At 73.3% G+C, this 57,531-nt stretch carries 55 protein-coding genes (2 of these 55 cut by a window edge); 40 read left to right on the plus strand and 15 right to left on the minus strand.

Annotated elements, in window-relative coordinates:
- Positions 1-671: the 5' portion of a sensor histidine kinase gene (locus N912_RS56200; protein ID WP_156994202.1), read on the minus strand. Its footprint begins 622 nt before the window's first position; the window shows 671 of its 1,293 coding nt (coding positions 1-671); its start codon is at positions 669-671; its stop codon lies off the left edge, out of view.
- 311 nt (positions 672-982) lie between these two features.
- Here N912_RS56200 and dnaE point away from each other — a divergent pair, with 311 nt between their 5' ends.
- On the plus strand, positions 983-4,540 hold the full coding sequence (gene dnaE, locus N912_RS0132885; protein ID WP_028925742.1) for a DNA polymerase III subunit alpha: 3,558 nt from the start codon (positions 983-985) through the stop codon (positions 4,538-4,540).
- Between the two features lie 48 nt (positions 4,541-4,588).
- On the opposite strand, the gene N912_RS0132890 is transcribed toward dnaE, so the two are convergent.
- Positions 4,589-6,418, minus strand: a complete 1,830-nt coding sequence (locus N912_RS0132890; protein ID WP_156994203.1) for a tetratricopeptide repeat protein — start codon at positions 6,416-6,418, stop codon at positions 4,589-4,591.
- A gap of 203 nt (positions 6,419-6,621) precedes the next feature.
- Here N912_RS0132890 and N912_RS0132895 point away from each other — a divergent pair, with 203 nt between their 5' ends.
- The 3 genes from N912_RS0132895 to N912_RS0132905 all read left to right on the plus strand — a co-directional run bounded on the left by N912_RS0132895 (position 6,622) and on the right by N912_RS0132905 (position 9,350).
- Entirely contained in the window at positions 6,622-8,214 is a 1,593-nt protein-coding gene (locus N912_RS0132895; RefSeq protein ID WP_245645582.1) for a benzoate-CoA ligase family protein, read from the plus strand.
- Positions 8,211-9,050: an amidohydrolase family protein gene (locus tag N912_RS0132900; RefSeq protein WP_028925745.1), complete on the plus strand. Its 840-nt coding sequence runs from the start codon at positions 8,211-8,213 to the stop codon at positions 9,048-9,050. The genes N912_RS0132895 and N912_RS0132900 overlap by 4 nt, the downstream gene beginning before the upstream one ends.
- Before the next feature lie 87 nt (positions 9,051-9,137).
- Positions 9,138-9,350 (plus strand): DUF397 domain-containing protein, encoded by a 213-nt coding sequence (locus N912_RS0132905; RefSeq protein WP_028925746.1) that lies wholly within the window; start codon positions 9,138-9,140, stop codon positions 9,348-9,350.
- 4 nt (positions 9,351-9,354) lie between these two features.
- On the opposite strand, the gene N912_RS0132910 is transcribed toward N912_RS0132905, so the two are convergent.
- Together N912_RS0132910 and N912_RS0132915 are read right to left on the minus strand one after the other, a co-directional pair.
- Positions 9,355-10,230, minus strand: coding sequence for a PaaX family transcriptional regulator (locus N912_RS0132910; protein WP_028925747.1), 876 nt, complete (start codon positions 10,228-10,230; stop codon positions 9,355-9,357).
- A gap of 57 nt (positions 10,231-10,287) precedes the next feature.
- Positions 10,288-10,968 carry a hypothetical protein gene (locus N912_RS0132915; RefSeq protein WP_028925748.1) on the minus strand — a complete coding sequence of 227 codons (681 nt, stop codon included), beginning with the start codon at positions 10,966-10,968 and terminating at the stop codon, positions 10,288-10,290.
- Positions 10,969-11,041: 73 nt separating this feature from the next.
- Here N912_RS0132915 and N912_RS0132920 point away from each other — a divergent pair, with 73 nt between their 5' ends.
- Positions 11,042-12,352: an adenosylmethionine--8-amino-7-oxononanoate transaminase gene (locus N912_RS0132920; protein WP_028925749.1), complete on the plus strand. Its 1,311-nt coding sequence runs from the start codon at positions 11,042-11,044 to the stop codon at positions 12,350-12,352.
- An 8-nt stretch (positions 12,353-12,360) separates the two neighbouring features.
- Here the strand turns inward: N912_RS0132920 and N912_RS0132925 are convergent, their stop codons facing one another.
- Complete coding sequence (locus N912_RS0132925; RefSeq protein WP_028925750.1) at positions 12,361-13,479, minus strand: alpha/beta hydrolase family protein; 1,119 nt, start codon at positions 13,477-13,479, stop codon at positions 12,361-12,363.
- Positions 13,480-13,897: 418 nt separating this feature from the next.
- Here N912_RS0132925 and N912_RS56205 point away from each other — a divergent pair, with 418 nt between their 5' ends.
- The 6 genes from N912_RS56205 to N912_RS56215 all read left to right on the plus strand — a co-directional run bounded on the left by N912_RS56205 (position 13,898) and on the right by N912_RS56215 (position 19,377).
- The gene (locus N912_RS56205; protein WP_051581141.1) at positions 13,898-15,346 is read left to right on the plus strand and encodes a SulP family inorganic anion transporter; all 1,449 of its coding nucleotides are present in this window, start codon (positions 13,898-13,900) and stop codon (positions 15,344-15,346) included.
- 21 nt (positions 15,347-15,367) lie between these two features.
- Complete coding sequence (locus tag N912_RS0132935) at positions 15,368-16,507, plus strand: 8-amino-7-oxononanoate synthase (RefSeq protein ID WP_037067856.1); 1,140 nt, start codon at positions 15,368-15,370, stop codon at positions 16,505-16,507.
- Positions 16,504-17,187, plus strand: coding sequence for a dethiobiotin synthase (gene bioD, locus N912_RS56210; protein ID WP_037067859.1), 684 nt, complete (start codon positions 16,504-16,506; stop codon positions 17,185-17,187). Before N912_RS0132935 ends, bioD begins: the two co-directional genes overlap by 4 nt.
- 18 nt (positions 17,188-17,205) lie before the next feature.
- Positions 17,206-18,207: a biotin synthase BioB gene (gene bioB, locus N912_RS0132945; protein ID WP_211261489.1), complete on the plus strand. Its 1,002-nt coding sequence runs from the start codon at positions 17,206-17,208 to the stop codon at positions 18,205-18,207.
- Positions 18,204-18,389 carry a biotin synthase auxiliary protein BsaP gene (gene bsaP / locus N912_RS65995; RefSeq protein WP_084211422.1) on the plus strand — a complete coding sequence of 62 codons (186 nt, stop codon included), beginning with the start codon at positions 18,204-18,206 and terminating at the stop codon, positions 18,387-18,389. The genes bioB and bsaP overlap by 4 nt, the downstream gene beginning before the upstream one ends.
- An 85-nt stretch (positions 18,390-18,474) precedes the next feature.
- Positions 18,475-19,377, plus strand: coding sequence for an NAD(P)-dependent oxidoreductase (locus N912_RS56215; RefSeq protein WP_051581142.1), 903 nt, complete (start codon positions 18,475-18,477; stop codon positions 19,375-19,377).
- Positions 19,378-19,416: 39 nt separating this feature from the next.
- On the opposite strand, the gene N912_RS0132955 is transcribed toward N912_RS56215, so the two are convergent.
- Complete coding sequence (locus N912_RS0132955) at positions 19,417-20,097, minus strand: LON peptidase substrate-binding domain-containing protein (protein ID WP_051581172.1); 681 nt, start codon at positions 20,095-20,097, stop codon at positions 19,417-19,419.
- 58 nt (positions 20,098-20,155) lie between these two features.
- Complete coding sequence (locus N912_RS0132960) at positions 20,156-20,857, minus strand: NUDIX hydrolase (protein ID WP_281176327.1); 702 nt, start codon at positions 20,855-20,857, stop codon at positions 20,156-20,158.
- 64 nt (positions 20,858-20,921) lie between these two features.
- On the opposite strand from N912_RS0132960, the gene nadA reads away from it, so the two are divergent.
- The 11 genes from nadA (at position 20,922) to N912_RS0133015 (ending at position 32,561) form a co-directional block, all read left to right on the plus strand.
- Positions 20,922-21,905 (plus strand): quinolinate synthase NadA, encoded by a 984-nt coding sequence (gene nadA, locus N912_RS0132965; protein ID WP_028925755.1) that lies wholly within the window; start codon positions 20,922-20,924, stop codon positions 21,903-21,905.
- The gene (locus tag N912_RS56220; RefSeq protein ID WP_051581143.1) at positions 21,902-23,548 is read left to right on the plus strand and encodes an L-aspartate oxidase; all 1,647 of its coding nucleotides are present in this window, start codon (positions 21,902-21,904) and stop codon (positions 23,546-23,548) included. Before nadA ends, N912_RS56220 begins: the two co-directional genes overlap by 4 nt.
- Complete coding sequence (nadC, locus tag N912_RS0132975) at positions 23,545-24,423, plus strand: carboxylating nicotinate-nucleotide diphosphorylase (RefSeq protein ID WP_028925756.1); 879 nt, start codon at positions 23,545-23,547, stop codon at positions 24,421-24,423. The genes N912_RS56220 and nadC overlap by 4 nt, the downstream gene beginning before the upstream one ends.
- Before the next feature lie 200 nt (positions 24,424-24,623).
- Positions 24,624-25,946, plus strand: coding sequence for a histidinol dehydrogenase (gene hisD, locus N912_RS0132980; RefSeq protein ID WP_028925757.1), 1,323 nt, complete (start codon positions 24,624-24,626; stop codon positions 25,944-25,946).
- Positions 25,943-27,067, plus strand: a complete 1,125-nt coding sequence (locus N912_RS0132985) for a histidinol-phosphate transaminase (protein WP_028925758.1) — start codon at positions 25,943-25,945, stop codon at positions 27,065-27,067. Before hisD ends, N912_RS0132985 begins: the two co-directional genes overlap by 4 nt.
- Positions 27,064-27,663 (plus strand): imidazoleglycerol-phosphate dehydratase HisB, encoded by a 600-nt coding sequence (hisB, locus tag N912_RS0132990; RefSeq protein ID WP_028925759.1) that lies wholly within the window; start codon positions 27,064-27,066, stop codon positions 27,661-27,663. Before N912_RS0132985 ends, hisB begins: the two co-directional genes overlap by 4 nt.
- Positions 27,664-27,696: 33 nt before the next feature.
- On the plus strand, positions 27,697-28,152 hold the full coding sequence (locus N912_RS0132995) for a hypothetical protein (RefSeq protein WP_028925760.1): 456 nt from the start codon (positions 27,697-27,699) through the stop codon (positions 28,150-28,152).
- On the plus strand, positions 28,149-28,499 hold the full coding sequence (locus N912_RS56225) for a DUF5615 family PIN-like protein (RefSeq protein ID WP_245645584.1): 351 nt from the start codon (positions 28,149-28,151) through the stop codon (positions 28,497-28,499). Before N912_RS0132995 ends, N912_RS56225 begins: the two co-directional genes overlap by 4 nt.
- 30 nt (positions 28,500-28,529) lie before the next feature.
- Entirely contained in the window at positions 28,530-29,165 is a 636-nt protein-coding gene (gene hisH, locus N912_RS0133005) for an imidazole glycerol phosphate synthase subunit HisH (protein ID WP_028925761.1), read from the plus strand.
- Positions 29,166-29,386: 221 nt separating this feature from the next.
- The gene (gene priA, locus N912_RS0133010; protein WP_028925762.1) at positions 29,387-30,127 is read left to right on the plus strand and encodes a bifunctional 1-(5-phosphoribosyl)-5-((5-phosphoribosylamino)methylideneamino)imidazole-4-carboxamide isomerase/phosphoribosylanthranilate isomerase PriA; all 741 of its coding nucleotides are present in this window, start codon (positions 29,387-29,389) and stop codon (positions 30,125-30,127) included.
- A gap of 94 nt (positions 30,128-30,221) precedes the next feature.
- Entirely contained in the window at positions 30,222-32,561 is a 2,340-nt protein-coding gene (locus N912_RS0133015) for a UvrD-helicase domain-containing protein (RefSeq protein ID WP_028925763.1), read from the plus strand.
- 195 nt (positions 32,562-32,756) lie between these two features.
- Here N912_RS0133015 and N912_RS0133020 read toward each other — a convergent pair whose 3' ends face one another.
- Positions 32,757-33,152, minus strand: a complete 396-nt coding sequence (locus tag N912_RS0133020) for a PPOX class F420-dependent oxidoreductase (RefSeq protein WP_028925764.1) — start codon at positions 33,150-33,152, stop codon at positions 32,757-32,759.
- 71 nt (positions 33,153-33,223) lie between these two features.
- Between N912_RS0133020 and hisF the strand changes: the two genes are divergently transcribed.
- From hisF to hisI, 3 genes are read left to right on the plus strand one after another with little or no spacing between them, the layout of a single operon-like run.
- Positions 33,224-34,006, plus strand: a complete 783-nt coding sequence (gene hisF / locus N912_RS0133025) for an imidazole glycerol phosphate synthase subunit HisF (RefSeq protein WP_028925765.1) — start codon at positions 33,224-33,226, stop codon at positions 34,004-34,006.
- Entirely contained in the window at positions 34,003-34,773 is a 771-nt protein-coding gene (locus tag N912_RS0133030; protein ID WP_028925766.1) for a hypothetical protein, read from the plus strand. Before hisF ends, N912_RS0133030 begins: the two co-directional genes overlap by 4 nt.
- Positions 34,770-35,111: a phosphoribosyl-AMP cyclohydrolase gene (gene hisI / locus N912_RS0133035; RefSeq protein ID WP_028925767.1), complete on the plus strand. Its 342-nt coding sequence runs from the start codon at positions 34,770-34,772 to the stop codon at positions 35,109-35,111. The genes N912_RS0133030 and hisI overlap by 4 nt, the downstream gene beginning before the upstream one ends.
- Positions 35,112-35,190: 79 nt before the next feature.
- On the opposite strand, the gene N912_RS64690 is transcribed toward hisI, so the two are convergent.
- Entirely contained in the window at positions 35,191-35,532 is a 342-nt protein-coding gene (locus N912_RS64690; protein ID WP_028925768.1) for a VOC family protein, read from the minus strand.
- Positions 35,533-35,586: 54 nt separating this feature from the next.
- Between N912_RS64690 and N912_RS56230 the strand changes: the two genes are divergently transcribed.
- Positions 35,587-36,150 (plus strand): TetR/AcrR family transcriptional regulator, encoded by a 564-nt coding sequence (locus N912_RS56230; RefSeq protein ID WP_037067864.1) that lies wholly within the window; start codon positions 35,587-35,589, stop codon positions 36,148-36,150.
- On the opposite strand, the gene N912_RS0133050 is transcribed toward N912_RS56230, so the two are convergent.
- The gene (locus N912_RS0133050) at positions 36,126-36,731 is read right to left on the minus strand and encodes a TetR/AcrR family transcriptional regulator (RefSeq protein WP_028925769.1); all 606 of its coding nucleotides are present in this window, start codon (positions 36,729-36,731) and stop codon (positions 36,126-36,128) included. The two genes, N912_RS56230 and N912_RS0133050, sit on opposite strands and share 25 nt — an antisense overlap.
- Positions 36,732-36,834: 103 nt before the next feature.
- Here N912_RS0133050 and N912_RS0133055 point away from each other — a divergent pair, with 103 nt between their 5' ends.
- The 8 genes from N912_RS0133055 to N912_RS0133090 all read left to right on the plus strand — a co-directional run bounded on the left by N912_RS0133055 (position 36,835) and on the right by N912_RS0133090 (position 49,458).
- Positions 36,835-38,388, plus strand: a complete 1,554-nt coding sequence (locus tag N912_RS0133055; protein WP_051581145.1) for an anthranilate synthase component I — start codon at positions 36,835-36,837, stop codon at positions 38,386-38,388.
- Complete coding sequence (locus tag N912_RS0133060) at positions 38,385-38,975, plus strand: Trp biosynthesis-associated membrane protein (protein ID WP_028925771.1); 591 nt, start codon at positions 38,385-38,387, stop codon at positions 38,973-38,975. The genes N912_RS0133055 and N912_RS0133060 overlap by 4 nt, the downstream gene beginning before the upstream one ends.
- Before the next feature lie 155 nt (positions 38,976-39,130).
- Positions 39,131-39,940, plus strand: coding sequence for an indole-3-glycerol phosphate synthase TrpC (gene trpC / locus N912_RS0133065; protein ID WP_028925772.1), 810 nt, complete (start codon positions 39,131-39,133; stop codon positions 39,938-39,940).
- A gap of 8 nt (positions 39,941-39,948) precedes the next feature.
- A complete protein-coding gene (gene trpB / locus N912_RS0133070; protein WP_084211427.1) occupies positions 39,949-41,211 on the plus strand; it encodes a tryptophan synthase subunit beta in 1,263 nt (420 codons plus the stop codon).
- Entirely contained in the window at positions 41,208-42,011 is an 804-nt protein-coding gene (gene trpA / locus N912_RS0133075) for a tryptophan synthase subunit alpha (RefSeq protein ID WP_028925774.1), read from the plus strand. The genes trpB and trpA overlap by 4 nt, the downstream gene beginning before the upstream one ends.
- Before the next feature lie 46 nt (positions 42,012-42,057).
- Complete coding sequence (lgt, locus tag N912_RS0133080; RefSeq protein WP_028925775.1) at positions 42,058-43,050, plus strand: prolipoprotein diacylglyceryl transferase; 993 nt, start codon at positions 42,058-42,060, stop codon at positions 43,048-43,050.
- A 335-nt stretch (positions 43,051-43,385) separates the two neighbouring features.
- Positions 43,386-47,945 carry a glutamate synthase large subunit gene (gene gltB, locus N912_RS0133085; protein WP_028925776.1) on the plus strand — a complete coding sequence of 1,520 codons (4,560 nt, stop codon included), beginning with the start codon at positions 43,386-43,388 and terminating at the stop codon, positions 47,943-47,945.
- Entirely contained in the window at positions 47,938-49,458 is a 1,521-nt protein-coding gene (locus N912_RS0133090; RefSeq protein WP_028925777.1) for a glutamate synthase subunit beta, read from the plus strand. The genes gltB and N912_RS0133090 overlap by 8 nt, the downstream gene beginning before the upstream one ends.
- Before the next feature lie 32 nt (positions 49,459-49,490).
- Here N912_RS0133090 and N912_RS63965 read toward each other — a convergent pair whose 3' ends face one another.
- Positions 49,491-49,661, minus strand: a complete 171-nt coding sequence (locus tag N912_RS63965) for a hypothetical protein (RefSeq protein WP_156994205.1) — start codon at positions 49,659-49,661, stop codon at positions 49,491-49,493.
- A complete protein-coding gene (locus N912_RS0133100) occupies positions 49,658-50,317 on the minus strand; it encodes a DUF6338 family protein (protein WP_028925778.1) in 660 nt (219 codons plus the stop codon). Before N912_RS0133100 ends, N912_RS63965 begins: the two co-directional genes overlap by 4 nt.
- 135 nt (positions 50,318-50,452) lie before the next feature.
- Here N912_RS0133100 and recQ point away from each other — a divergent pair, with 135 nt between their 5' ends.
- A complete protein-coding gene (gene recQ / locus N912_RS0133105) occupies positions 50,453-52,282 on the plus strand; it encodes a DNA helicase RecQ (RefSeq protein WP_028925779.1) in 1,830 nt (609 codons plus the stop codon).
- Here recQ and N912_RS0133110 read toward each other — a convergent pair.
- Positions 52,209-52,985: a DUF6585 family protein gene (locus N912_RS0133110; RefSeq protein ID WP_028925780.1), complete on the minus strand. Its 777-nt coding sequence runs from the start codon at positions 52,983-52,985 to the stop codon at positions 52,209-52,211. The genes recQ and N912_RS0133110 overlap by 74 nt on opposite strands.
- Before the next feature lie 95 nt (positions 52,986-53,080).
- On the opposite strand from N912_RS0133110, the gene N912_RS0133115 reads away from it, so the two are divergent.
- On the plus strand, positions 53,081-53,716 hold the full coding sequence (locus N912_RS0133115) for a DUF2461 domain-containing protein (RefSeq protein WP_028925781.1): 636 nt from the start codon (positions 53,081-53,083) through the stop codon (positions 53,714-53,716).
- A 7-nt stretch (positions 53,717-53,723) separates the two neighbouring features.
- Here the strand turns inward: N912_RS0133115 and N912_RS0133120 are convergent, their stop codons facing one another.
- A complete protein-coding gene (locus N912_RS0133120) occupies positions 53,724-54,050 on the minus strand; it encodes a VanZ family protein (protein WP_028925782.1) in 327 nt (108 codons plus the stop codon).
- Between the two features lie 62 nt (positions 54,051-54,112).
- Complete coding sequence (locus tag N912_RS0133125; protein ID WP_028925783.1) at positions 54,113-54,874, minus strand: DUF1932 domain-containing protein; 762 nt, start codon at positions 54,872-54,874, stop codon at positions 54,113-54,115.
- Between the two features lie 80 nt (positions 54,875-54,954).
- On the opposite strand from N912_RS0133125, the gene N912_RS0133130 reads away from it, so the two are divergent.
- The 4 genes in view from N912_RS0133130 to N912_RS56235 are tightly spaced (at most 1 nt apart) and all read left to right on the plus strand, a layout consistent with a single transcriptional unit that may run on beyond the window.
- Entirely contained in the window at positions 54,955-55,911 is a 957-nt protein-coding gene (locus N912_RS0133130) for a DUF6282 family protein (protein ID WP_028925784.1), read from the plus strand.
- A complete protein-coding gene (locus N912_RS0133135) occupies positions 55,908-56,666 on the plus strand; it encodes an ABC transporter ATP-binding protein (protein WP_245645586.1) in 759 nt (252 codons plus the stop codon). Before N912_RS0133130 ends, N912_RS0133135 begins: the two co-directional genes overlap by 4 nt.
- Position 56,667: 1 nt before the next feature.
- On the plus strand, positions 56,668-57,492 hold the full coding sequence (locus N912_RS0133140) for an ABC transporter permease (protein WP_084211429.1): 825 nt from the start codon (positions 56,668-56,670) through the stop codon (positions 57,490-57,492).
- Positions 57,485-57,531 carry the 5' portion of an ABC transporter substrate-binding protein gene (locus N912_RS56235; RefSeq protein ID WP_051581147.1) on the plus strand. Its footprint extends 952 nt past the window's final position, so 47 of the gene's 999 nt are visible here — the first part of the coding sequence; it begins with the start codon at positions 57,485-57,487; its stop codon lies off the right edge, out of view. Before N912_RS0133140 ends, N912_RS56235 begins: the two co-directional genes overlap by 8 nt.

Below are 57,531 nucleotides of genomic sequence, written 5' to 3' on the forward strand. Positions count from 1 at the left end.
ATGCGCGCCCGCTCGGCCAGCGCGCCCTGCTCGGCCTGCGCCCGCGCCACCCGCGCCTGCTCCTGCGCCAGCGCCCGCTGGCTGCTCATCCGCGCGCCCACGCTGGCGCCGACGACCAGCGGCAGCGCCATCAGGAACAGCGACACCACCAGCAGCCCCGGGTCCACCGGCCACGGCGTGAGCAGCGTCAACGCGCCCAGCAGCACGCCGCTCACCACGCCGACCGCCACCGTCTCCCGCCCCGGCCGGGCCACCCCGACGAGCAGCAGCACCGGCATCCACAGGCACCACTCCCACGGCTCCAGCGGCGGCACCGGCGGGCCCGGCGGCGGCACCAGGAACGGGAAGACCAGCAGGAACAGCGTGACCAGCCGCCAGCCGTCCAGCGCCCGGCGGGTGGCCAGCGCGACCCCGGCCGCCGCCGGCAGCAGGTACAGGAACGCGACCCCGCCGACCAGCCGATGCCCGTCGTTGATCACCCCGCCGGCCGCCGAGATCGCCACGATCAGCCCGTACAGCCCGCCCAGCCAGGGCAGCCACCGCCACAGCAACCTGGTCAGCCGGTGCGAGGCGCGGCCCGGCCAGCCCCGGTGCGGCTCCAGCCCCGGCCAGACCACCTCGGCCAGCGGCCGGGCCAGCCGGGCCAGCCGGGGCGGCAACGATCGGGTCACCGCCGCGACAGTAGCCGCTCGGGCCGGCGCTGACATGCACCTCGAGGGGTGCTACCCCGGTACTGCATAACAGCGCCGAGCCGACCGGCGGACGGAACCTCCCATATCACCACCGAGGTGATCTTCGCACGCGCGACACGCCGGCCGAGTCGTGAGCAGGGTCTTTCAATTCGAGCCCGCCCAGTGCGCCGGAACGTCGGTGGCCCGCACTAGATTGTTGGGTACACATCCGACCTGTTTCGGCGACCCATCGGCGCGCCGTCCGCGAGCATCCTCGCGGGCCTGGACGCTGCCGGGGAAGGAGTTCGTTCATGCCTTCGGCCGGTGCGTCGTCAGGGGTCGACCAGTTCGTGCACCTGCACACCCACACCGAGTTCTCCATGCTCGACGGAGCGGCGCGGCTGGACGACCTGTTCACCGAGGCCGCCAAGATGGGCATGCCGGCGCTGGCGATGACCGACCACGGCAACGTCTACGGCGCCTACGAGTTCTGGCGCAAGGCCAAGGCGCACGGGGTCAAGCCGATCATCGGCATGGAGGGCTACCTGTCGCCGGGCTCCCGGCACGAGCGCAAGCGGGCCACCCTGGGCGGCCAGGTCGTCAGCGACGACAACCCGGGCGAGATGTACACCCACATGACGCTGCTCGCGGAGAACACCGAGGGCATGCACAACCTGTTCAGGCTCTCCAGCCTGGCCAGCCTGGAGGGGTACTACTACAAGCCCCGGATGGACCGCGAGCTGCTGGAGACCTACGGCAAGGGGATCATCGCCACCACCGGGTGCCCGTCCGGCGAGGTGGCCAGGCTGCTGCAACGGGACCGCTTCGACGACGCCTGCCAGGCGGCCAGCGACTACCGGGACATCTTCGGCAAGGACAACTTCTTCTGCGAGCTGATGGACCACGGCATCGCGATCGAGAAGCAGGTCCAGGAGCAGCTGTTCGACCTGAAGAAGAAGCTCGGCCTGCCCGGCCTTGCCACCAACGACCTGCACTACACCTATCCCCAGGACGCCAAGGCGCACGAGGTGCTGCTGTGCGTGCAGACCGGCAAGACCCTGGCCGACCCGAACCGGTTCAAGTTCGACGCGCAGGACTTCTACCTCAAGTCCGCCGCCGAGATGCGCGCCCAGTGGGACCCGATCCACCCGGAGGCCTGCGACAACACCCTGCTGGTCGCCGAGCGGGTGCACGTCGAGTTCACCGAGGGCCAGGACCTGATGCCCCGTGCCCCCGTCCCGGAGGGCGAGACGGAGGAGTCCTGGCTGGTCAAGCAGGTCGAGAAGGGCCTGCACGAGCGGTTCCCGAACGGCGTCACCGAGCAGTACCGCAAGCAGGCCGAGTATGAGCTCGGCGTCATCATCCAGATGGGCTTCCCCGGCTACTTCCTGGTGGTCGCGGACCTCATCCAGCACGCCAAGTCGGTCGGCATCCGGTGCGGCCCCGGCCGCGGTTCGGCCGCCGGTTCGCTGGTGGCCTACGTGCTGGGCATCACCGACCTGGACCCGATCTGGCACAAGCTGATCTTCGAGCGGTTCCTCAACCCCGAGCGCATCTCGATGCCCGACATCGACATGGACTTCGACGAGCGCCGGCGCGGCGAGATGATCCGCTACACCACCGAGAAGTACGGCGAGGACCGGATCGCGCAGATCATCACCTACTCCACGATCAAGGCCAAGGCCGCGATCAAGGACTCCGCGCGGGTGCTGTTCGGCCAGCCCGGCTACTCGGTGGCCGACCGCATCTCCAAGGCGATGCCCCCGGCCGTGATGGGCAAGGACATCCCGCTGTCCGGCGTGTTCGACCCGAGCCACAAGCGGTACTCCGAGGCCACCGAGGTCCGCGCGCTCTACGAGACGGACCCGCAGGTCAAGGAGATCATCGACACCGCCCGGGGCCTGGAGGGGCTGAAGCGGCAGTGGGGCGTGCACGCCGCCGGCGTGATCATGTCCAGCAAGCCGCTGCTGGACGTCATCCCGATCCAGCGCCGCGAGGCCGACGGCGCCATCATCACGCAGTTCGACATGGGCGCCTGCGAGACGCTCGGGCTGCTCAAGATGGACTTCCTGGGCCTGCGCAACCTCACGATCATCGACGACGCGCTGGAGAACATCGAGCTCAACGGCAAGCCCAAGCTCGTCATCGAGGAAGTCGAGCTGGACGACGAGAAGACCTACGACCTGCTGGCCAGGGGCGACACGCTGGGCGTGTTCCAGCTGGACGGCGGGCCCATGCGGGACCTGCTGCGCCGGATGGCCCCCAGCGAGTTCGAGCACATCTCCGCGGTGAGCGCGCTGTACCGGCCCGGCCCGATGGGCGCGAACGCGCACAACGACTACGCCGACCGCAAGAACGGCCGCCAAGAGGTCAAGCCGATCCACCCCGAGCTGGCCGAGCCGCTCAAGGACATCCTGGGGGAGACCTACGGCCTGATCGTCTACCAGGAACAGGTCATGGCGATCGCGCAGAAGCTGGCCGGCTACACGCTCGGCAAAGCGGACCTGCTGCGCCGCGCCATGGGCAAGAAGAAGAAGGAGATCCTCGACAAGGAGTACGAGGGTTTCGCCAACGGCATGAAGGAGCACGGCTACTCCGCCGACGCGGTGAAGACGCTGTGGGACATCCTGCTGCCGTTCTCCGACTATGCGTTCAACCGCGCGCACACCGCCGCCTACGGCGTGGTCTCCTACTGGACGGCCTACCTCAAGGCCAACTATCCGGCGGAGTACATGGCCGCGCTGCTGACCAGCGTGCGCGACGACAAGGACAAGGCGGCCATCTACCTCGCCGAGTGCCGCAAGATGGGCATCACGGTGCTGCCCCCGGACGTCAACGAGTCGGTGCGCAACTTCGCCCCGGTCGGCGACGACATCCGGTTCGGCCTCGGCGCGATCCGCAACGTCGGCTTCAACGTGGTGGACGCGATCGTGGCCGCCCGCAAGGAGCAGGGCGACTTCACCGACTTCTCCGACTTCCTGCGCAAGGTCGACGCGGTGGTCTGCAACAAGAAGGTCATCGAGTCCCTGATCAAGGCCGGCGCCTTCGACTCGCTCGGCCACCCGCGCAAGGGCCTGCTGCTGGTGCACGCCGACGCCATCGACTCGGTGATGAGCACCAAGAAGGCCGCCTCGATGGGCCAGTTCGACCTGTTCGGCGCCATGGACGGGGCGGACGACGCGCAGGACCTGGGCGGGGTGTTCGACATCCCGGTGCCCAACGAGCAGTGGGACACCAAGCACCAGCTCGCCGTGGAGCGCGAGATGCTCGGCCTCTACGTGTCCGGCCACCCGCTGGACGGCATCGAGCAGCTGCTCGCCTCCAAGGTCGACACCCCGATCCAGACCATCCTGGAGGGCACCGTCGCGGACGGCGCGCAGGTCACCGTCGGCGGCATCCTGGCCTCGGTGAACCGCCGGATCAACAAGAACGGCGAGCCGTGGGCGTCCGCCCAGATCGAGGACCTGGCCGGTGGCATCGAGGTGCTGTTCTTCCCCCGGGCCTACGCGGTGGTCGGGATGGACGTGGCCGAGGATGCGATCGTGCTGGTCAAGGCCCGGGTGAACCGCCGCGACGACCGGGTCTCGCTGATCGCGAACGACCTCGCGGTGCCCGACCTGTCCGCCGCGAACGGGGTGTCGAACACGCCGCTGCGGGTCAGCCTGCGGGCCGACCACTGCACGCCGCAGCGGGTGTCGAAGCTCAAGGACGTGCTCGGCAGCCACCCCGGTGGCCAGGAGGTGCACCTGCGGCTGATCAACGGGACGCGGTCGACGGTGCTGAGGCTGGACGACGGGCTGCGGGTGACGCCCAGTACGGCGCTGATGGGCGACCTGAAGGCGCTGCTCGGCCCGGGGTGCCTGGGCTGAGACCCGTTCGTACCGAGGGGCGCCCCGTACGAGGCGCCCCTCGGGCGGCTATTCGGGGGTGTCGGCGGACTGGGTGGGGGCGGGGCGCTGGGCGGCGCGGTGGCGGCCGACGGGCTGTAGCTGGCGGACCCGGGTGAGGGCGGCGCCGACGGTAAGGGTCTGCGGGTTGTCGGCGCCGAGCACGCGGGCGTACTCGGCGTAGGCCCTGTCGTAGAGGGTGACGGCGTCGTCGAGCTGGCCGGCGTACTCGTGGGCGTAGGCCACCGTGTAGCGGGAGGCGAGGGTGTCGAGGTGGTCGGCGCCCAGGACTCGTTCCCGGGTGGCCAGGACGGACTCGGCGAGCGGGATGCCCTCGCGGGAGCGGCGGGCGGCGACGTAGGCGATGACCAGGTTGTCCGAGGCGGCCAGGCTGTCGGGGTGCTCGGGGCCGAGCAGGGTCTCGCACTCGGTGCGGATGGCCTCGGCCAGGTCGACGGCCCGGGCGCCGTCGCCCACCGCGCTGAGCTGGCGGGTGGCCCATTGGCGCAGGCCCAGGACGCGCTCGGAGGTCTCGACCGGCAGCGTCGCGGAGACCGAGCCGGCGTTGGTGGACAGCGCGGCGATGTGCGCGATGAGCTGGTCGCCCTCGCCGCGGCGCTCCCAGGCCTGGTCCTCGCCGAAGGTGGCGTGCCCGAGCAGGTCGGCGGCCTGCGCGATGGCCTGCGGCAGCGCGTCGTCGGTGCGCAGCCGGTCGAGGACCACCCGGCGGGTCAGCTCGTGCATCAGCACGCAGTCGCCGTCCATCCGGGTGGACAGCAGCGACCAGCGGGTCAGGCGGGTGATGGTGTACTCGGCGCCGGGGTCGCCGGCCTGGTAGAGCAGGCCTCGGGAGGCGCCGCCGGGGGCGAGCACGGCGAGCAGGCCGAGCAGCTTGCGCACGGCCGGGTCGGAGTCGAAGCCGGCGCCGCGCAGCGCCACCAGGACCGCCTCGGCGGCGCCGGCCGGGTAGCGCTCCTCGTGCCGGGAGCCGTCGGTGCCGTCGCCGAGCAGCTCGCCCACGGCCACCGTGCGCAGCCGCTCCAGGTAGGCGTCCAGGCCGCCCTGCTGCTCGCGCAGGGTGGCCTCGGCGAGCTCGGCGGCGAACGGCAGCCGGCCGAGCGTCTCGCAGGCGGCCTCGGTGAGCTCGGTCCGGTCGGCCAGGTCCTTGGCGGCCGGCAGCTCGATCGCCAGCTCGGTGCCCAGCGCGGCGGCGGAGGAGGCGCGGCTGGTCACGATCACGCGCCAGCCGGGGATGGCCGGCAGGAACGGGCGGACCGCGTCGACGTCCACCACGCCGTCGAAGACCATGACGTTGGGCTGCTTGCCGGTCGGAGGGTGCTGGCGCAGCCGCTCCACGGCGCGCGAGCCGCTCTCCTCGGGCACCCGCATGCTCAGCGCGTCGGCGAACTCCAGCAGGCCGGCGAACGTCTCCTCCTGGCTGCCCGCGTTGATCCAGGCCACCAGCGGCCAGCCCTCGGCGATCCGGGCCCGCGCGTAGCCGGCGGCAAGCTGCGTCTTGCCGGCCCCGGACGGCCCGGTGATCACCACGACCGGGCTGCCCTTGCCCTGGTAGCCGCGGAAGATCTCGTCCATCCGGGCCTGCTCGGCCTGGCGGGGCAGGGCCAGCGCGGGGTTGGACGGCACCCGCCGCCAGGTCACCCAGCCCACCTCGGCCGGTTCGTCGAGCAGCTGTCCCCGGAACGACCACCAGGACAGCGGCAGGCCGATCGCGGCGGCGGTGACGGCGGCGATCTCGAGCGCGGCGGTCTGCCCGAGGTCGTACGCGCCTTCGCCGATCGCCCAGGTCAGCGCGAACGCCAACCCGACAACACCCGTCGCGACCAACCATCGCACCGACATCAACACGGTCCATCCCCTCGCCGGCTGCGTTCTGGCTGAGACAGAATACGGTCTGTGTCCACCCCTGCACGGTCGACCAGGGCGTGTCACTCCGACCATCACGTGGCGTGGCGAAATGTCGGCACAGGTCGGTGGCCGGCGCTCCGGTTGTCTCCTGCTCGGATACTCTCTGTAACTACGCGTCCCGCGGCCGGGAGGTCCCAGTGCCCATCACAGCACCCGAGGTTTTCAACGCCGCCGACTATCTGGTGCACCGCCGGGTGGCCCTCGGCGACGGCGACCGGGTGGCACTGCGCTTCCCGGGCGGGGAGCTGACCTACGCCGAGGTGTCCGAGCGGGTGCGCGCGGTGGCGGCCGGGCTGTCCGCGCTGGGCGTGCGCGCCGAGGAACGGGTGATGTTCTTCGCGGCGGACACCCCCGAGCTGGTGGCCGGCATCCTGGGCGCGATGCACCTCGGCGCGGTGGCCGTGCCGGTGTCCACCATGCTCACCGCCGACGACCTGCACGCCCTGCTCGTGGACGCCCGCGCCCGGGTGCTCGTCACCACCGCCGAGTTCGCCGACACCGCGCGGGTCGCGGTGGAGACGCTGGTCAAGGGGGAAGCCGAGCCCGACCTGACCACCGTGGTCACCATCGGGACGCAGGGGGACGACTTCGCGGTGCCGGCCCGGACCTGGTCGAGCCTGGTGGGCGCCGGTGCGGATCGCGCCGTCTACCCGAGCTGGGCGGACTCGCCGGCGCTGTGGCTGTACACCTCGGGCACCACCGGCAGCCCGAAGGCCGCCATGCACCGGCACGGCAGCATCCGGTTCGTCTGCGAGACCTACGGCCAGCGGGTGCTCGGCATCCGCGCCGACGACCTGTGCTTCTCGGTGGCGAAGCTGTTCTTCGCCTACGGCATCGGCAACTCGCTGTTCTTCCCGTTCTCGGTGGGCGCGGCCACCGTGCTCGAACCCGGCCGCCCCTCGCCCGACCTGGTCGCCGAGGTGGCCGCCCGGCACCGCCCGACGCTGTTCTTCGGCGTGCCGACGTTCTACTCCGCGCTGCTGAACAGCGCGATCCCGGACGACACCTTCGCCGGCGTGCGCCAGGGCGTGTCCGCCGGGGAGCCGCTGCCGGCCACCCTGTTCACCCGCGTCCGGGACCGGTTCGGCTTCGAGATCCTGGACGGCATCGGGTCCACCGAGGCGCTGCACATCTTCCTGTCCAACGCGCCGGGGGCGATCCGCCCGGGCAGCTCGGGCACGCCCGTGCCCGGCTACCGGGTGCGCATCCTGGACGAGTCGGACGGTTCGGTGATCGGCGAGCCGGACCGGCCGGGGGCACTGTACGTGTCCGGCGAGTCGGTGGCCACCGGCTACTGGTGCCGTTCCGAGACCAGCCGGCTGGCGTTCCAGGGGGAGTGGCTGCGCACCGGCGACACCTACGTGCGCAACGCCGACGGCACCTACTCCTACCTCGGCCGGTCCGATGACATGATCAAGGCGGGCGGCATCTGGGTGAGCCCGAGCGAGGTGGAGGCCAGGCTGCTCGAGCATCCGGACGTGGTCGAGGTCGCGGTGGTCGGGCTGCGCGACGCCGACGGGCTGGACAAGCCGGTGGCGGCGGTGGTGGTCCGTTCGGGTACGAGCGTGCGGGAGGACGAGCTGGTGGAGTTCTGCAGGGCCGGGCTGGCGGCGTTCAAGCGCCCGCGCCGGGTGGTCGTCGTCGACGCGCTGCCCAAGACGGCGACCGGCAAGCTGCAGCGCTACCGGGTGCGGGCCAGCCTGGCGGAGATGGGAGCGGTCGCGCGGTGATCGTCGACGCGCACGTGCACCCGGCCCGGCGCGGCGGGCTGAAGATGGACTGGGACACCTGGCTCGGGCCGGCGGCGGACCGGGAGGCGGTGGCCCGGGTGTACGGGCCGGACGGCGTCGTCGTCCCGGAGCGGCTCGACGAGCTGTTCGAGGCCGACGGGGTGGACGTCGCGCTGCTGTTCTGCGAGTACAGCCCCCGGGTGACCGGCGTCCAGTCGATCGAGGACATGGCGCCGCTGGTGGCGTACAACCCGAGGCGGTTCCGGGTGGTGGCCAACGTCAACCCGCACCTGCACTACCCGGTGGACGCCGAGGTCCGCCGCCAGCTCGACCTCGGCGCGGTGGCGCTCAAGGTGCACCCCGTGCACGGCAACTTCGCGCCCAACGACCGCGAGCTCTACCCGGCCTACGCCGAGTGCCAGGCCCGGGGCGTCCCGGTGATCACGCACACCGGCCCCAGCTCGTTCCCCGGCGCGAGCGGTCGGCTCGGCGACCCGGTGCTGATGGACGACGTGCTGCGCGACTTCCCGGACCTCACGGTGGTGCTCGCGCACGGCGGCCGGGGCTGGAGCTACGACGCCGCCGGCTTCATGGCGCTGGCCCGCCCGAACGTCTGGCTGGACATCGCCGGCCTGCCGCCGCGCAAGCTGCCGCGCTACTTCGAGCGCTTCGACCTGGAGCGGATCGCCGCCAAGTGGATCTTCGGCACGGACTGGCCCGGGGTGCCGGGCATCGCCGCCAACATCAAGGCGGTGAGCGACCTGGGGCTCTCGCCGGCGGTGCTGGACGGTGTACTCGGTGGGAACGCGGCGCGCGCGTACCAGCTCAACCCGTGAGTGGTTAGCGTTGTCATAGCAACGCTAACCACTCACGGGTTGTGAGCAGGGGTTTTGTTAGGGTTTGCGGGTGAGTGGAGGCGTGCGGTGACGGAGATCGACCCGGCTACCTTGACGTGGCGGTCGTCGAGCACGAGCACCGAGGCGGACGGTGACCGGGTCGAGGTGGCCGAGCTGCCGGACGGTGGCTGGGCGGTGCGCAACGGCGCGGACGGCGACGAGGGCGAGATCCTGTGGTTCACCCCGGGTGAGGTGCGGGCGTTCGTGCTCGGCGTGAAGGACGGCGAGTTCGACATCTGACGGCCTACTCGGCCGCCTTCACCAGGGCGTCCCAGTGCTGGCCGGCCGGCTCGCTCCACAGGTCGTGGCGTTCGTGGAACAGCGCGGCGGCCTTGGCGCCGACCCAGCTGCCGGGCAGCAGCTCGGCGGGCAGCTGCGGGTCCAGGAACGGGAACCGCCGCCAGGTGTGCACCAGGTGGATCTGCTCGCGGAGCACGTCGGCGGGGGTGGTCGGGTCGGCGTTGCTGACGGCGTCGATGAAGTCGTGGTATTCGCGCTCCACGTCGGCGAGGTTCCACGCCTGGTCGACCAGCTGGCGTTCCTGGCCGATCTGCCCGAACGGGCCGACGAACGACGAGCTGACCTCGTCCAGGTCCAGCTCCCTGATGACCTCGGCGACCTCGGCCTGCTTGTCCGGGTCCGGCGTGAGCCACACCCCGGCGGTCGGTGAGCCCAGCCCTGCCCAGTTGAGCCGGGTGCGCAGCCGGTGCCGGAGCTGGCGGCGCGACTCCGGCACGCTGACCAGCAGCACCAGCCAGCGCCCGCCCCAGGCGGCGGTCTCGGTGCCGAAGGAGTAGATCCGGGTGGCGCCGCTGGACAGCAGCCGCCGGCCGTCGTCGGTCAGCGACCAGCGCACCCGGCGGCCGGCCCGGGTCGACTGCAGCAGCCCCTCGGCGGCGGTCCTGGCCAGCGCCTGGCGGCCCGACTTCTGCTCCACGCCGAGCTGGGTGAGAACGTCCAGCAGCACGTGTGTCCAGACCGGTTCACCCCGTGGGAGCACGAATTCGCCCAACACGGTGAGCAGCAGCGAGCGGGCGCTGGCGGCACCGAGCTCGCGGCGCCGCGACAGCGTCGGTACCGGGGCGGCGTTGCCGGCCGAGCCGGGATCAGGGCTGGTCATAGGGCCGCAAGCATAGTAGGACTTGCTTTGATAACAGCTAGCCGGCCGGCCGACGTGTCAGCGTTCGTCCGCCACGCCCAGCACCGGCGGAACATGATCGTCGAACTCGACGGCGAACGGCTGCACGCCCCCGTCCCCGGCGGCGTCCCCGGCGGTGGGTGGCGGCGGCGGTGTGGGGGCCGGTGTCGGTTCGGGCGTGGTGGCGGGCGCTTGTGGCGGGCGCGCCGCGTCGGGGGCGGGGAAGCGTCCGACGGCGTCGCGGGTGGTCGACTCGTGCGCGTAGAGCGCGTCGTTCGCGGCCCGGTCCCGCCGCTGGTGTTCGAGCGATGCCTTGCGGGTGTCGAGCTGCGGGGCGACGGCCGGCCCGATCTGGTCGCCTTCCTGGTCGCCCGGGGCGTTGGTGGGCCTGGCGATCCTGGACCGCAGGCCGGCGAACGACTCGCCGTAGCGCTGCAGGCCGTCGGCCCCGGCCTCGGCGGCGTGCTGGCCGTCGCGCGCCCGGTCCGCGGCGGTGCGCAGCGCGTCGGCCGCCGCGTCCGCCGCCGGGCCCCGCCAGTCCGCGCCCAGCCCGCCGAGCGCGTCGCGCAGCGCCCTTTCGGTGGCGGCGTAGTCGCCGGCCAGCGCCTTCAGGCAGGCCAGGCCGCCGTTGATCGCGGCCGGCCCCTGGCCCTGCCGCATCCAGTCGGACTTCTCGTCGAGGGAGAACCCCTCGTACCGGTACCGCCCGATCGAGTCCATAGACCAGCACGGTAACGGCCGGTGGGCACCCGTCGGGGCCGTTCCGGGACAGCCGCACATAGTGTGGGCGGCCATGACGCCCGAGGAGCTGCTCGCCGCCGACCGAGACCACGTCTGGCATCCCTACGCGTCCATGCCGGGCGCGGTCGCGCCGCTGCCGGTGGCCGGCGCGGAGGGGGTCCGGCTGCGGTTGGGCGGGCCGGCGCTGGGGCTGCCGGCCGGGGCCGAGCTGATCGACGGGATGTCGTCGTGGTGGGCGGCCATCCACGGCTACCGGCACCCGGCGCTGGACGCCGCGATCACCGACCAGCTGGGCCGGATGAGCCACGTGATGTTCGGCGGGCTGACCCACGAACCGGCGGTGGCGCTGGCCCTGCGGCTGGTGGAGATCACCCCGGAGCCGCTGCGGCACGTGTTCCTGTCCGACTCCGGCTCGGTGTCGGTCGAGGTCGCGATCAAGATGTGCCTGCAGTACTGGCGCTCCCGGGGGCGTCCGGGCAAGCACCGGCTGATGGCCTGGCGGCGTGGCTACCACGGCGACACGTTCATGGCGATGAGCGTGTGCGACCCGGACGGCGGGATGCACTCGCTGTGGGCCGACGTGCTGCCCCGGCAGGTCTTCGCCGACGCGCCGCCGCGCGCGTACGAGCCGGACTACGTGGCGCGCCTGGCCGAGCTGGTGGAGCGGCATGCCGACGAGCTGGCCGCCGTGATCGTCGAACCGGTGGTGCAGGGCACCGGCGGCATGCGCATGCACGACCCCCGCTACCTGCACGCGCTGCGTGAGCTGTGCGCCGCGCACGACGTGCTGCTGGTGTTCGACGAGATCGCCACCGGGTTCGGCCGCACCGGCGAGCTGTTCGCCGCCGACCACGCGCCGGTCAGCCCGGACGTGATGTGCGTGGGCAAGGCGCTCACCGGCGGCTACCTGTCGATGGCGGCCACCCTGTGCACCTCGGAGGTGGCGCGCGGGATCAGCGACGGCGAGGCCGGCGTGCTCATGCACGGGCCGACGTTCATGGGCAACCCGCTGGCCTCGGCGGTCGCGCTGGCCTCGATCGGCGAGCTGCACCGGCGGGACTGGCGGGCCGAGGTGGCCGGGATCGAGGCCGGGCTGCGCGACGGCCTGGCGCCCGCGCGCGAGCTGCCCGGGGTGCGGGACGTGCGGGTGCTCGGTGCGATCGGGGTGGTGCAGTTGGAGCACGAGGTGGACGTCCCGGCCGCGACGAGGGCGGCCGCCGAGCACGGTGTCTGGCTGCGGCCGTTCCGCGACATGATCTACACCATGCCGCCGTTCGTGACCGCCCCGGACGAGGTGGCCACCATCGCCTCGGCGATCCGCGCCGCCGCCTCGGTGCGCGCGCCCGCGTCCGCGCCCGCCTGACCCCGCGATCAGGAGTGCCGGCGCAGCCAGTCGGCGACGTCGGCGAGCGGGGCGTCGCGGATCGGGAGCATGTCGTCGTCCGAAGGGGAGGCAGCGTCGCCGAGGCTGTGGCCCAGCCCGGGGTAGAGCCGCAACGCATGGTCCGGGTTGCCGGCCCGGCCCAGCGCGGCGTCCAGCGCTCGGGCCGAGTCGGGCGGGACGTTGCCGTCTTCGAGGCCCTGCAGGGCCAGCACCGGCATCGGCAGCCTCGGCGCCTGCTCGGTGACCGGGAGCAGCCCCCGGCCTGGCCCGAAACCGGCCAGCGGGGCGTCCGGCGCGAGCAGGGCGTCCACGAAGCTGGGCAGCGCCGGCTCGAGCTCGCCGCGCAGGTCGATCGCGCCGTCGCCGTTGCGGTCGAAGCGCCGGTCGGGGGTGGGGTCGCCGTCGGCGGCGCGCGGGGCCAGAAACGTGATCCATTCCTTCGCCGCGAGCCCGCCGCCGCCCCGCCAGGCCCGCCCGAGCCCGTCCGCGCCGATCCGCCCGGCGCTCGCGTAGCGGTCGAGGTACGGAACCGCGGTGCGCAGGCCCTGGTACAGGAGCCCGTCGCGCCAGCCGACGTTCACGCCGGCCTGCAGGACCAGCCCGGCGACCTCCGGATGCGTGGCGGCGTACTCGGCCGCGACCGCCGTCCCCTCGCTCCAGCCGTACAGGAACACCCGGTCCGGGTCGAGGTGCGGGTCGCGCGCCGTGGCGGCCTGGACGACCGCGCCGATGTCGTCGACCATCTGCCGCTGGGTCAGCGTGGCGAACCGCTGGTCCAGGTTCCCCCGGCCGCGCACGTAGCGCTTGTCGTACCTGACAACCGCGATGCCCCGGGCCGACAGGTAGCGGGCGATGTCGTCGAAGATCCGGGAGCGGACGGCGCCGTCGACGCCCTCCACCGCGCCGCTTCGGTCCCGGGGCCCGGTGCCGTGCACCAGCACGACGGTCGGCACCCGGCCGGGCAGGTCCGGCCTGTCGATGCGCGCGTCGCTCACCCAGTCACCGAGCCGGACCTGGAGGTCCTCACCTACCGGCCCGGGCGACGGTCCGCACCCGGACGCCAACACCGCGATCGCCATCGCCGCCGTGGCGGCCTTCCAGCCCACGGTGTCGGACGGTAGGCGGATGGGATGACGGCCGGCCAGGACAAATGAGGATCACTCGATGGTGGTCAATGGTGGTCCTGTGGCGGGAACGCCGGCCGTGGCAGATGGGGCTCATGCGAATATCGAGCCATCGGGACGCGATCAGTTTATCGCTCGATGGTTGCATCAGGATGTACGCGACGTGATCGTCCGATCGTCCGTGCCGCGCCGGTCGCACCGGCCGGGGAACCAGGCCGATCCATGATCCGTTGGCGAGGTGCCGGTGCGGGCGACGGTGACCGCGGTCCGGCGACCCCTCACGACCTGCCTCCGGAGGAGCCGCATGCCCGCCTCGCCGCCAGTCGAGTCCACCCCTGACCCCGATCCTGCCACTTCTAACACATCTGCCACTTCTTCACGTTGGTTCCCAGGATGGGACGTGGTGCGCGCCGACCTGGGGGCGTCGCTCGTGGTGTTCCTCGTCGCCGTCCCGCTGTCGCTGGGCATCGCGGTGGCCTCCGGCGCGCCGATCCTGGCCGGGCTGATCGCCGCGATCGTCGGCGGCGTGGTCGCCGGGCTGTTGGGCGGTTCTCCGTTGCAGGTCAGCGGGCCGGCGGCGGGGTTGACGGTGGTGGTCGCCGAGCTGGTGACCAGGTTCGGCTGGGCGGCCACCTGCGCGATCGTGGTGGCGGCCGGGCTGGTGCAGATCGGCCTCGGGCTGTCCCGGCTGGCCCGGTTCGCGCAGGCCATCCCGCCCGCCGTGGTGCACGGCATGCTGGCCGGCATCGGCGGCACCATCGCGCTGGCCCAGCTGCACGTGGTGCTCGGCGGGCAGCCGCAGACCAGCGCGGTGCGCAACGTGGTCGAGCTGCCCCGGCAGCTGGCCGGCGCGCACGGGCCGGCGGTGGCGGTCGGGCTGTTCACCGTGCTGTTGGTGTTGTGTTGGCCCCGGCTGCCCAGGCCGGTGCGGGCGGTGCCGGGGCCGCTGGTCGCCGTCGCGCTGGCCACCGGGCTGAGCGTGGCGCTGGATCCGGTGCTCGGGCCGGTGCCCCGGGTGCAGCTGCCCGGCGGGTTGCTGGAAGCGGTGGCGCTGCCGGTGCTGCCGAGCGGGCAGTGGGCGGCGGTGGCGGTCGGCGTGCTCACGGTGGCGCTGATCGCCAGCGTGGAGAGCCTGCTCTCGGCGGTCGCGGTGGACAGGATGCACCACGGCCCGCGCACGAACGTGGACCGCGAGCTGATCGGGCAGGGCGCGGCGAACACGCTGTCCGGGCTGCTCGGGGGGCTGCCGGTGACCGGGGTGATCGTGCGCGGCTCGACGAACGTGAAGGCGGGCGCGCGGACCAGGGCGGCCGCCGTGCTGCACGCGGTGTGGATCGCGGTGTTCGCGCTGGCGCTGGTGTGGGTGGTGCAGATGATCCCGCTGGCCGCGCTGGCCGGGCTGCTGGTGGTGATCGGCGTGCGGTTGGTCAAGCTCAGTGACCTGCGCGCGGCCAGCCGGCACCGCGAGCTGCCGCTGTACCTGGTCACGGCGGTCGGGGTGATGGTGTTCAACCTGCTGGAAGGGGTGGCGCTCGGGCTGGCGCTGGCCGGGCTGATGGTGCTGCGCCGCGCGGTGCGGGCCAGGGTGCACCACCACGCCCCGGAGTCCGGCGACGAGCACCGGGTCACCGTGGACGGCGCGGCGACGTTCCTGTGCGTGCCCGCGCTGTCCCGGGCGCTGGCCAGGATCCCGGCCGGTGCGTCCGCCCGGGTGGACCTGACGGCGCACTACGTCGACCACGCCACGCACGACCACCTGGACGCCTGGGCGCGCCGGCACCGGGCGACCGGGGCGTCGGTGGTGGTCAGCGACGGTGTCCCGGAGCCGGCGCGCGCGAGCACGAACTGAGCCGGGTTAGGGTGCTCGCTTGTGCGTGAGCATCCGCTGGACTGGTTGACCGAGCACGCCGAGCGACGGCGCGCGGCGGGGCTGCGGCGCGCGCTGCGGTACCGGCCGGTGGACGAGCCGGTGCTCGACCTGGCCGGCAACGACTACCTGGGCCTGGCGCGCGACCCCCGGGTGATCGAGGGCGGGCTGGCCGCGCTGCGCGCCTGGGGCGCGGGGTCCACCGGGTCCCGGCTGGTCACCGGCTCGACGACGCTGCACGGCGACCTGGAGCGCGAGCTGGCGGAGTTCTGCGGTTTCGACGCGGGGCTGGTGTTCTCCTCCGGGTACCTGGCCAACCTCGCCGTGGTCACCGCGCTGAGCGGTCACGGCGCGTTGGTGGTCTCCGACGCCGGGAACCACGCGTCGCTGATCGACGGCTGCCGGCTGTCCCGGGCCGGGGTGGCGGTGGTGGGGCACAACGACGTCGGCGCGGTGGACGCGGTGCTCGCGGCCCGGTCCGAGGCGCGCGCGGTGGTCGTCACCGACGGGGTGGCCAGCGCGGACGGTGACCGCGCCCCGCTGGCCGAGCTGCACGCGGTGTGCCGGGCTCGCGGCGCGCTGCTGGTGGTGGACGACGCGCACGGGCTCGGCGTGGTCGGGCCCGGCGGGCGTGGGCTGCTTGCTGCTGCCGGGCTGGCCGGCGCGGATGACGTGGTGGCCACCGTGACCCTGTCCAAGTCGCTGGGCAGCCAGGGCGGCGCGGTGCTCGGGCCGGCGGCGGTGATCGAGCACCTGGTGGACTCCGCGCGCAGCTTCATCTTCGACACCGGCCTGGCCCCGGCCAGCGTCGGCGCGGCGCTGGCTGCGCTGCGGGTGCTGGTCGCGGAGCCGGAGCGACCGGCCGCCGTGCTGGCCGCCGCCGAGGCGATCGCGGCCGCCGCCGGGGTGCCGGCCTCCGGGTCGGCGGTGGTGTCGGCGGTGCTCGGCGAGCCGGAGGCGGCGGTCGCGGCGGCCACCGGGTGCCTGGAGCGCGGGGTGCGGGTGGGCTGCTTCCGGCCGCCGTCGGTCCCGGCCGGCACCAGCCGGCTGCGGCTGACCGCCCGCGCCACGCTGACCGACGCCGAGCTTGCGCACGTGCGGGCGGTGCTGGCCGAGGTGCTGGAACGGGTGCCGGTCGGGTGAGCGTGCTGGTGGTGACCGGCACCGGGACCGGGGTCGGCAAGACGGTGGTGACGGCGGCGCTGGCGGCGCTCGCGCTGGCCGAGGGCCGGCGGGTGGCGGTGTTCAAGCCGGCGCAGACCGGGATGGGGCCGGGGGAGCCCGGCGACCTGGACGAGGTGCGCCGGCTGGTCGGTGGGGTCGACGGACTGACCCTGCGCGAGCTGGCCCGCTACCCGGACCCGCTGGCCCCGGCCACCGCCGCCGTGAGGGCCGGGCGTTCTCCGGTCACCCCCGCCGAGGCGGCCGACGTCGCCGCCAAGCTGGCCACCGAGCACGACCTGGTGCTCGTCGAGGGCGCCGGCGGGCTGCTGGTGCGGCTGACCGCCGAGGGCACCCTGGCCGACGTGGCGACCGCCCTGGACGCGCCGGTGCTGGTCGTGACCGCCGCCGGCCTCGGCACGCTCAACCACACCGAGCTGACCGTCCGCGCGCTGGCCGTCCTCGGGCTGCGCTGCCCCGGCCTGGTGATCGGCAGCTGGCCGGCCGAGCCCGACCTGGCCGCCCGGTGCAACCTGTCCGACCTGCCCGCCGTGACCGGCGTCCCGCTGCTGGGGCGGATGCCCGAAGGCGCCGCGCGCCTGGAACCGTCCGCGTTCCTGGCCGCCGCCAGGTCCGCGCTCGACCCACCGGCTTTCGGCTGAGAAATGGAGTCCGCCTCGATGACCGCTTCCGACGTGCTCGCCGAGCTGCGCGAGTCGGTGCTCGAACGCGGCGTGCCGGCGCGCCCCGACCAGGTGCTGGAGCTGCTGCGGCTGCCCGACTCACGCGTCGAGGAGTTGCTGGAGCTGGCCCACCGGGTGCGGATGCGCTGGTGCGGGCCGGAGGTCGAGGTGGAGGGCATCGTGTCGCTCAAGACCGGCGGCTGCCCGGAGGACTGCCACTTCTGCTCGCAGTCCGGGCTGTTCGCCTCCCCGGTGCGCTCGGCGTGGCTGGACATCCCGATGCTCGTCGAGGCGGCCAAGCAGACGGCGAAGACCGGGGCCACCGAGTTCTGCATCGTGGCCGCCGTGCGCGGGCCCGACGAGCGGCTGATGAGCCAGGTCGCCGCCGGCATCACCGCGATCAAGGACGAGGTGGACATCAACATCGCCTGCTCGCTGGGGATGCTGACGGCGTCGCAGGTGGACGCGCTGGCCGCGATGGGTGTGCACCGCTACAACCACAACCTGGAGACCGCCCGGTCGTACTTCCCCGAGGTGGTGACGACGCACACCTGGGAGGAGCGCTGGGACACCCTGCGGATGGTTCGTGACGCGGGCATGGAGGTGTGCTGCGGCGGCATCCTGGGCATGGGGGAGACCCTGGAGCAGCGCGCCGAGTTCGCCGGCCAGCTCGCCGAGCTGGAGCCCGACGAGGTCCCGATGAACTTCCTGAACCCTCGGCCCGGCACGCCGTTCGGCGAGCTGGAGCCGATGGACGGGGCCGAGGCGTTGCGTACCGTGGCCGCGTTCCGGCTGGCGCTGCCCCGGACGGTGCTCCGGTTCGCCGGGGGTCGGGAGATCACGCTCGGGGACCTCGGCGCGCGGCGGGGGCTGCTGGGCGGGATCAACGCCGTGATCGTGGGCAACTACCTGACCACGCTGGGCCGTCCGGCCGAGGCCGACCTCGACCTGCTCGACGAGCTGTCGATGCCGGTCAAGGCGCTGAACCAGACCTTGTGACGGCCCCGTTCTGTGAGCAGTGCGGGTCGCCGGCGGACAAGGGGGAGCACCGCCGCTGCGCCGCGCGCCGTGAGCTGGAGCCGCCGCGCTACTGCCCGGACTGCGGGCGCCGGATGGTGGTGCAGGTGACGCCGGTGGGGTGGACGGCGCGGTGTAGTCGGCATGGGGAGCTTCGTGGCTGATGCGTGTCTTACTTACGAAAAAGTAAGTACCTGACAAATTAGTGGGTACTTGAGCGGTGGTCAGTACGACGCGAGTATCTGGTCCATGACTGAAGGACACAAGGCGCCGGTGACGGTGCTCGGGCTGGGGCCGATGGGCCGGGCGCTTGCCGGCGCGTTCCTGGACAATGGCCACCCGACGACCGTGTGGAACCGCACGGCGGCGAAGGCGGACGCGCTGGTGGCGCGGGGTGCCGTTCGGGCGGCCACGGTGGAGGAGGCGGTGGGCGCCAGCGAGCTGGTGGTTCTGTGTGTGATCGACTACGCGGCGGGGCGGGAGATCGTCGAGCCGGTGGCGGGGGCGCTCGGCGGCCGCGGTTTGGTGCACCTCACCGCGGACACGCCGGAGCGGGCCAGGCGGATGGCGGCGTGGGCGGCCGAGCATGGGATCGACTACCTGGACGGGGCGATCATGACCCCGACCGAGACCATCGGCGGGCCGGGCGCCGTGTTGCTCTACAGCGGGCCGGAGGCGCTCTACCGGAAGCACCGGGAGGCGCTGGACAGCCTGGGAGGGAGCGCAAGCTACCTCGGCGCGGACCCGGGTCGGGCGGCCGCGCACGACGTGGCGTTGTTGGACATGTGCTGGACGGCGGTGACGGGGCTTGCGCACGGGTTCGCGCTGGCCGCCGCCGAGGACATCACCGCACGGGAGCTGGCGCCGTTCGCCGAGGGGATCGCGCAGTTGTTGCCGCATTTCATCACCGAGATGGTCAAGGACACCGAGGCCGGCGAGTTCCCGGGCGAGACCTCGAACATCAGGTCCATCACCGCGGGGATGGAGCACGTCCGTGAGGCCAGCGAGGCTCGGGGGATCGACGGTGGGGTGATCGCCGCCGCGCTGCGGGTGGCACACCGCGCTATCGACGCCGGCCGGGGGGAGGACAACATCACCGGGCTGGTCAACCACATGAGTCCGCGCCGGGCTGGAGGCAGCCGTCGGGAATAGAACGTTCTATCCAGTCGGGCCGGCGTGGCGCGCGGACGTTCAGTTGTCGCTGTGTTCGACCAGATAGCTGGACAGCGGCGCCGGCACCGCCCGCAGCTCGGACAGCAGCCCGGCCTCCCGGCTGAGCAGCGCGCGCACCATCCGCAGCCGCCGGGTCGGACACGTCTGCTCCAACAACCGCTGCCGGTCGCGCATCGGCAGCAGGCAGTCGGCGGCCAGCAGGTGCGGCAGGGTGGCCGGTGCGACGTCGCCCGCCGGCTCGCGCCACTCCTCGTTGCGCCAGGCGGTGCGGCAGTAGTGCTGGTGCGCCGCCCTGGCCGCCCTGGCCAGCACGTGCAGGTGCTCGGTCGGCGTGTGGTCGTCGTCCACGTCCGGCAGCCAGGCCACCTTGCCGATCAGGTACGGCCGCGACCCGCTGTCCACGTCGAGCAGGCGGAACCGGCGGGCACCCCGCGTGATGATGTCGAACCGCCCGTCGGGCAGCTTGCGGACGTCGCGCAGCATGGCCGTGCAGCCCACCCGGTGCAGCCCGTTGATGCCGTCCTGGTCGGGCGTCCAGCCCTCCCGCACCGCGATCACGCCGAACTCTTTCCCCGGCACCGTCCCGGTCACCAGATCGATGGTGAGCTGCCGGTATCGCGGTTCGAACACGTGCAGGGGCAGGGACGCCCCGGGCATGAGAACGGTCCCGAGGGGGAACAGCGGGAGCGTCTCGGCCACCTGGACCACGTTACGACGTCCAAGCCCTGATCGCTGGCCGGATGCCGGCCCGAAAGGGCTACTCGGCGGCGCTGGGCGGGCGCAGCACGGCGGACGCATCGGTCACCCGAAGGTGCCGCTCGGCGAACCGGAACAGCGCCGCCGGTCGCCCGCCGGCCGGCCCCGGCGGCGCCACCCGCCCGGTGGGCACCAGCACGCCCCGCCGCGCCAGCACCCGCTGCAGGTTCGTCGCCGAGACCGGATGCCCGAGCGCGCTCACGTACAGGTCGCGCAGGGCGGACACGGTGAACTCGTCGGGCGCGAGCGCGAACCCGAGGTTGGTGTACGACAGCTTGGCGCGCAGCCGCTCCCGGGCGTCGCGCACGATCGCGGCGTGGTCGAACGCGGTCGGGGGCAGCTCGGCCACCGGGTGCCAGCGGGTGTCGGCGGGCACAGTGGGATCCGCGTCACAGCGGACCAGGCCGAGGAACGCGGTGGCCACCAGCCGTATCCCCGGCACCCGGTCCGGCGCGCTGAACACGCCGAGCTGCTCCACGTGGGCGACTTCCCGCAGGTCCACCTTGTCGGCGAGCTGGCGCAGCACCGAGGTCTGCACGTCCTCGGTGGCGCCGAGGCGGCCGCCGGGGAGCGCCCAGCGGTCCAGGTCGGGCTGTTGCGCACGTTGCCAGAGCAACACCTGCAGCGTGTCGTCCCGGATCTGGAGCACGGCGGCGAGCACTTCGTGTCCCATCCCCGTTCCCCTGCTGGTAACATCACCCATGTTTTCGATTGTAAGGCGAAAACCTGGCGGGCGTACAGGCGACCCGGCCGGCGAGGAGGAAGCCGTGACGATTACCGAGGTCAGAGCGGTCACAGGCTGGGCGGACGAGGTCCGCCGGCTGGCCCGCGAACGCGACGCCGTGATCCTGGCGCACAACTACCAGCTGCCGGAGATCCAGGACGTCGCCCACCACACCGGCGACTCGCTGGCGCTGTCCCGGATCGCGGCCGCGGCCGAGCAGTCCACCATCGTGTTCTGCGGGGTGCACTTCATGGCGGAGACCGCGAAGATCCTCTCCCCGGACAAGACGGTGCTGATCCCGGACGCGGCCGCCGGCTGCTCGCTGGCCGACTCGATCACCGCCGAGCAGCTGCGGGAGTGGAAGGCCGAGCACCCGGACGCGGTGGTCGTCTCGTACGTGAACACCACCGCCGAGGTGAAGGCGGAGACCGACGTGTGCTGCACGTCCTCGAACGCCGTCGAGGTGGTGGAGTCGATCCCGGCCGACCGCGAGGTGCTGTTCCTGCCCGACCAGTTCCTGGGCGCGCACGTGCGGCGGGTCACCGGCCGGGAGAACCTGCACGTCTGGGCGGGGGAGTGCCACGTGCACGCCGGCATCAACGGCCCCGAGCTGACCGCCCGCGCCGCCGAGGACCCGGACGCCGAGCTGTTCATCCACCCGGAGTGCGGCTGCGCCACGTCCGCGCTGTACCTGGCCGGGGCGGGCGCGGTGGAGTCCGAGCGGGTCAGGATCCTGTCCACCGGCGGGATGCTGGACGCGGCGCGCTCGACGTCCGCCCGGTCCGTGCTGGTGGCCACCGAGGTGGGCATGCTGCACCAGTTGCGCAGGGCCGCGCCCGAGGTTGACTTCCGCGCGGTGAACGACAGGGCGTCCTGCCGGTACATGAAGATGATCACGCCGGAGAAGGTGCTGCGCGCGCTGCGGGAGGGCCGCGACGAGGTGCACGTCGACCCCGCGATCGCCGAGCGGGCGCGGGCCTCGGTGCAACGGATGGTCGAGATCGGCCGCCCTGGCGGTGGCGAGTGAACGCGCCCCGCTGGGAGGCCGGCGCGGACCTGGTCGTGGTGGGCAGCGGCGTGGCCGGGCTGTCCGCCGCGCTGGAGGCGCACGAGCTGGGGCTGCGGACGCTGGTGGTGACCAAGGACGACGCCGGGGCCGGGTCCACCCGGTGGGCGCAGGGCGGCATCGCCGTGGTGCTCGACGACGGGCACGAACCGGGCGACTCGGTGCACCGGCACGTGGCCGACACGCTGGCCGCCGCCGGCGGGCTGGCCGACCCGGCCGCCGTGGCCGCCATCCTGGCCGACGGCCCGGCGGCGGTGTCCGAGCTGCGCGGGCGGGGCGCGGTGTTCGACCCCGGGCCGGGCGGGCTCGCGCTCGCCAGGGAGGGCGGGCACAGCGCGTTCCGGGTGGTGCACGCCGGCGGCGACGCGACGGGCGCCGAAGTCCAGCGCGCCCTGCTGGCCGCCGCCCGCGACACCGCCCCCGAGCCGCTGCCCATCCTGACCGACCACCTGGCCGTCGATGTCCTACCCGTGAGTGGTAAACGGTGCTATGACACCGCTAACCACTCACGGGTGGCGGGGATCCTCGTCGTGGACGGGCAGGGGCGGCCGGGGGTGGTACGGGCGCGCGCGGTGGTGCTGGCGACCGGCGGGTACGGGCAGCTGTACGCGAGCACCACGAACCCGGACACCTCGACCGGGGACGGGCTGGCGCTCGCGCTGCGGGCCGGCGCGCCCGCCGCCGACCTGGAGTTCGTCCAGTTCCACCCGACGGTGCTCTACACCGGGCCGGGGGCGCGCGGGCGCCGTCCGCTGGTCACCGAGGCGGTGCGCGGCCACGGCGCGGTGCTGGTGGACGCCGCCGGCCGCCGCGTGATGGCCGGCGAGCACCCGCTGGAGGACCTGGCCCCGCGCGACGTGGTGTCCGCCGCGATCGCCCGGCGGATGGCCGCCACCGGCGCGAGCTGCGTCTACCTGGACGCCACCGCGCTGGACGGGTTCGCCGAGCGGTTCCCGACCGTGCACGCGGCGGCCCGCGCGATCGGCGTGGACCCGGCGACCGAGCCGATCCCGGTCAGCCCCGCCGCGCACTACACCTGCGGCGGCGTGCTCACCGACGTGCACGGGCGCACCGGGGTGGCCGGGCTGTACGCGGCCGGCGAGGTCGCCCGCAGCGGCCTGCACGGCGCCAACCGGCTGGCGTCCAACAGCCTGCTCGAAGGCCTGGTGATGGGCCGGCGGGCGGCGCGCGCGGTGGCCGCCGACCTGGCCGGCCCCCGGCGGCTGCTCGAAGGCCCGGTGGGTGACCCGAGCCCGCCGACGCTGAAGGCGGCCGCCCGCGACCTGGTGCAGCGGACCATGACCTGGGGCGCCTCGATCGGCCGCGACGGCGCCGGGCTGGCCGCCGCCTCCGACGCCATCGACGCCGGCACCGCCGAGCGCGCCGTCACCGACCGAGCGACCGGCGAGGACGCCGCGCTCACCCTCATCGCGCAGGCGGTGCTCGCCGCCGCCGGCACCCGAACCGAAAGCCGAGGTTGTCACGTGCGTACCGACTTCCCCCGTACCGACGACGCCCACCAGCGGCGCAGCCTGGTGGTCGAGCTGACCGACGGCGCGCTGGCCGTGCGCCCGACCGACGACACCGAGGCGGGTGCGGCATGACCAGCACCGCGATCCCCGCCCTGGACACCGAGGACCTGGCCAGGGTGGTGTCCACCGCGCTGCGCGAGGACCTGCGCTACGGACCGGACGTGACCACCGAGGCCACCGTGCCCGCCGCCGCGGTGGCCACCGCCGAGTTCACCCCGCGCCGCCCCGGCGTGCTGGCCGGCGTCCCGGCCGCGCTCGCGGTGCTGGACGAGGTGCTCGGCGCGGACGGCTACCAGGTGCTGGAGCGGCGCGAGGACGGCAGCAGGCTGGCGGCCGGCGAGCCGGCGCTGCGGGTGCGCGGGCCGGTGCGCGGGCTGCTCACCGCCGAGCGGACCGCGCTGAACCTGCTCTGCCACCTCTCCGGGGTGGCCACCGCCACGGCGGAGCTCGTGACTGCGGTGGCCGGCACCGGCTGCCAGATCCTGGACACCCGCAAGACGCTGCCCGGGCTGCGGCTGCTGCAGAAGTACGCGGTGCGCTGCGGCGGCGGGATGAACTACCGGCTGGGCCTCGGCGACGCCATCCTGATCAAGGACAACCACGTGGCGGCGGCCGGTTCGGTGACCGCCGCGCTGGCCGCCGCCACGGCCGCCGCGCCCGGGTTGCGCTGCGAGGTGGAGGTGGACTCGCTGGCCCAGCTCGACGAGGCCCTCGCCGCCGACGCGGAGCTGGTGCTGCTGGACAACTTCACCCCGGAGCAGTGCCGAGAGGCGGTGCGCAGGCGGGCCGAGGTGGGCGCCGCCACCCGCTTCGAGGTGTCCGGCGGGATGACCCTCCCGGTCGTTCGCGCCTACGCCGAGGCCGGGGTGGAGTACCTGTCCTCGGGGGCGCTGACGCACTCCTCGGTGGCGCTGGACCTCGGGCTCGACCTCATCTCGGTCGACTAGCTGTTGCACATCGAGTGCGACAGTGCGTAGGTTTTGTCGCATGCCGCCGAGGGGGTAGGCCCTGTTCCCGTCGGCGGTCGCGGCGGAAGCGGTGGGGTGCGCCGCGCCCGCCCTCGCTCCAGGGGCCGTCCCTTCGGCGGCACCCTCGGCCCGGGCCGACTTGACGCCTGCGCACGTCCAGAGCAACTAGGATTAACTTCATGCTGACCCGCACTGACCTGCGCGGTGGTTTGCCCGCGACCGCCGCGCTGCGCGCGCTCCTGCCCCGGGCCGAGGTGGATGTGGAGGCCGTGCTCGACCGGGTGCGGCCGATCGTGACCGACGTGGCCGAGCGCGGGGCGGTGGCCGCGTTGGACTATGCGGAGCGGTTCGACAAGGTGCGCCCGGAGCGGGTGCGGGTCCCGGCCGCCGAGCTGGCGCGCGCCCGCGACGGGCTGGACCCGGCGGTGGCCGACGCGCTGCGTACGTCCATCGACCGGGCCCGCCGGGTGCACGCCGACCAGCGCCGCGCCGACGTGGTGACCGCGGTGGCCGACGGCGGCACGGTGACCGAGCGGTTCGTGCCGGTGCGCCGGGTCGGGCTCTACGCCCCCGGCGGGCTCGCGGTCTACCCGTCCAGCGTGGTGATGAACGTGGTGCCCGCGCAGGAGGCCGGCGTGGAGTCGCTGGTGGTGTGCTCGCCGCCGCAGGCCGAGCACGGCGGGCTGCCGCACCCGACGATCCTGGCCGCCGCAGCGATGCTGGGCGTGGGCGAGGTGTGGGCGGTCGGCGGCGCGCAGGCGATCGCGCTGCTCGCCCACGGCGGGACGGACACCGACGGCACCGAGCTGGAGCCCGTCGACATGGTCACCGGCCCCGGCAACCTCTACACCACCGCGGCCAAGCGGCTGCTGCGCGGGCTGATCGGCATCGACGCCGAGGCCGGGCCGACCGAGATCGCCATCCTGGCCGACCGCACCGCCGACCCGGTGCACGTCGCCGTGGACCTGATCTCCCAGGCCGAGCACGACACCCAGGCGGCGTCGGTGCTGGTCACCGACTCGCCCGAGCTGGCCGACGCGGTCGACGCCGCGCTGGCCGAGCGGCTGGCCGCGACCAAGCACACCGACCGCATCCGCACCGCCCTGACCGGCCGCCAGTCAGGAACCGTCCTGGTCGCCGGCGTCGACGACGGGGTCACGGTGGTGGACGCCTACGCCGCCGAGCACCTGGAGATCCAGACGGCGGACGCCCCCGAGGTGGCCCGGCGGGTGCGCAACGCCGGGGCGATCTTCGTCGGGCCGTGGGCGCCGGTCTCGCTGGGCGACTACTGCGCCGGTTCCAACCACGTGCTGCCCACCGGTGGCTGCGCGCGGCACTCCGGCGGCCTGAGCGTGCAGACCTTCCTGCGCGGCATCCACCTGGTGGAGTACACCGAGGAGGCGCTGCGCGCGGTGGCCGGCCAGGTGGTCACCCTCGCCGAGGCGGAGGACCTGCCGGCGCACGGCCAGGCGGTCTCGGCCCGGTTCGAGGCGTCCCGATGACGCCGATGGGGGCCGAGGTCACCCTCGGCGAGTTACCGCTGCGCGACGACCTGCGCGGACGCAGCCCGTACGGCGCCCCGCAGCTGGACGTCCCGGTGCGGCTGAACACCAACGAGAACCCGTACCCGCCGCCGCCCGAGCTGGTCGCCGCCATCGCCGCCGAGGCCCAGCGGACGGCCCGCGACCTGCACCGCTACCCGGACCGGGACGCGGTGGCGCTGCGCACGGCGCTCGCCGAGTACCTGTCCGGCCGCACCGGGGTGCGCCTGCACACCGCGAACATGTGGGCCGCCAACGGCAGCAACGAGATCCTGCAGCAGGTCATGCAGGCCTTCGGCGGTCCCGGCCGGACCGCTGTCGGGTTCGAGCCGTCGTACTCCATGCACCCGATCATCGCCACCGGCACCCGCACCGAGTGGCTGCCCACCCCGCGCCGGGCCGACTTCACCCTGGACGTGCCGGCCGCGGTCGCCGTGCTGCGCGCCCGCAAGCCCGACCTCACGCTCGTGACCAGCCCGAACAACCCGACCGGCGGCTCCATCGAGCCGGAAGCGCTGGCAGAGCTGATCGACGCCGCGCCCGGGATGATCGTCGTCGACGAGGCCTACGCGGAGTTCTCCGACCGGCCCAGCGCCGTGACCCTGCTGGCCGAGCACGGGCGCAAGCTGATCGTCAGCCGGACCATGAGCAAGGCGTTCGCGTTCGCCGGCGGCCGGCTCGGCTACCTGGCGGCCGCCCCCGCCGTGGTGGACGCGTTGCAGCTGGTCAGGCTGCCGTACCACCTCTCGTCGCTGACCCAGGCGGCCGCCCTGGCCGCGCTGCGGCACGCCGAGGCCACCCTGGCGTCGGTGGCGCTGCTGCGCGCCGAGCGGGAGCGGGTGGTGGCGGCGCTGGGTTCGATGGGGTATCTAGTTGTACCCAGCGACGCGAACTTCGTGCTGTTCGGTGAGTTCGACGGCGGTGCCGACCCCGACGAAGGGGCAGCGGCGTCGTGGCGGGCGTTCCTGGACCGAGGGGTGCTGATCCGGGACCCGGGCATCCCGGGACACCTGCGAGTCACCATCGGCACGCCCGAAGAGAACGACGCCTTCCTACAGGCCGCCAAGGAGATCGCCACATGAGCCGTACCGGTCGGGTCGAACGCGCCACCAAGGAGACGAAGGTGCTGGTCGAGCTCGACCTCGACGGCACCGGCCGCACCGAGATCGAGACCGGGGTGCCGTTCTACGACCACATGCTCACCGCGCTGGGCAAGCACGGCGCGCTGGACCTGGTGGTCCGCGCCACCGGCGACGTGCACATCGACGTGCACCACACGGTGGAGGACGTCGCCATCGTGCTCGGCCAGGCGCTGCGGGACGCGCTGGGGGAGCGGACCGGGATCAGCCGGTTCGGCGACGCCTGGATCCCGATGGACGAGGCGCTGGCCCAGGCGGTCGTGGACGTGTCCGGCCGGCCGTACTGCGTACACACCGGCGAGCCGGAGTCGATGGCCGGGTTCGTCATCGGCGGGCACTACCCGACGGTGCTCAACCGGCACGTGTTCGAGTCGCTGGCCTTCCACGCCGGGATCGCGCTGCACGTGCGGGTGGCCGGTGGCCGGGACCCGCACCACATCACCGAGGCGCAGTTCAAGGCCATCGCCAGGGCGCTGCGCGCGGCCACCACCGCCGACGACCGGATCACCGGCGTGCCGTCCACCAAGGGCGTTCTCTAGCGCGGTGGCACTACCGTCGACTACACTGTAGTCATGACATCACCACGATCCATCCGGTTCGATGCCGACGTGCTGCGCCGGCTCGACCGTTACGTCCGCGACCACCCAGGAGCGTCCGCGTCCTCGGTCGCCAACCAGTTCGTGGACGAGGCGCTGCGGGCCGAGGAGCACCAGGGCGTCACGTTCCGCCAGGGGCCCACGGGCCGGCGGGCCGCGCTGGTCGGCGGCCCGGACGTGTGGGAGGTCATCGACACGCTGTTCACCGCGCGTGACGAGGACCCCGAGCTGGCCGGCGACGCGCTCGTCACGGCCACCGCAACGGCGACCGGCCTGACCACCCGTCAGGTCCGCACCGCCGTCCGGTACTTCACCGCGTACCGGGACGAGATCGACGACCTGGTCACCGCGCACCGAGAGGCGGCCGACGAGGCGGAGGCGGCCTGGCGGGCAGAGCAGGAGCTGCTGCGCCACGCCGGCCGAGCTTCGTGATCTCCAGGGTCCAGCTGCTGCTCGACGAGATGTACCCGGCCGCGCTGGCCGACCTGCTGCGCGAGCGCGGACACGACGTGCACGCCGTGTCCGGCTCCGAGCTGGCCGGCAGCGACGACGCGGCCGTGCTCGACGCGGCCACCGCCGAGCACCGCTGCCTGGTCACCGAGAACGTGCGCGACTTCGCCGTCCTCACCCGGCACGCCGGCCACGCGGGCGTGCTGTTCGTGCACGGCCGGCGCTGGCCGAGGACCCCGGCCGGGATACCCCGGCTGGCGGCCGCGCTGCATGCGGCGATCGCCCAGGGCCGGATGCCCGGCAAGGACGACATCGGCTGGCTCAGCTGATCCTGCCGCCAACCGGGCTAGGCTGGGGCCGTGGCGAGGATCGTGGTGCTGGACTACGGCTCGGGCAACCTGCGCTCGGCCGAGCGCGCGCTGCGCCGGGTCGGCGCGGACGTGACGGTGACCGCGGACGCCGACGCCGCGCTGGACGCCGACGGCCTGGTGGTCCCGGGCGTGGGCGCGTTCGCGGCGTGCATGGAGGGGCTGCGCTCGGTCGGCGGCGAGAAGATCATCGACCAGCGGCTCTCCGGCGGCCGGCCGGTGCTGGGCATCTGCGTGGGCATGCAGGTGCTGTTCGAGCAGGGGGTCGAGCACGGCGAGCGGACCGACGGCTGCGGGCAGTGGCCGGGCACCGTGGACCGGCTGCGCGCCGACGTGCTCCCGCACATGGGCTGGAACACCGTGCGCCCGCCCTCGGGCTCCACCCTGTTCGCCGGCCTGGACGAGGGCACCCGGTTCTACTTCGTGCACTCCTACGCCGCGCGCCGCTGGGAGCTGGAGCCGACCGGCCCGTTCCGCCCGCCCCTGGTCACCTGGGCGAACCACGGCGAGGACTTCGTCGCCGCCGTGGAGAACGGCGCGCTGGTGGCCACCCAGTTCCACCCGGAGAAGTCCGGCGACGCCGGCGCCACCGTGCTGAGCACCTGGCTGCGCGAGTTCGTCGGCTAGTGTCGTGTAGACGAGGTTCCTTGCCCGGATTTCGGTGATCCAGGTGGATGCACCGCAAGGCGGAGGAGGGGCCGATACCGGGTTGTATCGGCCCCGACGACCTTCGGTCGACGACGCTGTGCCTTGCGGGGACACCCCGCACCCCGAGGGCGGGGCGCCGCCTGGGCGCCGAAGGCGGGTAAGACGACCTCGTCTACACGACACTAGGTAAGGTCGGCCGGGTGAGCTTTGTGTTGCTGCCGGCCGTGGACGTGGCCGATGGACAGGCCGTGCGGTTGGTGCAGGGTGCTGCCGGCACCGAGACGGGGTACGGCGACCCGCTGGAGGCCGCGCTGGCGTGGCAGCACGGCGGGGCGTCCTGGGTGCACCTGGTCGACCTGGACGCCGCGTTCGGCCGGGGCTCGAACGCCGAGCTGCTGGCCGACGTGGTCGGCAGGCTGGACGTGGCGGTGGAGCTCTCCGGCGGCATCCGCGACGACGCGTCGCTGGCCAGGGCGCTGGCCACCGGCTGTGCCAGGGTGAACCTGGGCACCGCCGCGCTGGAGGACCCCAACTGGTGCGCGCGGGTGATCGCCGAGCACGGCGACCGGGTGGCCGTCGGCCTGGACGTGCGGATCACCGACCGGGGCCACCGGCTGGCAGCCCGGGGCTGGACCACCGACGGCGGCGACCTGTGGGACGTGCTGGCCCGGCTGGACGCCGACGGCTGCGCCCGGTACGTGGTCACCGACGTGAGCAAGGACGGCACCCTGCGCGGCCCGAACCTGGAGCTGCTGCGCGACGTCTGCAAGGCCACCGAGGCGCCGGTGATCGCCTCCGGCGGGGTGTCCACGGTGGACGACCTGGTGGCGCTGGCCGAACTCGCCCCGGACGGGCTGGAGGGCTCCATCGTCGGCAAGGCGCTCTACGCCGGCCGGTTCACCCTTCCCGAGGCACTCGACGCCGTCGCGGTCGTCGCATAAAGGAATTCTGGACGCTATTATCGGGTGAGGTTCTGGGCGTGCACTAATACACCCGGGATTTACGTGGCCTCATTCTAGCATATGCGGGGAATTCTTGTCGAACTCATCTCACGAGCGCGAGCTGCGCGACGAGCAGGCCTATGTGGCCCGGCTTTATGCGCGGCTCGACGCGGAGCGGAAATGGGTGTCCAAGGCGCTGGACGCGGCGCTGTCGGACAGCACGGCGACCGGGCCGGACGAGCGCTGGCTGCGTGACGCGGCGGTGGACACCTGGTCGGACCGGCGGCGTCGGCTGCGGGTGGCGGACAGCGGGCTGTGCTTCGGGCGGATCGACACCGAGCGGGACGGGCCGCTGCACATCGGCCGGATCGGTTTGTCGGAAGATGACGCCGCGGATTCTCGCCAGTTGTTGATCGACTGGCGGGCGCCGGTGGCGCGGCCATTTTACACCGCCACCGGGGCGAATCCGGAGGGCATCTCCCGGCGCCGGCATTTCCGCACCCGGGGCCGTTCGCTGGTCGACTTCCAGGACGAGTGGTTCGCCGACGGGGCACTGCTGGAGCCCGACGGTTCGGACGCCGCGCTGCTGGCCGCGGTGAACGCGGCGCGCACCGACGGCATGCGCGACATCGTGGCCACCATCCAGGCCGCCCAGGACGAGGTGATCCGGCTCGGCTCCACCGGCGTGGTGGTCGTGGAGGGCGGCCCCGGCACCGGCAAGACGGCGGTGGCCCTGCACCGGGTGGCCTACCTGCTCTACGAGCACCGGGAGCGGATGTCGCGGCGGGGCGTGCTGCTGGTCGGCCCGAACCCCGGTTTCCTGGACTACGTCGGCGGCGTGCTGCCCGCACTGGGCGAGACCGACGTCGTGTTCACCACGCTCGGCGGGCTGATGCCCGGGGTCCGCACCGGCCGCAGGGACACCCCGGAGGCCATCCGGGTCAAGGGCGGCGAGGCGATGGTGGACGTTCTGGAGGCCGCCGTGCTGGACCGCCAGGAGCTGCCCGACGAGCCGATCGAGATCCCGCTGGACGACGTCACGCTGTGGCTCGACGCCGAGCTCGCCGGCGCCGCCAGGGACGCCGCGCGGGCCAGCCGGCTGGTGCACAACCAGGCCAGGGCGGTGTTCGACAACGAGGTGATCGAGGCGCTGACGGTGCGCGCGGTGGCGCGCATCGGCGCCGGCTGGCTGCACCCCGAGCAGCCGGACCCGATCGCCGAGCAGGTCATCGAGGAGTTCGGCGAGCCGACCGAGGAGGACAACCTGGCCGAGAACCTGACAGCCGACGTGCGCGCCGAGCTGTCCGGCAGCCAGGCGCTGGCCGACGCGCTGGACCGGCTGTGGCCGATGCTCACCCCGCAACGCCTGCTCGCCGACCTGCTCGGCTCCCGGGAGCGGTTGGAGACGGCGGCCGCCGTGCTCCCGCCCGCCGACCGCGACGCGCTGTACCGCGCGGACGGCTCCGCCTGGACGGTCTCCGACGTGCCGCTGCTGGACGAGGCGGTGGACATGCTCGGCTCGGACGGCACCGAGGAGGCCGCCGAGGACGAGGAGGCCGTCGAACAGCTCGACTACGCCGAGGGCGTGCTGGAGATCCTGGACACCGAGGAGGACCCCGACGAGGAGGTGCTGCGCGCCGTCGACCTGATGGCCGCCGACGCGCTCGCCGAACGCCAGCAGGAGCAAGACCTGCGCGGGCTGGCCGAACGCGCCGCCGCCGACCGCAACTGGGCCTACGGCCACGTGGTGGTGGACGAGGCGCAGGAGCTGTCCGAGATGGACTGGCGCGCGCTGATGCGCCGCTGCCCGACCAAGTCCATGACGATCGTCGGCGACCTGGCCCAGCGCGAGTCCCCGGCCGGCGCCCCGACCTGGGCGGACATGCTGGACAAGCACGTACCCGGGCGCTGGGCCTACCGCGCGCTGACCGTCAACTACCGCACCCCGGCCGACATCATGGACATCGCCGCCGACGTGCTCGCCGAGGTCGACCCGGCGCTGCGCCCGCCCACCTCGGTGCGCCGCACCGGCTCGCCGCCGTGGGCCGGCGCGGTCGACGACGGCGAGCTGCCCGGCGCGGTGCTGGCGGCGGTGACGCGGCTGGCCGACGAGGTGGGGGAGGGCACCGTCGCGGTGATCGCGCCGCCGGGCACGCCGCTGCCGTTGCGGCTGCGCTCCCGGCTCGACGGCCTGGACCGCCGGGTGTCCGTGCTCACCCCGTACGACGCCAAGGGCCTCGAGTTCGACGCGGTGCTGCTGTGCGAGCCCGGCCGGATGCTGGACGGCTCGCGGGCCGGCGCGGCGGAGCTGTACGTGGCGCTCACCCGGGCCACCCAGCGGCTCGGCGTGCTGCACACCGAGCCCCTGCCGGCCGCCCTCGCCGGCCTGGTCACCTGGGACGCCCGCGCCGCCGTCCCCGCCGCCGGCCGCTGACCTCCGCGCTCGCGAGGAGTGCCGGTCGAACCCCCCGCCCGCGAGTCGGGCGTCTCAGCACACCGAGTCGCGCGTCCGAGCACACACGTGGCCGCTCCTTTCCGTGATCATCAGGCCACCACGGTTGCTATAACACGCCGAAAACAACCCTGACGGCCTGATGATCATGAAAACGGCTCGCGCCGCCGCCGGCCGCTAGTTCGTGCCGGGGCCGGCGGGCACGGTGATCCGGATGCCGACGGTGCCGGTGGGGCCGCGTCGCAGCCTGCTGCCCAGCATCGCGACCCGGCCGACCAGCCCGTACCGGGCCGCGATCAGCCGCCGGACGCGCTCGGATCCCTCGGAATCGAGCAGCAGGGCGTGGCCGGCCACCTCGGTGCCGGTGGGGCGGCCGCGCGCGGTGCATGGCGCGAGCCGCACCGCGCCGTCGCGGCGGATCCGCTTGACCTTGCCGGCGTCGGCGGCCGACCAGATCACCAGGCCGTCGCCGTCGCGGGCCGCCCAGACCGGCGTGGGCACGGCGGTGCCGTCCCGCCGGAACGTGGTCACCAGCAGGTAGGGGGCGGCGGCGAGGCGGTCGATCTCGTCCACCGGGGCACTCTACGGCGGGTTGGGCACGGGCGGCGCCGGCCGTGGGGGTTGGGGTGTTTAGGCTGGTCGGTATGGCTGTCGCGGTGCGAGTCATCCCCTGCCTGGACGTGGACGCCGGGCGGGTGGTCAAGGGCGTCAACTTCGCCGACCTGGTGGACGCGGGCGACCCGGTCGAGATGGCCAGGGTGTACGACGCCGAGGGCGCCGACGAGCTGACCTTCCTGGACGTCACGGCGTCCTCGGGGGAGCGGGCCACCATGATCGACGTGGTCCGCCGCACCGCCGAGCAGGTGTTCATCCCGCTCACCGTGGGCGGCGGCATCCGCGCCACCGAGGACGTGGACCGGCTGCTGCGGGCCGGCGCGGACAAGGTCAGCATCAACACCGCCGCGATCGCCCGCCCCGAGCTGCTCGCGGAGGCCAGCAGGCGGTTCGGCGCGCAGTGCATCGTGCTCTCGGTGGACGCCCGCCGGGTGCCCGAGGGCCCCGAGGGCGGAGCGCCGACCCCGTCCGGCTGGGAGGTCACCACCCACGGCGGCCGCAGGGGCACCGGCATCGACGCCGTCGAGTGGGCCGCGCGGGGCCAGGAGCTGGGCGTCGGGGAGATCCTGCTCAATTCGATGGACGCGGACGGCACCCGCGCAGGCTTCGACCTGGAGATGATCGCGGCGGTGCGCGCCGTGGTGGACGTCCCGGTCATCGCGAGCGGTGGTGCCGGCGAGCTGGCACACTTCGTGCCCGCCGTGCGAGCCGGCGCCGACGCGGTGCTCGCGGCCAGCGTCTTCCACTTCGGCCAGCTGCGCATCGGCGAGGTGAAGGACGTGCTGCGCGCCGCTCTCGTGGAGGTCCGTTGAAACGTTTTCCGGCGTCGCCGCGCGAGCGCCTCGCGGCCGGTGCGCTGGTCGCCGGGGCCGCCGTGTTCGTCGGCATGGCGGTGGCCGGGCTGCTCGGCGGGAGCGGGGCGACCCGAGGCGACCTGCTCACGCTCGCGTTCGCCCTGCTCGGCGCCGACCTGGTCATCGCGGCCGCGCTGCTCACCGGCTGGTACCCGGTGCGGCCGGTGGCCCAGGGGCTGGCCATCTTCGGCGCGCTGGTGCACGTGCTCGTGCTGTTGCGCAGCGGGCCGTGGTGGATGCGAGGCTGGTCGGGGCTGCTCGCCGCCGCGCACCTGTACGGCCTGGTGCTGCTGTTCGCCCTCAGCTCGCGCGAGCAGTACGAGGACGAACTGGACGACGAGCCCGAAGCCCCGGAGCAGCCACCCGCCGCGCCGGACCCCGCCCCCGTCGCCGCGGCCGACGAGGCTGACGACGAGGGTGTCCATGACCCGACCGCCGACCGAGCCGACGACCCGACCGCCGACCGAGCCGACGACCCGAGCCATGACGCGGACGGCGACCTGACAGTTGCCAAGGCCGACGACGTGGACGGCGGCCCAACCGCCGCCGAGCAGGCCGATGACACGGGCGGTGACCAGCCCGGTGCCCGCGGCGACGACACGAGCGACGAGCAGGCGCGCGACGACGAGCCCGACACTCCCGACCGGGATGACGGCCACGCGCCGGCCGTCGAGTCCGTCACCGGCGCCCGGTCCGCCGGCGGCGGCCGCGAGGAGGAAACATGAGCCTTGACCCCCAGATCGCCGCCAGGCTGAAACGCAACCCGGACGGGCTGGTCTGCGCGGTCGCCCAACAGCGCGGCAGCGGCGAGGTGCTCATGGTCGCCTGGATGAACGACGAGGCGCTGCACCGCACCCTGACCACCCGCAAGGCCACCTACTTCTCCCGCAGCCGCCAGCGGCTCTGGGTGAAGGGCGAGACGTCCGGGCACACCCAGTACGTCCACGAGGTCAGGCTGGACTGCGACGGCGACACGGTGCTGCTGGTCGTCGACCAGACCGGCGCCGCCTGCCACACCGGCGACCGCACCTGCTTCGACGCCGACGTACTGCTCGCGGACTGATCGCTCGCCGCATACCTACCTGGGGTGCCGCACACCCCCCACCGTGCGCGACACCGCCACGAGCTATGCGACGCCGGCGTCAGGCGGTGGACTGGTCCAGCACGTGCACCGGGTTGCCGGCCGGGTCGTGGAAGGTGGTCATGTGGCCGCCCGGGATCTCCTGGGGTGCCTCGGCGAACGTGATCTTGTCGCGGTAGCTCTCGTGGAACTCCTTCACGCTGTCCACCAGGAACGTCGGGCCGGGGCGCGCGCCCTCCTCGGTGATCTTGTCGATCATGAGCTGGACGTCGGTGCCCGGGAGCTGGAAGGCCACGGTGGTGTCGCCCTCCCGCCACGCCTCCTCCCAGCCGAGCGTGTCCCGGTAGAACGCCAGCGCCGCCCCCACGTCCGGAACGGGGATGGTGATGAAGGCGAGTTTCACGTTGACCTCCCATAATGTCGTTACGGCATCCGTAAGCAGACTATACTCACCAACGTGCGTGAGTGGGTTCCCGTTCCCGGATCGACCCGGGGGGACCTGGCGCTGGCCGCGGTGCGCGAGTTCGCCGCGCTCGGCTACGCCGGCGTCGCCGTCACCGACCTGGCCACCGCGGCCGGGGTGACCACCGGCGCGCTGTACCACCACTTCGGCAGCAAGAAGGGCCTGTACCGGGTGGTGCGCGACGACGTCGAGCGCCGGGTGCTGGACCGGATGGAGGGCGCGGCGCAGGCGCGTGCCGAGGACGGCCCGGCCGCCGCGGTGCGGGCCGCGCTGTTGGTCGGCTTCGACTGGGCGAGCGGGCAGGGCATGGCGCGGCTGCTCGCGGAGCCGCACCCGGGCCGGCGCGCGGACCCGGGAGCGGACCCGGTGGCCGAGCTGCTGGCCGGCATCTCCGGCGGCGGGGTCGCGCTGGCCGCCGTGCTGGTCTCGGCGTGGCGGGCCGCGCTGTGGCTGACCACCGAGGGCACCCCCGCGAACGACGCCCGCCAGGCGCTGGCCGCGCTGCGCCTGGATCTCCCGGTGAGCCCGGGTGGTCAGCCCAGCGGGCCGGTGAGGTAGCGCTGCAGGTTCGGGCCGATGGCGGCGGCCAGGGTGTCCGCGTCGGCGGTGGACAGCGGGTCCAGCTTGACCACGTAGCGAGCCATGCCCAGGCCGACCATCTGTGAGCCGCACAGGCAGGCCCGCAGCTCGGGTTGGTCGGGGCCCAGCGCATGGGTCAACCGGCGGAAGATCACGTTCACCACGAACTCGCGCATCATGCGGGCCGCCGCCTCGTGGGTGGCCACGCTGCGCAGCAGCGCCGCGAACGCGCCGCCCCCGCTGGCGTCCCACACCGCGATGAAGTTGCGCACGATCCGCTCGCCCGCGGTGTCCGGGTCCCCTTCCAGCACGCGGGTCAGGATGATCTCCGGGTTGACCGGCAGGTCCAGCGCGGCCACGAACAGGCCGTTCTTGCCGCCGAACCAGTGGTTGACCATCGCCGCGTCCACCCCGGCGGCCGCCGCGATCGAGCGCACCCTGGCGCCCTGGTAGCCGCGCTCGGCGAACTCCGTGCGCGCGGCGGCCAGCAGCGCGCCCCTGGTGTCCTCCCCGGCCGGCCGACGACCCCGGCGGCGCGCGGCGGTGTCGGTCTCGGTCACCGGGTGGCTCGGTACGGCGGACGGGTTCACCTCCTCATCCTGACACTCGACCGATGGGCGTGCCCGGGGCGGCGCCCTGCCGGGTGAGCGGCACAATGACCACATGACGGCAAGTTCGGTGCATGCGGGGACCTCGGCGCTGGGCGCGGTGACGCCGAGCCGGGAGGAGTTCCGGGAGCTGGCGCACGGTCACCGGGTGATCCCGGTGGCGCGCCGGCTGCTGGCCGACGACGAGACGCCGATCGGGCTCTACCGCAAGCTCGCCGCCGACCGGCCCGGCACGTTCCTGCTGGAGTCGGCGGAGAACGGCAGGTCCTGGTCCCGCTGGTCGTTCGTGGGCGCGCACTGCGCGGCCACCCTGACCGAGGTGAACGGCGAGGCCACCTGGCTGGGCAGCCCGCCGGTCGGGCTGACGTCCGGGGGCGACCCGCTGGTGGCGCTGCGCCAGTGCGTCGAGGAGCTGCGCACCGAGCCGCTGGCCGGGCTGCCGCCGCTGACCGGCGGCATGGTCGGGTACCTGGCCTACGACATCGTGCGCCGGCTGGAGCGGCTGCCCGACCAGACCGAGGACGACCTGGGCCTGCCCGACCTGGTCATGCTGCTGGCCACCGACCTGGCCGCGCTGGACCACCACGAAGGCACCGTGACGCTGCTGGCGAACGCGGTGAACTGGGACAACACCCCGGACCGGGTGGACGCCGCCTACGACGACGCGGTCGCGCGGCTGGACCGGATGACCGAGGAGCTCGGCGCCTCGGCCCCGTCCACGGTGGCCGTCTACCGGCCCGTGCAGCCGAGCTTCACCCGGCGGCGCAGCCTGGACGAGCACTGCGCGGCCGTGGTCGCGGCCAAGGAGCAGATCCTGGCCGGCGAGGCGTTCCAGGTGGTCGTCTCGCAGCGGTTCGAGTCGGAGATCTCGGCGGACTCGCTGGACGTCTACCGGGTGCTGCGCGCCACCAACCCGAGCCCGTACATGTACCTGCTGCGCCTGGCCGACGCCGACGGCCGGCGGTTCGACATCGTCGGCTCCAGCCCGGAGGCCCTGGTGACCGTCCGCGACGGCCAGGCCACCACGCACCCGATCGCCGGCACCCGGTGGCGCGGTGCCACCGAGGAGGAGGACGTGCTGCTGGAGAAGGACCTGCGCCACGACGAGAAGGAACGCGCCGAGCACGTCATGCTGGTCGACCTGGGGCGCAACGACCTGGGCCGGGTGTGCGAGCCGGGCACGGTGAAGGTGCACAACTTCTTCCAGGTGGAGCGCTACAGCCACGTCATGCACCTGGTGTCCACGGTGACCGGCCGGCTCGCCGAGGGGCGCAACGCGTTCGACGCGGTGGCCGCCTGCTTCCCGGCCGGCACCCTGTCGGGGGCGCCCAAGCCGCGCGCCATGGAGATCATCGAGGAGCTGGAGCCGACCCGGCGCGGGCTCTACGGCGGCATCGTGGGCTACCTCGACTTCGCCGGGGACGCCGACACCGCCATCGCCATCCGCACCGCCCTGGTCCGCGACGGCGTCGCCTACGTGCAGGCCGGCGGCGGCATCGTGGCCGACTCCGACCCGGTCGCCGAGGACACCGAAACCCTGAACAAGGCGCGCGCCGTGCTGTCCGCCATTGCCACCGCGGAGACGCTCGCCCAGCCGGGCGGGACATGACACCACCGCGCCGGCTCGCCGTGACGCTGGTGGCGCTCGCGGTGGCCGCGCTCGGGCTGTGGGTGGCGACCAGGCTGGTGTGGCTGCGCCAGACCTTCCAGAGCCCGCTGCGCGGCGAGATCGGCACCCAGACCACCGGCGCGGAGGTCCGACCCGAGCTGGTGGCCGTGGCGGTGCTCGCGCTCGCCGCCGTGGCCGCGCTGGTGGCCACCGGGGGCTGGGCACGGCGGCTGCTCGGGTTCGTGCTGGTGCTGGCCGGGGCGTGGGCGGCATGGCAGAGCGCGAGTTCCCTGGCCAACGAGTCGACGGGCTGGTTCGCCTACGTGCCCTCCGACGCCGTCCCCGCCGGGCCGCCGGTGGCCACGGCGGCGCCGCTGCTCGCGCTCGGCGCCTCGGCGGTGCTGGTCGCGGCGGGCGTGCTGACCGTCTGGTGGGCCACCGCCATGCCCAGGATGGGCGCGCGCTACTCCGCTCCGGGAGCCGCCGCGCGCCGCCGTGACCGCGACACTGAGTGGTGGGAAGCGCTGGATGCCGGGGAGGACCCCACCCAGGAGGGGCCTGGGACGGACCCTGGGCGCCCGCGCTGACGACGCGCAGTTAGCATGCTCAGCGACGTCAAAGGTTCAGGTCCGCCTCGGAGCCAAGTCCACGACTGCCGGCCCGCAGGGTCGGTCCCGAAAGGGGGGATCCTCTCCGTGAGTGAGGGCAGCGGGGGTACGCCGGCCGGTGCAGTGAGTCGCCGGTGAGCGTCCTGGAGTCGATCCTCGAAGGCGTCCGGGAAGACGTGGCGCAGCGCGAGGCAGCGGTCAGCTTCGACGAAGTCAAGCGGGCCTCGCTGAGCGCGCCACCGCCCAGGGACGCGATGGCCGTGCTGCACAAGCCCGGCATCGGGGTGATCGCCGAGGTGAAGCGGGCCAGCCCGTCGCACGGCGAGCTGGCGCCGATCCCCGACCCCGCCGAGCTGGCCGCCCAGTACGCGGCCGGCGGCGCCAGGGTGATCAGCGTGCTCACCGAGCAGCGCCGGTTCAACGGCTCGCTGGCGGACCTGAAGGCCGTGCGCGCGGCGGTGGACGTGCCGGTGCTGCGCAAGGATTTCGTGATCGGGACCTACCAGGTGCACGAGGCCCGCGCGGCAGGGGCAGACTTGGTCTTGTTGATCGTCGCCGCGCTGGAGCAGAACGTGTTGGTGTCACTGTTGGACCGGGTGGAGTCGCTCGGCATGACCGCGTTGGTCGAGGTGCACAACGAGGAGGAGGCGGACCGGGCCTTGGAGGCCGGCGCCTCCCTGATCGGGGTGAACTCGCGCAACCTGCACACCCAGGAGGTGGACAGGTCGCTGTTCGGCCGGCTGGCGCCCGGGCTGCCCAGCGAGGTGCTCAGGGTCGCCGAGTCCGGCGTGCGCGGGCCGGGCGACCTGCTCACCTACGCCGGCTTCGGCGCGGACGCCGTGCTGGTCGGCGAGGGCCTGGTGACCAGCGAGGATCCCCGCGCCACGGTGACCAAGCTGGTCGCCGCCGGGTTCCACCCCTCCTGCTCGCGGGCGATGAGGTGAGCGGGGCGATGAGCGCGCGCGGGAACCTCACCACCACCACCGCCAGCACCGGCGTGGCGCACCGCAGCGGGCACGAGCCGGACGAGCGCGGGCACTTCGGGCGCTACGGCGGGCGGTTCGTCCCCGAGGCGCTGATCGCCGCCCTGGACGAGCTGTCCGCGTCCTACGAGAAGGCCCGCACCGACCCGGACTTCCTCGGCGAGCTGGACCGCCTGCAGCGCGACTACGCCGGCCGCCCGTCCCCGCTCACCGACGCGCCGAACCTGGCCGAGCACGCCGGCGGGGCCCGGCTGCTGCTCAAGCGCGAGGACCTCAACCACACCGGCTCGCACAAGATCAACAACGTGCTCGGCCAGGCGCTGCTGACCAAGCGGATGGGCAAGCGCCGGGTGATCGCCGAGACCGGCGCCGGCCAGCACGGCGTGGCCACCGCCACCGCCGCCGCGCTGCTCGGCCTGGAGTGCATCGTCTACATGGGCGAGGTGGACACCGAGCGGCAGGCGCTGAACGTGGCCCGGATGCGGCTGCTCGGCGCCGAGGTGATCCCGGTGACCACCGGCTCGCGCACCCTCAAGGACGCCATCAACGAGGCCCTGCGCGACTGGGTCACCAACGTCGACGAGACCCACTACGTGCTCGGCACGGTGGCCGGCCCGCACCCGTTCCCGGTGATGGTCCGCGACTTCCACCGGGTGATCGGGCTGGAGGCCCGCGAGCAGGTGCTGGACCGCTGCGGCCGGCTGCCCACCGCCGTGACCGCCTGCGTGGGCGGCGGGTCGAACGCGATTGGCGTGTTCCACGCGTTCCTGGACGACCCGGACGTGCGGCTGGTCGGCTTCGAGCCGGGCGGCGACGGCATCCGGACCGGCCGGCACGGCGCCACCCTGACCGAGGGCAGCCCGGGCGCGCTGCACGGCGCGATGTCGTACCTGCTCCAGGACGACGACGGCCAGACCCAGGAGTCGCACTCCATCTCCGCCGGCCTGGACTACCCGGGCGTCGGCCCGGAGCACGCGCTGCTCAAGGACCTGGGCCGGGCGGAGTACCGGCCGGTCACCGACGCCGAGGCGATGGACGCGTTCGCCCTGCTGTCGCGCACCGAGGGCATCATCCCGGCCATCGAGTCGGCGCACGCGGTGGCCGGCTCGCTGCGGCTGGGCCAGGAGCTGGGGCCGGACGCGGTCATCTTGATCAACCTGTCCGGGCGAGGGGACAAGGACGTGGACACCGCCGCGAAGTGGTTCAAGCTGATCGACGGGGACCCCTCATGAGCGGGCTGGACGCGATGTTCGCCGGGTGCCGCGAGGAGGGCCGCTCCGCGCTGGTCGGCTACCTGCCGGCCGGCTACCCCACGGTGGACGACTCCGCGCGGCTGCTGCGCGCCGTGATCGACGCCGGCGCCGACCTCGTGGAGGTCGGCCTGCCGTACTCCGACCCGGTGCTGGACGGCCCGACCATCCAGGCCGCCGCCGAGACCGCGCTGCGCGCCGGCACCCGGATCCGGGACGTGTTCTCCGTGGTCGAGCGGGTGAGCGCGGCCGGTGGCCGGGCGGTGGTGATGACGTACTACAACCCGGTGTTCCGCTACGGCGTGGACGCGTTCGCCCGCGACCTGGCCGCCGCCGGCGGGCTCGGGCTGATCACCCCCGACCTGATCCCGGACGAGGCCGAGGACTGGCTGGCCGCCTCCGAGCGGTACGGGCTGGACCGGATCTTCCTGGTCGCGCCGTCGTCCACCGAGGAGCGCATCGCCCGCACCTCGGCGGCCGGCAGCGGCTTCCTGTACGCGGCGTCCGTGATGGGAGTCACCGGCGCCCGCGACGCCGTCGGACCGGCCGCCGCCGACCTGGTCGCCCGCTGTCGCCCGCACACCGACCTGCCCATCGGGGTGGGCCTCGGCGTGCGCTCCGGGGAGCAGGCCGCCCAGGTGGCCGGCTTCGCCGACGCCGTGATTGTCGGGTCCGCGCTGGTCAGCGCCGCGACGCAGGGTGAAACGGAGCTGCGCGGGCTGACCGCCGAGCTCGCCGACGGGATCCGAAAAGCGGCCTCAGACACACCTCAGCCGGTCTGACCAGGCCGCCGGCCCCCGTTCACCGGGCCCTAGTACGGTGGGCTGCGTGCTGTTCCCCTCGACGCTCGGGTTCCTGGCCAACATCCCGAGCCCCGACCAGGGCGTCTGGCATCTCGGCCCGATCCCGATCCGCGCCTACGCGCTGTGCATCATCGCCGGCATCATCGTCGCGGTGTACTGGGGCGACCGGCGACTGGTGGCCAGGGGCGGGCCACCGGGCGCCCTGCTCGACATCGCGGTGTACGCGGTCCCGTTCGGCCTGGTCGGCGGGCGGCTCTACCACGTGGCCACCGACTACGAGACGTACTTCGGCCCCGGCGGGCATCCGCTCGACGCGCTGAAGATCTGGCAGGGCGGGCTGGGCATCTGGGGCGCCATCGCGCTGGGCGCGGTCGGGGCCTGGATCGGCTGCCGCCGCCGAGGGCTGCCGCTGCCGTTCGTGGCCGACGCGGTGGCCCCGGGGATCGTCACCGCGCAGGCCATCGGCCGGCTGGGCAACTACTTCAACCAGGAGCTCTACGGCGGCCCGACCACCCAGCCCTGGGGCCTGGAGATCTACACCAGGGTGGTGCCAGGGACATCGATCCCCGACCCGCTGGGCGGCGTCGCGATGGACCACACCCCGATCGCGGTGGTGCATCCCACGTTCCTCTACGAGTTGGTATGGAACCTGCTGGTCGCCGGCCTGGTGGTGTGGGCCGACCGGAGGTTCCGGCTGGGCCACGGGCGGGCGTTCGCGCTCTACGTCGCGGGCTACACCGCCGGCCGGTTCTGGATCGAGCAGATGCGCTCGGACCCGGCGACCAGGGTGTTCGGCGACATCCGGATCAACGTGGTGGTCTCCGTGCTGGTGTTCCTCGGCGCGGTGATCTGCCTGCTGGTGATCCGCAAGCCGCGCGAGGTCCTGGACCTGCCCGACGAACCGCGTAGCGAGTCCCCGTCGAAAGTGCCGGCCGGCGGCCGCCGCGAGGACCGGACCACCGACAACAGGGGCGATGACGACGCGAAGAAGGGAGAGGCCACCGACGCGGGAACCTAACGCAAGCTCGACGTAACACCGGCTGCGCCTCGACGACGCGGGCACCCCCGTCCGATCCGGACCAGCACCAACGCTCCGGACAGACAAAACACCCCCGCTGTCGTATCGTTGGCGCGGGTCAGATCACGCTTCGGCGGGGTCTGAGGTGGGTACCCCATCCTCTGCGCGGGGGGCGTGAGGCGGGGTCACAAGGTCGGTCCAGCGGGGCGGCGGAGTTGACCTTCGTCACCGCCGAGACCTGTGCCGGGTCGTTTCTGGCCTGTTACAGTCTCGGGAAATCCGCGGGCCACCGTAGTCCCGACATGCCGGGCACAGCGTCGAGGGAGGTACTCGCGGTGATCTTCTCTACCCAACCGCGCGCGCAGGGTCTCTACAACCCGGCCTCCGAGCACGACGCCTGCGGTGTGGCGATGGTCGCCGACTCGCGGGGCCGGCGCAGCCACTCGATCGTCGCCGACGCGCTCACCGCGCTGGCCAACCTGGACCACCGGGGCGCCGCCGGCGCCGAGCCGACCAGCGGTGACGGCGCCGGGATCCTGTTACAGGTGCCGGACGCGCTGCTGCGCGCCGAGGTCGGGTTCGCCCTTCCCGAGCCGGACGCCGACGGTGCCGGGGCGTACGCGGTCGGGCTGGCCTTCCTGCCGGTCGAGGACGACCAGCGGGCCAAGGCGATGGAGCTGATCGAGCGGATCGCCGTGGAGGAGCGGCTGCGGGTGCTGGGCTGGCGCGACCTGCCGGTGCACCCGGACGCCGCCGGCGTCGGCCCGTCCGCGCAGGCCTGCATGCCGCGCTTCGCCCACCTGTTCGTCACCGCCGACTCCGAGCAGCCGGTCACCGGCATAGCGCTGGACCGGCTGGCGTTCTGCCTGCGCAAGCGCGCCGAGCGGGACACCGCGAGCATGGGCTGCGGCACCTACTTCGCCTCGCTGTCCTGCCGCACCCTGGTCTACAAGGGCATGCTGACCACCCACCAGCTGCCGGCGTTCTTCGGCGACCTCACCGACCAGCGGCTGGAGACGGCCATCGCGGTGGTGCACAGCCGGTTCTCCACCAACACGTTCCCGTCCTGGCCGCTGGCGCACCCGTTCCGCTACGTGGCGCACAACGGTGAGATCAACACCATTCGCGGCAACCGGAACCGGATGCGGGCCAGGGAGGCGCTGCTGGCCAGCGAGCTGATCCCCGGCGACCTGGACCGGCTGTACCCGATCTGTACCGAGGGGGCGTCCGACTCCGCCTCCTTCGACGAGGTGCTCGAGCTGCTGCACCTGGGCGGACGCTCCCTGCCGCACGCGGTGCTGATGATGATCCCGGAGGCGTGGGAGAACCACGCCGAGATGGACGCGGCGCGGCGCTCGTTCTACAAGTTCCACGCCAGCCTGATGGAGCCGTGGGACGGCCCGGCCTGCGTGACGTTCACCGACGGCACGGTGGTCGGCGCGGTGCTGGACCGCAACGGGCTGCGGCCGGCCCGCTGGTGGCAGCTCGCCGACGGCCGGGTCGTGCTGGCCAGCGAGTCCGGCGTGCTGGACGTCCCGCCGGGCGAAGTGGTGGCCAAGGGGCGGCTGCAGCCGGGCCGGATGTTCCTGGTGGACACCGAGGCCGGCCGGATCGTGGCCGACGACGAGATCAAGTCCGAGCTGGCCGCCGAGCTGCCCTACGACGAGTGGCTGCACGCCGGCATGGTCGACGTGCCGGACCTGCCGACCCGCGAGCACGTGGTGCAGACCCACGAGTCCGTGCTGCGCCGCCAGCTCACCTTCGGCTACACCGAGGAGGAGCTGCGCATCCTGCTCGCGCCGATGGCGACCAAGGCGGCCGAGCCGACCGGCTCGATGGGCACCGACACCCCAGTGGCCGCGCTGTCCCAGCGCCCCCGGATGCTCTACGACTACTTCGCGCAACTGTTCGCGCAGGTCACCAACCCGCCGCTGGACGCGATCCGGGAAGAGATCGTCACCTGCGTGGCCAGGGTGATGGGCCCCGAGCAGAACCTGCTGGAGCCCGGCCCGGCGTCCTGCCGGCACCTGCGGCTGCCGTACCCGGTGATCGACAACGACGAGCTGGCCAAGATCCTGCACATCAACGACGACGGCAACATGCCGGGCTTCGCCGCCGCCGTGATCAGCGGCCTCTACGAGGTGGACGGCGGCGAGCGGGCGCTGTCCGCCGCGCTGGACCGGGTGCGCCGGGAGTCGTCGGAGGCGATCGCCGAGGGCGCCCGCATCCTGGTGCTCTCCGACCGCGACTCCGACCACCGGATGGCGCCGATCCCGTCGCTGCTGCTCACCTCGGCGGTGCACCACCACCTGGTGCGCCAGCGCGAGCGCACCCGGGTGGCGCTGGTGGTGGAGAGCGGTGACTGCCGCGAGGTGCACCACGTGGCGCTGCTGCTCGGCTTCGGTGCGGCCGCGGTGAACCCGTACCTGGCGTTCGAGACGCTCGAAGACATGATCGCGCACGGCGACATCACCGGGCTGGACCCGGCCACCGCCGTCCGCAACTATGTGAAGGCGCTGGTCAAGGGGGTGCTCAAGGTGATGTCCAAGATGGGCATCTCCACCGTCGGCGCCTACACGGCCGCCCAGGTCTTCGAGGCGATCGGGCTGTCCACCGAGCTGGTCGACGAGTACTTCAGCGGCACCGCGTCGCAGCTCGGCGGCGTGGGGCTGGACGTGCTCGCCGAGGAGGTCGCGGCCCGGCACCGGCGCGCGTACCCGGAGAACCCGACCGACCGGGTGCACCGGCGCCTGGACGTGGGCGGCGAGTACGCCTACCGCCGCGAGGGCGAGCTGCACCTGTTCACCCCGGAGACGGTGTTCCTGCTGCAGCACTCCACCAAGACCGGCCAGGCCGACGTGTTCCGCCGCTACACCGCCGAGTGCGACCGGCTGGCCGCCGAGGGCGGCTCGCTGCGCGGGCTGTTCCGGCTGCGCACCGAGGAGCGCACGCCGATCCCGCTGGACCAGGTGGAGCCGGTGGAGTCGATCCTGGCCCGGTTCAACACCGGGGCGATGTCCTACGGCTCGATCTCCGCCGAGGCGCACGAGACGCTGGCCGTCGCGATGAACAACCTGGGCGCCCGGTCCAACACCGGCGAGGGCGGCGAGGACGTCGACCGGCTCTACGACCCGCGCCGGCGCAGCGCCATCAAGCAGGTCGCGTCCGGCCGGTTCGGCGTGACCAGCGAGTACCTGGTCAACGCCGACGACATCCAGATCAAGATGGCGCAGGGCGCCAAGCCGGGGGAGGGCGGCCAGCTGCCGCCGAACAAGGTGTGGCCGTGGATCGCCCGCACCCGACATTCCACCCCGGGCGTCGGCCTGATCTCCCCGCCGCCGCACCACGACATCTACTCCATCGAGGACCTGGCGCAGCTGATCCACGACCTGAAGAACGCCAACGAGCGGGCCAGGGTGCACGTGAAGCTGGTGTCCTCGGTCGGGGTGGGCACGGTGGCCGCCGGGGTCTCCAAGGCCCACGCCGACGTGGTGCTGATCTCCGGGCACGACGGCGGCACCGGCGCCGCGCCGCTCACCTCGCTCAAGCACGCCGGCGCGCCGTGGGAGATCGGCCTGGCCGACACCCAGCAGACGCTGCTGCTCAACGGCCTGCGGGACCGGATCGTGGTGCAGACCGACGGCCAGATGAAGACCGGCCGCGACGTCATCGTGGCCGCGCTGCTCGGCGCCGAGGAGTACGGCTTCTCCACCGCGCCGCTGATCGTGGCCGGCTGCGTCATGATGCGGGTCTGCCACCTGGACACCTGCCCGGTCGGCGTCGCCACCCAGGACCCCGAGCTGCGCAAGCGCTACACCGGCAAGCCGGAGTTTGTGGAGAACTTCTTCCGGTTCCTCGCCGAGGAGGTCCGCGAGTACCTGGCCGAGCTGGGCCTGCGCTCGCTGGACGAGGCGATCGGGCACGCCGAGCTGCTCGACACCGACACCGCCGTCGAGCACTGGAAGGCCACCAAGGGCCTGGACCTGTCGCCGCTGTTCGTGGTGCCGGACATCCCGGACGCCGAGCGCCGCCGGGTCCGTGACCAGGACCACGGCCTGGACAAGGCGCTGGACCGCACGCTCATCCAGCTCGCCGAGGCCGCGCTGGAGGACGCCCGCCCCGTCCGCCTGCAACTGCCGGTGCGCAACGTCAACCGGACCGTCGGCACCCTGCTCGGCGCGGAGGTGACAAGGCGCTACGGCGGCTCCGGGCTACCGGACGAGACCATCCACATCGAGCTGGAGGGCTCGGCCGGCCAGTCGCTGGGCGCGTTCCTGCCGCCCGGGATCACCCTGGACCTGGTCGGGGACGCCAACGACTACGTGGCCAAGGGCCTGTCCGGCGGCCGGATCATCGTGCGGCCGCACCCGGACGCGCCGTTCGCGGCCCAGCACCAGGTGGTGGCCGGCAACGTGATCGGCTACGGCGCCACCTCGGGCGAGATCTTCCTCAACGGCACGGTGGGCGAGCGGTTCTGCGTGCGCAACTCCGGGGCGCTGGCCGTCGCGGAGGGCGTCGGCGACCACGCCTGCGAGTACATGACCGGCGGCACCGTGGTGGTGCTCGGTTCCACCGGGCGCAACGTGGCGGCCGGCATGTCCGGCGGCGTCGCGTACGTGCTCGACCTCGACCCGGGCCGGGTGAACCCCGAGCTGGTGGACCTGGAGCGGCCCGGCGCCGCCGACCTCGCGGAGCTGCGTGACATCGTGACCTGGCACCTGGAGCTGACCGGTTCCTCGGTCGCGGCGTCCCTGCTCGGCGACTGGCCACGCCGGTCCCAGGGCTTCACCAAGATCATGCCGAGGGACTACCGCCGGGTGCTGGAGGCGGTCCGGCTGGCCACCGCGGAAGGCCGCGACCCCGACCAGGCGATCATGGAGGCCGCGCGTGGCTGACCCCCGTGGATTCCTCAGCTACCGGCGGGCGGACTCGCCCAAGCGCTCCAAGACGGAGCGCACGCACGACTGGCGGGAGGTCTACCGCGACCTCAGCGCCGAGGAACAGCTCGCCCAGACCCGCGAGCAGGCCACCCGGTGCATGGACTGCGGCATCCCGTTCTGCCACTCCGGCTCGGCCGGCTGCCCGCTGGGCAACCTGATCCCGGAGTGGAACGACCTGGTCCGCCGGGGCGACTGGTCGCAGGCCAGCGACCGGCTGCACGCCACGAACAACTTCCCGGAGTTCACCGGGCGGCTGTGCCCGGCGCCCTGCGAGGCGGCCTGCGTGCTCGCGCTCACCCCGGCCGCCGGGGGAGCGGTGACGATCAAGCGGGTGGAGCAGAGCATCGCGGACGTGGCCTGGGAGCGCGACCTGGTCGTCTCCCAGAGCCCGGGGCTGGCGACCGGGCGCCGGGTCGCGGTGGTCGGCTCCGGCCCGGCCGGCCTGGCCGCCGCGCAACAGCTCACCCGGGCCGGGCACGAGGTCACCGTGTTCGAGCGGGACGACCGGCTCGGCGGGCTGCTGCGCTACGGCATCCCCGAGTTCAAGATGGAGAAGTCGGTCCTGGACCGCCGGCTGGAGCAGCTGCGCGCCGAGGGCACCCGGTTCGTCACGTCCTGCGAGGTGGGCGGCTCGCGCCCCGGCGACCTGCCGGTGCAGCGGCTGCGCGCGGAGTTCGACGCGGTGGTGCTCGCGGTGGGCGCGCTGGCCGGCCGGGACGCGCCCGAGCTGCCCGGCCGCGAGCTGACCGGCGTGCACCTGGCCATGGACCACCTGGTGCCGGCCAACCGCGAGTGCGAGGGCGACGGCCCGACCACGATCTCGGCGGCCGGCAAGCACGTCGTGATCATCGGCGGCGGCGACACCGCGGCGGACTGCTACGGCACCGCGATCCGCCAGGGCGCCGCGTCGGTGTCCCAGCTCGACCAGTACCCGCGCCCGCCGGACGACCCGGACTTCGACGTCTCGCCGTGGCCGACCTGGCCGTGGATCCTGCGCACCTACCCGGTGCACGAGGAGGCCGGCGAACGCCGCTTCGAGGTCGCCGTGGAGCGTTTCATCGGCGACGAGAACGGCCACGTGCGCGCGGTCGCGCTGCGCCACGTGCGGGTGGAGAAGGACCGCGAGACCGGCCGCCGCGAGGTCATCCCGATCTCCGACGAGGTCACCGAGCTGCCGTGTGACCTGGGGCTGCTGGCCATCGGCTTCACCGGCGTGGAGGACATGCCGCTGCTGGACGGCCTCGGCCTGGTCCGCACCCGCTCCGGCTCACTGGGCTGCGGCCCGGACTGGCAGACCGAGTCGCCCGGCGTGTTCGTCTGCGGCGACGCCCACCGGGGCGCCTCCCTGGTGGTGTGGGCGATCGCCGAAGGCCGCGCCGTGGCTCACGCCGTCGACGCCCACCTCACCGGCGCCTCGCAGCTCCCGTCCCCGGTCCACCCGACCGCATTGCCCCTGGTCGCCCCGTGAGTGGCTAGGGCCGCTATGGCGACCCTAGCCACTCACGGCTCCTGACCAGCGGTTTCTTCGTCCTCGACGGCGGGTGTGGAGGCCGCGCCCGGGCCGGGTGGCGGCTCGTCCGGCTCCGGTTCGTGGTCGACGGGCCGGCGGCCCCTGGCAGTCCCCGGATCGGCGAGCAGCCGGAGCTCGGCGGGGGTCAGCTGTTCGGTCACTCGGTCTCCTTCTCGGGGGCCGCTTGCGGTGCTCGTGGCGTGAGGAACTCGACGAAGTCCAGGGCGTCGGTTCGAATGTAGAGGCCAGCGCTGTGCTCGACGCGCTCGCCGAAGCGGCCGTTCGGGTGCATCCGGCGCGCCGACTCCAGGTAGAGCTCGCCGCCACGCGGGTAGGTGGAGGCATAGGAGCGTTCGCCGTACCACCCGCCGATCCACGCGCCGTCCGTGAGCCGCCCCCTGACGAAGCACGAGCCCCGGTTCTCGAACGCGAAGTCCCACGCCGTGGGGGTCCGCACGTAGCGGGTGGTGGCGCGGCGCCGGGACAGCCAGGACACCAGGCCCGCGGCCACGGCCGGTACGACCACGAACAGCACGAGGGCAACGAGCCCGATCGTGCGCGGCGACTCCGACAGGCCGTCCCAGCCCCGGCCGGCCGGGCCGCGGGCCAGCGACAGCAGTTGCGGCCCGGCCGCGATGGCGTAGAGCGCGTCCAGCACGATCGAGGCGACCACGGCCCGCAGGACCCGCTGCCCGAGGTCGCCCTCGGCGGGAGTCTGCCCGCGCCAGCGCTCGCGGACGAACTGATAGGTGAGCCCGGGCAGGACGAGCAGTACCAGGAAGACGGCCTGTACGGCGGTTGACGGCGCGTAGCTCACCAGCAACCTCCTAGATCTTGACGCTCGGTAAGATCTTATGGACGGCCCGTGCGCGGATGGTCGAGGGGGCGATGCGCAGCGGCAGGTATCCCGGTTCCCGTCCGGCACGGTTCACCGCCCTCGTACGATCGGTGCGTGGCGCTCCCCGATACCGCTCAGACCCCGGCCGACGTGCTCAAGCGGGTGTTCGGCTACGACAGCTTCCGCGGCAACCAGGTGGAGATCATCGAGCACGTGGTCGGCGGCGGCGACGCGCTGGTGCTGATGCCGACCGGCGGCGGAAAGTCGCTGTGCTACCAGATCCCGGCGCTGGTCCGGGATGGTGTCGCGGTGGTGGTGTCGCCGCTGATCGCGCTGATGCAGGACCAGGTGGACGCGGTGCGGGCGCTGGGCGTGCGCGCCTGGTTCCTCAACTCCACGCAGCATCTCGACGAGCAGCGCGCGGTCGAGGCGGCGTTCCTGGACGACCAGCTGGACCTGCTCTACCTCGCGCCGGAGCGGCTGCGCTCGGAGACCACGCTGCGCCTGCTGCAGCGGGGGAAGATCGCGCTGTTCGCGATCGACGAGGCGCACTGCGTGTCCCAGTGGGGCCACGACTTCCGGCCCGACTACCTGGAGCTGTCCCGGCTGCACGAGCGCTGGCCGTCGGTGCCCAGGATCGCGCTGACCGCCACCGCCACCGAGGCCACCCGGGGCGAGATCGCCACCCGGTTGAACCTGGAGGAAGCGCGGCACTTCGTGGCCAGCTTCGACCGGCCGAACATCCAGTACCGGATCGTGCCCAAGGACGAGCCCCGCCGCCAGCTGCTCGACCTGCTGCGCACCGAGCACGCCGGCGACGCGGGCATCGTCTACTGCCTGTCCCGCAAGTCCGTGGAGCAGACCGCCGAGTTCCTCACCGCCCAGGGCATCCCCGCGCTGCCCTACCACGCCGGCCTTGACGCGGACACCCGCGCCGAGAACCAGGCCCGGTTCCTGCGCGAGGACGGCGTGATCATGGTGGCGACCATCGCGTTCGGCATGGGCATCGACAAGCCGGACGTACGGTTCGTGGCGCACCTGGACCTGCCGAAGTCCGTCGAGGGCTACTACCAGGAGACCGGCCGCGCCGGCCGCGACGGGCTGCCGTCCACGGCATGGCTGGCCTATGGGCTGGCCGACGTCGTCCAGCAGCGGAAGATGATCGACGACTCGGCCGGCGACCTGGCGCACCGGCGGCGGCTGAGCCAGCACCTGGACGCGATGCTGGCGCTGTGCGAGACGGTCGGCTGCCGGCGGGTGCAGCTGCTGAACTACTTCGGGCAGTGGGGCGAGCCGTGCGGCAACTGCGACACCTGCCTGGCGCCGCCGGAGTCGTGGGACGGCACCGTCGCCGCGCAGAAGGTGCTCTCCACGGTGTTCCGGCTGGATCGCGAGCGGCGCCAGAAGTTCGGCGCCGGCCAGATCATCGACATCCTGCTGGGCCGGCGCACCGCGAAGGTCGAGCGGTTCGACCACCACGAGCTGACCGTGTTCGGCGTCGGCACCGAGCTGGTCGAGGGCGAGTGGCGCGGCGTGTTCCGCCAGCTCATGGCGCAGGGCCTGCTGGCCGTGGAGGGCAACTACCAGACCTTCGTGCTGACCGAGGCCAGCCGCGAGGTGCTGCGCGGCGAGCGCAAGGTGATGATGCGCCGCGACCCGCGCAAGCAGCCCAAGGCGCGGGCGGCCCGCTCCGGGCAGGCGCCGAAGGTGGAGCTGTCCGCCGAGGCGGCGCCGGTGTTCGAGCGGCTGCGGGCCTGGCGGGGCGCGACGGCCAAGGAACAGGGCGTGCCGGCGTACGTGATCTTCCACGACGCCACGCTGCGGGAGATCGCGTCCCGGATGCCGACCAGCCTGGCCGAGCTGAGCACGATCAGCGGGGTCGGGGAGAACAAGCTGGCGAAGTACGGTGAGGGCGTGCTGGAGACCCTGGGTTCGGGGGAGTAGCCGGGCGCAGCGCGTCGACCAGGGCCATGAACAGCGCCAGGTCGGGGATGGTCGCGGCGTCCGGCTCCGGCCAGTCCAGCCGCCCCCGGTCCGCCTCGATCACCGGCCTGGCGGCGTCCGTGTCGACGGCCACCTCGCTCCAGGCCAGCGTGTCCGCGCCGAGGGTCAGCCCGTGGCGATCCACGCCGAGCGCGCCGAACTCCAGCCGGGCGCCGCCGCGCACCGCGCGCAGCGCCTCGGGCAGCCGCGCCTCGACCATCTTCCGTTCGATCTCCGCGCACAACCGGAGCCTGGCGGCGAGCCGGAACGGGCGCGGGCGCAGCGACACCGAGGTGCCGTCCGGGAGACGCATCGCGAACTGGCCGAAGGGCCCGCCGGTCACGCTGACCTCCCGCCACGGACAGGCCGTCTCGGGCGCGCGGCGACCCGCCCGGTACACCAGGCCGCCGTCGTACAGCCGCACCTGTGGGGCGCGGGACCGCTGGGCCGCCACCGCGGCGGCCCCGAGGAGCACCACGACGAGGAACTCCGGAACCAGGATCCGGAGGAACAGGCCGTGGTCGTCGCCGTAGAACCCGGCCAGCACCAGGGCGAACATCAGGACCGCACCGACCAGCAGGCCGCCGAGGGTGTAGACGACCGTGTCCCAGCGGGAGGCTCCGACCCAGCGGCTCCGGTACTGGCCAAGGCTCTGCGGTGTCATCGTGTGCTCCCGGGTCGTGACGGGCGGGTCACCGGGTACGAGCGTTCCGGGCCGCCGGCGGTTGGGGGCGGACCCGCTCGTCTAGCCTGGCCACCATGGGCTTCAGCGGCTTCGGGGAGGGGCTCGTCGACTTCTACGACGGGCTCGAGGCGGACAACTCCAAGGCGTACTGGACCGACCACAAGCCGGTCTACGAGCAGCACGTGCGGGCGCCGATGGAAGCGCTGATGGCCGAGCTGGAGCCGGAGTTCGGCGCGGGCAAGGTCTTCCGGCCGTACCGCGACCTGCGGTTCAGCCCGGACAAGACGCCGTACAAGACGCACTGCGGGGCCATCGTCGGCGGCTACTACGTGCAGGCCGGCGCGGACGGCATCATGGTCGCGGGCGGCTACTACCACATGGCCGGTGACCAGATCCGGCGTTACCGGGTCGCGGTGGACGAGCAGCGCCGGGGCGAGGACCTGCGTCAACGGCTGGCGCGGCTGGCCGGGGCGGACATGACGGTGGCCGGCGACAAGCTCGCCACCCGCCCGCGCGGCGTCGACCCCGGGCACCCCAGGCTGGAGCTGCTGCGGCATCGCTCGATCTACGCCTGGCGGCGCTGGCCGGGGGAGGAGCTGATGCTCAGCCCCGAGCTGCCCGACGCGGTCGCGGCCAGCTGGCGGGCCATCACCCCGCTCATCGAGTGGCTCACCGACCACGTCGGCCCCAGCGACCAGCCCCGCCGCTGACGGGCCGTTATCGCCGGGCGCGCCTGGCCAGCCAGAGCCCGAGCGCGATGCCGCACAGGTCGGTCAGCGCGTCCCACACCGAGGCGTCCCGGTTGATCGGCAGCGCGCCCTGCAGCGGCTCCGAGGCGAGCGCGTAGACGACCAGGCCGATCGCGAGCGGGGCCTCGGCGAACCGGGCCAGCCGCCGCCCGGTGAACGCCAGCGCCGCGAACAGCGCGAAGTGCCCGACCTTGTCCGCCCCGGGGGGCAGGAACGGGATGCCGGAGGCCGGGCTGAACAGGGCATAGAGGCTGATCAGCGTGACGACCAGGAACGGCCCGTAGCGGCGGAGCATGACCCGATCATGCCTGTCCCGCCGGTCGGGGTGTGGCGGTGGCGGTGCGGTCGTGGGCGGGCTCACCCGAGCCGGGCCAGCTGGTCGCGCGCGGCGGCGGCGACGTCGGCAGGCACCCCGAGCTCGTCGAGCATCCGGGCGGCCGCCGCCATCTCCGCCGTGCGGCGTATCGCGTGCCGCTGGCTCCCGGTCTCCAGCCTGTCCACGGTGGTGGCGTCCGCGTCGGTCAGGCTCGCGGCGATGACCGAGCGGAGCCAGTCCTCGCAGCCGTCCGCGCGGGCCGCGCGCAGCGCCTCGACCACCGCCGCCGCCATGCCCTTGTAGAACACGCTGCGCAACAGCTTGCGGCTCGCGGCGAGCCCGGCCGGGCCGTCCATCACCTCGACCGAGGCGCCGAGCGGGTTCAGCAACGCCGCGACGGACGCCGAGGCGACGCCCGAAGCGAGCATCGGCACCCGCAGGCCGTGCCCCGGCACCGGCGCCATGATCGCGACGTCCGCGAACGGCGTCCCTCGGGCGGCCGCGATCCGTGCGAGCTCGCGCTTGGTGCCGGGGGAGGCGGTGTTCAGGTCGGCCCAGACGGCGTCCCGGCCGACGCCGGCAAGGCCCGCGCGCAGCGCCGCGACGGCGCTGGCCTCGCTGTTCACGCTGATCACCAGGTCGGCCCCGTCGGCGGCCTCGGCCTCCGAGCCGGTGTCCCGTACGCCGTCCGTAGCGGCCACGGCGGGGTCGTAGCCGCGCACGTCCGCGCCGGCGGCGACCAGGTCGCGCGCCAACGCCCCGCCGGCCTCACCCAGGCCGAGCACCGCGATCGTTGCGGTCACGTTCGAACTCCCTCCGGTCGTCTTGACTCTGTACGCATAATTGTCGACAATTTAGTGCAAAATCGTCCAGGGGGAGCGCCATGACGGCCCAGCCGGATCTCGACCAACCTTCCGCGCACGCCCGTGAGCTGGTGCGAGGCGCCTATGACGTGCACATCCACGTCGCCCCGGACGTGATGAAGCGGCGGATCGACGACGTCTCGCTGGCGGAGCGGTTCGCGGCCGTCGGCATGGCGGGGTTCGTGCTGAAGTCGCACTACCTGCCCACGGCCGAGCGCGCCGAGGTGGTCCGCCGCGCCCGCCCGGGCGTCGACGCGCTCGGTGCCATCACGCTGAACGCCTCGGTGGGCGGGCTCAACCCGATCGCCGTGGAGATCGCCGGCCGGGGCGGCGCCCGGTTCGCCTGGCTGCCCACCGTGGACAGTGCGAACCAGCGCGCCTGCCAGGCCGAGGAGCCGGCCGGGGCGAAGCCGCCGATGTGGGCGCGGCTGCAGGCGGACCTGGCCGAGGCCGGCATGGCCGCCGACCCGGTGGAGGTGCTCGACGCGGACGGCAAGGTCCTGGAGCGGACCCGCCAGGTGCTGCGCCTGCTGGCCAGGCACGACATGACGCTGGCCACCGGTCACCTGCACCAGGACGAGTCGGCCGCGGTCATCGACGCCGCGCTCGACGAGGGCGTGCGCCGCATCGTCGTCACCCATCCCGAGTTCACCTCCCAGCGCATCGGCGTGCGGCGCCAACGCGCGCTGGCCGGGCGGGGCGCGCTGCTGGAACGGTGCTTCACCACCCCGTACACCGGGAAGGTGAGCTGGGAGGTGTGGCTGGGCAACATCCGTGAGGTGGGGCCGGAGCACTCGGTGATCTCCAGCGACCTCGGCCAGCCGTTCAACCCGCCGGTCGAGGACGGCCTGGCGCTGTCCGCCGACCGGCTGTTGGAGGCCGGCTTCACCGACGCGGAGGTCCGGCGGATGACCGTGCACAACAGCCGATGGCTGGTAGGCGCCGAACCGCTGCCCGACGCGCCGTCCGGTCGGTGAGCGGGGTGCTCGTCGCGGAGGCGGTGACCAAGCGGTTCGCCAAGGGCGACGAGGCGATCGTGGCGCTGCGCGAGCTGACCGTGCGCATCGAGGAGGGCAGCTTCGTCAGCGTCCTGGGGCGCAGCGGCTGCGGCAAGTCCACGCTGCTCAACATGCTTGCCGGGCTCACCGCGCCGACCACGGGGGAGATCCGCTACCGGGACCGGCGGCTGGACGGCCCCGGCCCTCGGATCGGCTACCTCACCCAGCACGACACCCTGATGCCCTGGCGCGACGTGCTGCGCAACGTCGAGCTGCCGCTTCAGATCCTCGGCGTGGACGCCCGGGAGCGCCGCGCCGACGCCACCGACCTGGTGCGCCGGGTGGGCCTGGCCGGGTTCGAGCGGCACTATCCGCGCGAGCTGTCCGGCGGGATGCGCCGGCGCGCGAGCCTGGCCCGGTTGCTCGCCGGCCGGCCGGAGACGCTGCTGATGGACGAGCCGTTCGGCGCGCTCGACGCCCAGCTGCGGACCGAGCTGCAGGAGGAGCTGGCGCGGCTGTGGCAGGGCAGCGGCCAGACGGTGGTGTTCGTGACGCACGACATCGAGGAGGCGCTGCTGCTCGGCGACCGGGTGGTGGTGCTCGGCGGGCTCGGCCGGATCCTGCTCGACCTGGAGGTCGGCCTGGCCCGGCCGCGCCGCGCCGACGACCTGAGGACCGAGCCGGAGTTCGTCGCGCTGCACCGCAAGCTGTCCGCCGCACTCAAGGGGGAGTGACATGACGATCACGGCGGACGCCGGCCCGGTGCGGGTGGCGCTGGACCGCACCTGGTGGCAGCGGCACGGCACGACGACTGTCGTCTGGACGGCGCGCGCCGCGCTGCTCGCGGTGGTCCTGGTGTTCTGGCAGCTCGCCGCCGACCGGTGGGTCGACGCCACGTTCACCAGCCGTCCCACCGAGATCGCGGCCCGGCTGGCGGAGTGGAGCGGCGACGGGACGCTGTGGGCGAACACCTGGATCACGGTGCAGGAGATCGTCTACGGGTTCCTGCTCGGCGCGGGCACCGGCGCGCTGGCCGGATTCGTGCTGGCCTCGCTGAACCTGGTGTACCGGGTGCTGGACCCGTTCGTGATGGCGCTGTACTCGATCCCGAAGGTCGCGCTGGCGCCGCTGTTCATCGTGTGGTTCGGGATCGGCATGCACATGAAGGTGCTGCTGGCCGCCGCCACGGTGTTCTTCCTGGTGTTCCTGAACACTGCGGCCGGGGTGCGCGAGGTGGACAGGGGGCTGGTGGACGCGGTCCGGCTGATGGGCGGCAACCGCCGCGACGTCGCGCTGCGGGTGGTGCTGCCGGCGTCCATGACGGGGGTGCTCACCGGCCTCAAGGTGGCCATCCCGTACGCGCTGATCGGCACGGTGATCGGCGAGCTGGTCGCGTCCAACCGCGGCCTCGGCTACCTGATCAACGACGCCGCGTCGCAGTTCGACACCGCCGGCGTATTCGCCACCCTGGTGGTGCTCAGCGTGATCGCGGGCGTGCTGAACGTGTTCGTCGGCATGGTCGGGCGCCGGGCGAACCGCTGGAAGCCGCTCGATGACTGACCGCCGCGTCGTGCTCAAAGCCCTGGTAGCGACGCCGCT

The organism is Actinospineispora acaciae DSM 45401, assembly GCF_000620785.1.
In the GTDB taxonomy this organism is placed as follows: Bacteria; Actinomycetota; Actinomycetes; order Mycobacteriales; family Pseudonocardiaceae; genus Pseudonocardia; species Pseudonocardia acaciae.

Coding starts and splice junctions, on each gene's coding strand:
- dnaE (WP_028925742.1), top strand. CDS start 983: ATGCCTTCGGCCGGTGCGTCGTCAGGGGTCGACCAGTTCGTGCACCTG.
- N912_RS0132890 (WP_156994203.1), bottom strand. CDS start 6,418: ATGTCGGTGCGATGGTTGGTCGCGACGGGTGTTGTCGGGTTGGCGTTC.
- N912_RS0132910 (WP_028925747.1), bottom strand. CDS start 10,230: ATGACCAGCCCTGATCCCGGCTCGGCCGGCAACGCCGCCCCGGTACCG.
- N912_RS0132915 (WP_028925748.1), bottom strand. CDS start 10,968: ATGGACTCGATCGGGCGGTACCGGTACGAGGGGTTCTCCCTCGACGAG.
- N912_RS0132920 (WP_028925749.1), top strand. CDS start 11,042: ATGACGCCCGAGGAGCTGCTCGCCGCCGACCGAGACCACGTCTGGCAT.
- bioB (WP_211261489.1), top strand. CDS start 17,206: ATGACCGCTTCCGACGTGCTCGCCGAGCTGCGCGAGTCGGTGCTCGAA.
- N912_RS56215 (WP_051581142.1), top strand. CDS start 18,475: ATGACTGAAGGACACAAGGCGCCGGTGACGGTGCTCGGGCTGGGGCCG.
- N912_RS0132960 (WP_281176327.1), bottom strand. CDS start 20,857: ATGGGTGATGTTACCAGCAGGGGAACGGGGATGGGACACGAAGTGCTC.
- nadC (WP_028925756.1), top strand. CDS start 23,545: ATGACCAGCACCGCGATCCCCGCCCTGGACACCGAGGACCTGGCCAGG.
- hisD (WP_028925757.1), top strand. CDS start 24,624: ATGCTGACCCGCACTGACCTGCGCGGTGGTTTGCCCGCGACCGCCGCG.
- N912_RS0132985 (WP_028925758.1), top strand. CDS start 25,943: ATGACGCCGATGGGGGCCGAGGTCACCCTCGGCGAGTTACCGCTGCGC.
- hisB (WP_028925759.1), top strand. CDS start 27,064: ATGAGCCGTACCGGTCGGGTCGAACGCGCCACCAAGGAGACGAAGGTG.
- N912_RS0132995 (WP_028925760.1), top strand. CDS start 27,697: ATGACATCACCACGATCCATCCGGTTCGATGCCGACGTGCTGCGCCGG.
- hisF (WP_028925765.1), top strand. CDS start 33,224: ATGGCTGTCGCGGTGCGAGTCATCCCCTGCCTGGACGTGGACGCCGGG.
- hisI (WP_028925767.1), top strand. CDS start 34,770: ATGAGCCTTGACCCCCAGATCGCCGCCAGGCTGAAACGCAACCCGGAC.
- N912_RS0133055 (WP_051581145.1), top strand. CDS start 36,835: ATGACGGCAAGTTCGGTGCATGCGGGGACCTCGGCGCTGGGCGCGGTG.
- N912_RS0133060 (WP_028925771.1), top strand. CDS start 38,385: ATGACACCACCGCGCCGGCTCGCCGTGACGCTGGTGGCGCTCGCGGTG.
- trpB (WP_084211427.1), top strand. CDS start 39,949: ATGAGCGCGCGCGGGAACCTCACCACCACCACCGCCAGCACCGGCGTG.
- trpA (WP_028925774.1), top strand. CDS start 41,208: ATGAGCGGGCTGGACGCGATGTTCGCCGGGTGCCGCGAGGAGGGCCGC.
- N912_RS0133110 (WP_028925780.1), bottom strand. CDS start 52,985: ATGACACCGCAGAGCCTTGGCCAGTACCGGAGCCGCTGGGTCGGAGCC.
- N912_RS0133115 (WP_028925781.1), top strand. CDS start 53,081: ATGGGCTTCAGCGGCTTCGGGGAGGGGCTCGTCGACTTCTACGACGGG.
- N912_RS0133120 (WP_028925782.1), bottom strand. CDS start 54,050: ATGCTCCGCCGCTACGGGCCGTTCCTGGTCGTCACGCTGATCAGCCTC.
- N912_RS0133130 (WP_028925784.1), top strand. CDS start 54,955: ATGACGGCCCAGCCGGATCTCGACCAACCTTCCGCGCACGCCCGTGAG.
- N912_RS0133140 (WP_084211429.1), top strand. CDS start 56,668: ATGACGATCACGGCGGACGCCGGCCCGGTGCGGGTGGCGCTGGACCGC.